Source organism: Microcystis sp. LE19-8.1F (assembly GCF_027531715.1).
GTDB lineage: Bacteria > Cyanobacteriota > Cyanobacteriia > Cyanobacteriales > Microcystaceae > Microcystis > Microcystis wesenbergii_A.
In genome coordinates this window covers 1-57671 of sequence record NZ_JAPZSO010000025.1, presented here as the reverse complement: position 1 = coordinate 57671, position 57671 = coordinate 1, and the positions used below count along the sequence as shown (strand labels likewise).

General features: G+C 42.4%; 47 protein-coding genes, 6 pseudogenes and 1 riboswitch (1 of these 54 running past the window's edge). Of the genes and pseudogenes, 29 read left to right on the top strand and 24 right to left on the bottom strand.

Going from position 1 to position 57671, the window contains the following annotated elements; translation table 11 throughout:
* From O9334_RS03250 to O9334_RS03235, 4 genes and pseudogenes are all read right to left on the bottom strand, one after another.
* Window positions 1–153, bottom strand: the 5' portion of a protein-coding gene (locus tag O9334_RS03250) for a hypothetical protein (protein WP_287999304.1). It extends 24 nt beyond the left edge of the window; the window shows 153 of its 177 coding nt (coding positions 1–153); it begins with the start codon at window positions 151–153; its stop codon lies beyond the left edge, outside the window.
* 125 nt (window positions 154–278) lie between these two features.
* Window positions 279–371, bottom strand: a pseudogene (locus O9334_RS03245) (PEP-CTERM sorting domain-containing protein); the annotation flags it as partial.
* Between the two features lie 5 nt (window positions 372–376).
* Complete coding sequence (locus O9334_RS03240; protein WP_002751842.1) at window positions 377–730, bottom strand: immunity protein CdiI family protein; 354 nt, start codon at window positions 728–730, stop codon at window positions 377–379.
* Between the two features lie 5 nt (window positions 731–735).
* The gene (locus O9334_RS03235) at window positions 736–1152 is read right to left on the bottom strand and encodes a hypothetical protein (RefSeq protein WP_287999301.1); all 417 of its coding nucleotides are present in this window, start codon (window positions 1150–1152) and stop codon (window positions 736–738) included.
* Between the two features lie 340 nt (window positions 1153–1492).
* On the opposite strand from O9334_RS03235, the gene O9334_RS03230 reads away from it, so the two are divergent.
* Together O9334_RS03230 and O9334_RS03225 are read left to right on the top strand one after the other, a co-directional pair.
* Window positions 1493–1738, top strand: a complete 246-nt coding sequence (locus O9334_RS03230) for a UPF0175 family protein (protein WP_002748168.1) — start codon at window positions 1493–1495, stop codon at window positions 1736–1738.
* Window positions 1735–2244: a PIN domain-containing protein gene (locus O9334_RS03225; protein WP_008205259.1), complete on the top strand. Its 510-nt coding sequence runs from the start codon at window positions 1735–1737 to the stop codon at window positions 2242–2244. Before O9334_RS03230 ends, O9334_RS03225 begins: the two co-directional genes overlap by 4 nt.
* A gap of 34 nt (window positions 2245–2278) precedes the next feature.
* Here O9334_RS03225 and O9334_RS03220 read toward each other — a convergent pair whose 3' ends face one another.
* Window positions 2279–3016 carry a PEP-CTERM sorting domain-containing protein gene (locus O9334_RS03220; protein ID WP_045361340.1) on the bottom strand — a complete coding sequence of 246 codons (738 nt, stop codon included), beginning with the start codon at window positions 3014–3016 and terminating at the stop codon, window positions 2279–2281.
* 203 nt (window positions 3017–3219) lie between these two features.
* Between O9334_RS03220 and O9334_RS03215 the strand changes: the two genes are divergently transcribed.
* The 4 genes from O9334_RS03215 (at window position 3220) to thiC (ending at window position 7857) form a co-directional block, all read left to right on the top strand.
* On the top strand, window positions 3220–3504 hold the full coding sequence (locus tag O9334_RS03215; protein ID WP_012264090.1) for a type II toxin-antitoxin system Phd/YefM family antitoxin: 285 nt from the start codon (window positions 3220–3222) through the stop codon (window positions 3502–3504).
* Complete coding sequence (locus tag O9334_RS03210) at window positions 3494–3817, top strand: Txe/YoeB family addiction module toxin (RefSeq protein WP_045361339.1); 324 nt, start codon at window positions 3494–3496, stop codon at window positions 3815–3817. Before O9334_RS03215 ends, O9334_RS03210 begins: the two co-directional genes overlap by 11 nt.
* A gap of 641 nt (window positions 3818–4458) precedes the next feature.
* The gene (glnA, locus tag O9334_RS03205; protein ID WP_012265198.1) at window positions 4459–5880 is read left to right on the top strand and encodes a type I glutamate--ammonia ligase; all 1422 of its coding nucleotides are present in this window, start codon (window positions 4459–4461) and stop codon (window positions 5878–5880) included.
* A gap of 489 nt (window positions 5881–6369) precedes the next feature.
* Window positions 6370–6466: riboswitch (TPP riboswitch) on the top strand.
* A gap of 8 nt (window positions 6467–6474) precedes the next feature.
* A complete protein-coding gene (thiC, locus tag O9334_RS03200; RefSeq protein ID WP_045361337.1) occupies window positions 6475–7857 on the top strand; it encodes a phosphomethylpyrimidine synthase in 1383 nt (460 codons plus the stop codon).
* A gap of 87 nt (window positions 7858–7944) precedes the next feature.
* On the opposite strand, the gene O9334_RS03195 is transcribed toward thiC, so the two are convergent.
* Window positions 7945–8484 carry a phycobiliprotein lyase gene (locus O9334_RS03195; RefSeq protein WP_045361336.1) on the bottom strand — a complete coding sequence of 180 codons (540 nt, stop codon included), beginning with the start codon at window positions 8482–8484 and terminating at the stop codon, window positions 7945–7947.
* A gap of 379 nt (window positions 8485–8863) precedes the next feature.
* On the opposite strand from O9334_RS03195, the gene O9334_RS03190 reads away from it, so the two are divergent.
* Window positions 8864–9784: an NAD(+) kinase gene (locus O9334_RS03190; RefSeq protein WP_287999294.1), complete on the top strand. Its 921-nt coding sequence runs from the start codon at window positions 8864–8866 to the stop codon at window positions 9782–9784.
* 527 nt (window positions 9785–10311) lie between these two features.
* On the opposite strand, the pseudogene O9334_RS03185 reads toward O9334_RS03190, so the two are convergent.
* From O9334_RS03185 to O9334_RS03155, 7 genes and pseudogenes are all read right to left on the bottom strand, one after another.
* Window positions 10312–10770: pseudogene (locus O9334_RS03185) on the bottom strand (ribonucleotide-diphosphate reductase subunit beta); the annotation flags it as partial.
* Between the two features lie 43 nt (window positions 10771–10813).
* Window positions 10814–11491 carry a GIY-YIG nuclease family protein gene (locus O9334_RS03180; RefSeq protein WP_045361333.1) on the bottom strand — a complete coding sequence of 226 codons (678 nt, stop codon included), beginning with the start codon at window positions 11489–11491 and terminating at the stop codon, window positions 10814–10816.
* A 296-nt stretch (window positions 11492–11787) separates the two neighbouring features.
* Window positions 11788–12393 (bottom strand): annotated as a pseudogene (locus O9334_RS03175) (ribonucleotide-diphosphate reductase subunit beta); the annotation flags it as partial.
* Window positions 12394–12446: 53 nt separating this feature from the next.
* Window positions 12447–12847: pseudogene (locus O9334_RS22775) on the bottom strand (DUF29 domain-containing protein).
* A 63-nt stretch (window positions 12848–12910) separates the two neighbouring features.
* Window positions 12911–13363 carry a DUF29 domain-containing protein gene (locus O9334_RS03165; protein ID WP_045361331.1) on the bottom strand — a complete coding sequence of 151 codons (453 nt, stop codon included), beginning with the start codon at window positions 13361–13363 and terminating at the stop codon, window positions 12911–12913.
* Window positions 13364–13366: 3 nt separating this feature from the next.
* Complete coding sequence (locus tag O9334_RS03160; RefSeq protein ID WP_045361329.1) at window positions 13367–13843, bottom strand: DUF29 domain-containing protein; 477 nt, start codon at window positions 13841–13843, stop codon at window positions 13367–13369.
* A 37-nt stretch (window positions 13844–13880) separates the two neighbouring features.
* The gene (locus O9334_RS03155; RefSeq protein ID WP_287999288.1) at window positions 13881–16193 is read right to left on the bottom strand and encodes a ribonucleoside-diphosphate reductase subunit alpha; all 2313 of its coding nucleotides are present in this window, start codon (window positions 16191–16193) and stop codon (window positions 13881–13883) included.
* Between the two features lie 487 nt (window positions 16194–16680).
* Between O9334_RS03155 and O9334_RS03150 the strand changes: the two genes are divergently transcribed.
* Window positions 16681–19674, top strand: a complete 2994-nt coding sequence (locus tag O9334_RS03150) for a plasmid replication protein, CyRepA1 family (protein WP_190380418.1) — start codon at window positions 16681–16683, stop codon at window positions 19672–19674.
* Between the two features lie 25 nt (window positions 19675–19699).
* On the opposite strand, the gene O9334_RS03145 is transcribed toward O9334_RS03150, so the two are convergent.
* Window positions 19700–20191, bottom strand: a complete 492-nt coding sequence (locus O9334_RS03145; protein ID WP_045361323.1) for a GNAT family N-acetyltransferase — start codon at window positions 20189–20191, stop codon at window positions 19700–19702.
* Between the two features lie 220 nt (window positions 20192–20411).
* Entirely contained in the window at window positions 20412–26549 is a 6138-nt protein-coding gene (locus tag O9334_RS03140) for a translocation/assembly module TamB domain-containing protein (RefSeq protein WP_287999283.1), read from the bottom strand.
* Window positions 26550–27007: 458 nt separating this feature from the next.
* Here O9334_RS03140 and O9334_RS03135 point away from each other — a divergent pair, with 458 nt between their 5' ends.
* Window positions 27008–28198, top strand: coding sequence for a DUF3747 domain-containing protein (locus O9334_RS03135; protein ID WP_045361319.1), 1191 nt, complete (start codon window positions 27008–27010; stop codon window positions 28196–28198).
* A 356-nt stretch (window positions 28199–28554) separates the two neighbouring features.
* Here the strand turns inward: O9334_RS03135 and tnpA are convergent, their stop codons facing one another.
* On the bottom strand, window positions 28555–28974 hold the full coding sequence (gene tnpA, locus O9334_RS22770; protein ID WP_045361317.1) for an IS200/IS605 family transposase: 420 nt from the start codon (window positions 28972–28974) through the stop codon (window positions 28555–28557).
* 64 nt (window positions 28975–29038) lie between these two features.
* Here tnpA and O9334_RS03130 point away from each other — a divergent pair, with 64 nt between their 5' ends.
* The 4 genes from O9334_RS03130 (at window position 29039) to O9334_RS03115 (ending at window position 34196) form a co-directional block, all read left to right on the top strand.
* Window positions 29039–30220: an RNA-guided endonuclease InsQ/TnpB family protein gene (locus tag O9334_RS03130; protein WP_045361315.1), complete on the top strand. Its 1182-nt coding sequence runs from the start codon at window positions 29039–29041 to the stop codon at window positions 30218–30220.
* A gap of 107 nt (window positions 30221–30327) precedes the next feature.
* The gene (gene zwf, locus O9334_RS03125) at window positions 30328–31857 is read left to right on the top strand and encodes a glucose-6-phosphate dehydrogenase (RefSeq protein WP_190381143.1); all 1530 of its coding nucleotides are present in this window, start codon (window positions 30328–30330) and stop codon (window positions 31855–31857) included.
* A 147-nt stretch (window positions 31858–32004) separates the two neighbouring features.
* Window positions 32005–33360 (top strand): glucose-6-phosphate dehydrogenase assembly protein OpcA, encoded by a 1356-nt coding sequence (opcA, locus tag O9334_RS03120; RefSeq protein WP_045361312.1) that lies wholly within the window; start codon window positions 32005–32007, stop codon window positions 33358–33360.
* 251 nt (window positions 33361–33611) lie between these two features.
* Complete coding sequence (locus tag O9334_RS03115) at window positions 33612–34196, top strand: Uma2 family endonuclease (protein WP_287999277.1); 585 nt, start codon at window positions 33612–33614, stop codon at window positions 34194–34196.
* Between the two features lie 207 nt (window positions 34197–34403).
* Here the strand turns inward: O9334_RS03115 and O9334_RS03110 are convergent, their stop codons facing one another.
* The gene (locus tag O9334_RS03110; RefSeq protein ID WP_045361309.1) at window positions 34404–35612 is read right to left on the bottom strand and encodes a phosphoglycerate kinase; all 1209 of its coding nucleotides are present in this window, start codon (window positions 35610–35612) and stop codon (window positions 34404–34406) included.
* A 163-nt stretch (window positions 35613–35775) separates the two neighbouring features.
* Between O9334_RS03110 and O9334_RS03105 the strand changes: the two genes are divergently transcribed.
* The 3 genes from O9334_RS03105 (at window position 35776) to O9334_RS03095 (ending at window position 37144) form a co-directional block, all read left to right on the top strand.
* Complete coding sequence (locus O9334_RS03105; protein WP_045361308.1) at window positions 35776–36186, top strand: universal stress protein; 411 nt, start codon at window positions 35776–35778, stop codon at window positions 36184–36186.
* A gap of 302 nt (window positions 36187–36488) precedes the next feature.
* The gene (locus tag O9334_RS03100) at window positions 36489–36971 is read left to right on the top strand and encodes a photosystem I reaction center protein subunit XI (RefSeq protein ID WP_045361306.1); all 483 of its coding nucleotides are present in this window, start codon (window positions 36489–36491) and stop codon (window positions 36969–36971) included.
* 56 nt (window positions 36972–37027) lie between these two features.
* The gene (locus O9334_RS03095; RefSeq protein ID WP_002737043.1) at window positions 37028–37144 is read left to right on the top strand and encodes a photosystem I reaction center subunit VIII; all 117 of its coding nucleotides are present in this window, start codon (window positions 37028–37030) and stop codon (window positions 37142–37144) included.
* Between the two features lie 143 nt (window positions 37145–37287).
* Here the strand turns inward: O9334_RS03095 and O9334_RS03090 are convergent, their stop codons facing one another.
* Window positions 37288–39489: a hybrid sensor histidine kinase/response regulator gene (locus O9334_RS03090; protein ID WP_287999272.1), complete on the bottom strand. Its 2202-nt coding sequence runs from the start codon at window positions 39487–39489 to the stop codon at window positions 37288–37290.
* 403 nt (window positions 39490–39892) lie between these two features.
* Here O9334_RS03090 and cobN point away from each other — a divergent pair, with 403 nt between their 5' ends.
* The 5 genes from cobN to O9334_RS03065 all read left to right on the top strand — a co-directional run bounded on the left by cobN (window position 39893) and on the right by O9334_RS03065 (window position 47756).
* Window positions 39893–43534: a cobaltochelatase subunit CobN gene (gene cobN, locus O9334_RS03085; RefSeq protein WP_287999269.1), complete on the top strand. Its 3642-nt coding sequence runs from the start codon at window positions 39893–39895 to the stop codon at window positions 43532–43534.
* A 273-nt stretch (window positions 43535–43807) separates the two neighbouring features.
* Complete coding sequence (locus O9334_RS03080; protein ID WP_159290717.1) at window positions 43808–45097, top strand: AAA family ATPase; 1290 nt, start codon at window positions 43808–43810, stop codon at window positions 45095–45097.
* A complete protein-coding gene (locus tag O9334_RS03075; protein WP_045361302.1) occupies window positions 45087–45794 on the top strand; it encodes a DUF4276 family protein in 708 nt (235 codons plus the stop codon). Before O9334_RS03080 ends, O9334_RS03075 begins: the two co-directional genes overlap by 11 nt.
* A 221-nt stretch (window positions 45795–46015) precedes the next feature.
* Entirely contained in the window at window positions 46016–47068 is a 1053-nt protein-coding gene (locus tag O9334_RS03070; RefSeq protein WP_287999265.1) for a phosphotransferase enzyme family protein, read from the top strand.
* A gap of 307 nt (window positions 47069–47375) precedes the next feature.
* Window positions 47376–47756, top strand: coding sequence for a DUF7682 family zinc-binding protein (locus O9334_RS03065; RefSeq protein WP_045361299.1), 381 nt, complete (start codon window positions 47376–47378; stop codon window positions 47754–47756).
* Between the two features lie 38 nt (window positions 47757–47794).
* Here the strand turns inward: O9334_RS03065 and O9334_RS03060 are convergent, their stop codons facing one another.
* Both O9334_RS03060 and O9334_RS03055 read right to left on the bottom strand, forming a co-directional pair.
* Window positions 47795–48259 carry a DUF29 domain-containing protein gene (locus O9334_RS03060; protein WP_190380605.1) on the bottom strand — a complete coding sequence of 155 codons (465 nt, stop codon included), beginning with the start codon at window positions 48257–48259 and terminating at the stop codon, window positions 47795–47797.
* Between the two features lie 13 nt (window positions 48260–48272).
* Entirely contained in the window at window positions 48273–48761 is a 489-nt protein-coding gene (locus O9334_RS03055) for a DUF29 domain-containing protein (protein WP_287999262.1), read from the bottom strand.
* 280 nt (window positions 48762–49041) lie between these two features.
* Here O9334_RS03055 and O9334_RS03050 point away from each other — a divergent pair, with 280 nt between their 5' ends.
* Window positions 49042–49977 carry an ROK family protein gene (locus tag O9334_RS03050; protein ID WP_287999260.1) on the top strand — a complete coding sequence of 312 codons (936 nt, stop codon included), beginning with the start codon at window positions 49042–49044 and terminating at the stop codon, window positions 49975–49977.
* On the opposite strand, the gene O9334_RS03045 is transcribed toward O9334_RS03050, so the two are convergent.
* The 3 genes from O9334_RS03045 to O9334_RS03035 form a co-directional block, all read right to left on the bottom strand.
* A complete protein-coding gene (locus tag O9334_RS03045; RefSeq protein WP_045361294.1) occupies window positions 49960–50562 on the bottom strand; it encodes a Crp/Fnr family transcriptional regulator in 603 nt (200 codons plus the stop codon). The two genes, O9334_RS03050 and O9334_RS03045, sit on opposite strands and share 18 nt — an antisense overlap.
* A gap of 342 nt (window positions 50563–50904) precedes the next feature.
* Complete coding sequence (locus O9334_RS03040) at window positions 50905–51336, bottom strand: hypothetical protein (protein ID WP_287999257.1); 432 nt, start codon at window positions 51334–51336, stop codon at window positions 50905–50907.
* A 237-nt stretch (window positions 51337–51573) separates the two neighbouring features.
* Window positions 51574–51726, bottom strand: a complete 153-nt coding sequence (locus tag O9334_RS03035) for a hypothetical protein (protein ID WP_238567877.1) — start codon at window positions 51724–51726, stop codon at window positions 51574–51576.
* A gap of 332 nt (window positions 51727–52058) precedes the next feature.
* On the opposite strand from O9334_RS03035, the gene O9334_RS03030 reads away from it, so the two are divergent.
* The 7 genes and pseudogenes from O9334_RS03030 to O9334_RS03000 all read left to right on the top strand — a co-directional run bounded on the left by O9334_RS03030 (window position 52059) and on the right by O9334_RS03000 (window position 57025).
* Window positions 52059–52397 (top strand): hypothetical protein, encoded by a 339-nt coding sequence (locus tag O9334_RS03030; RefSeq protein ID WP_045361292.1) that lies wholly within the window; start codon window positions 52059–52061, stop codon window positions 52395–52397.
* Window positions 52390–53001 (top strand): class II aldolase/adducin family protein, encoded by a 612-nt coding sequence (locus tag O9334_RS03025; RefSeq protein WP_045361291.1) that lies wholly within the window; start codon window positions 52390–52392, stop codon window positions 52999–53001. Before O9334_RS03030 ends, O9334_RS03025 begins: the two co-directional genes overlap by 8 nt.
* 60 nt (window positions 53002–53061) lie before the next feature.
* Window positions 53062–53265, top strand: coding sequence for a hypothetical protein (locus O9334_RS03020; protein ID WP_045361289.1), 204 nt, complete (start codon window positions 53062–53064; stop codon window positions 53263–53265).
* Between the two features lie 169 nt (window positions 53266–53434).
* Window positions 53435–54823, top strand: a complete 1389-nt coding sequence (argH, locus tag O9334_RS03015; RefSeq protein ID WP_052277411.1) for an argininosuccinate lyase — start codon at window positions 53435–53437, stop codon at window positions 54821–54823.
* Window positions 54824–55039: 216 nt separating this feature from the next.
* The gene (locus tag O9334_RS03010; protein ID WP_069474351.1) at window positions 55040–55495 is read left to right on the top strand and encodes an NUDIX hydrolase; all 456 of its coding nucleotides are present in this window, start codon (window positions 55040–55042) and stop codon (window positions 55493–55495) included.
* 66 nt (window positions 55496–55561) lie between these two features.
* A pseudogene (locus O9334_RS03005) lies at window positions 55562–56491 on the top strand (formylglycine-generating enzyme family protein); the annotation flags it as partial.
* A 297-nt stretch (window positions 56492–56788) separates the two neighbouring features.
* Window positions 56789–57025, top strand: a complete 237-nt coding sequence (locus O9334_RS03000) for a ribbon-helix-helix protein, CopG family (RefSeq protein WP_045361284.1) — start codon at window positions 56789–56791, stop codon at window positions 57023–57025.
* A 363-nt stretch (window positions 57026–57388) separates the two neighbouring features.
* Here the strand turns inward: O9334_RS03000 and O9334_RS02995 are convergent.
* Window positions 57389–57532: pseudogene (locus tag O9334_RS02995) on the bottom strand (molecular chaperone DnaJ); the annotation flags it as partial.
* Window positions 57533–57671: the final 139 nt, after the last annotated feature.

Genomic DNA, 57671 nt, shown 5'->3' with positions numbered 1-57671 from the left:
TATACCATTGGCAAGCTGAACTTGGGCTATGCCCTTTAATTTTCTCCATTTACCTTTGCCATACTGTTTTTGCAACCGTTCCCGATTACGAATTCCTGTTCCTGTGGCAATAATCTCGATATTCGTAATATCGCTGATAATCTCAAAGTCCACGATCGATCAAGCAATCTTAAAGAGTGGCCCTTCACTATAGCATCTATTGCCAAAAAAGAGATATAAAAAAACAAAACCCCCTCAAGATTGATTGAAGGGGCATTTATGGTATTTTTAGAAGCAATTTAGCCTACTTTTGTGGTTTCTTTTTCAGTGGATTTAGAGGGTTTTAGTTTGCGCTTGAGGGTTGAGGCTGCGCCGAGAGTGCCGAGGGTGATGATACTCAAACTGTTATTTTTTGTACTGTAGATTTTGTGGTTATTTCCTTAGGATGTCTGAACAATTGACCTTCATTTTGGTAGAAAACTTCATAATCCGGGGCCAGTTCAAGACGTAACTGTTTCCATAAACTAATTCCTTCTTGTTTAAAATCCATTTCAGCTTGCTGATTAGGAAAATCTGATAAAGGTGGATAGTCTTGATTTAAAGTCTTATCGTAAGTATCCTGCCATGCGTTTAAACGCTGAATAGTTTCTTTACTTAATGGCAATTCTTCAGGAGCAATGTTATCAATTTCATCTACTCCCCAAAGTGGGTAACTTCCATAATCTGCCCAAAGTTTGATTCTGATTGCCATAACTATCATTCCTGAATAAGTTTGTTAATTAATCGAGTTGGAGTTGGATTAGCACTCACTAAGTAACCATTATGACTAATTTCTAGAGAAACATACTGAATAATTCCATTGATTTCTACTTGATAAATTATGCGACTTTTTCCTTGTATGCCAATAATTTTTCCCTCACTAATAGCTGTTACAATTAAATCGGGAATTTGTTCTTCAGTAATACCTCTCTGGAGAAAATCTTCTCGATGATTTTCTAGAATATGCAGCAATCCAGAACCTTTGTCACCTGCTTTTCCAGTTTCTAGAAAAACAATTTTCCCGCTAGTATCTTGAGTAATTATGATAATATTTTCTGGGGTATGTTTGATTGCTGCTTTTTTAAGTTCAGCAATCAGGAGTTTTTTCTGATCGTTGTTCGGATTCGACCTCATTGCCGATTATAGCTCAAGATTGCGTAAGTTGATCTAGTTTACTCATCCCTCTGTTATACAATAAAACCCCCTCAAGATTGAATGAAGGGGCATTTATGGTATTTTTAGAGGTAATTTAGCCTACTTTTGTGGTTTCTTTTTTGGTGGATTGGGACGGTTTTAGTTGGCAACTGATAATAAAGCCTCTTCTATTGGCTTTGGTAACTCAATAGCATAAAACCGATTCTTAATGTGTAAAATGTGTAAGAGGAAAAGACGCAAAAAATAAACCCCCTCAACTGACTAAATGAACGGGGTTATGATATTATTCCAATAGGAAGGGATAGATAGGGTTATAGCTATGAGTATTGATATCTCCGATGAAATTCTCAGTGCCACACGCATGACTGAAGCTGAGATGAGGCAGGAAATTGCGGTCATGCTCTTTCAAAAAGAGAAGCTCACCCTTGCTCAAGCGAGTCGATTTGCAGGAATGAATCGTATTGCTTTTCAACACCTACTTGCAAGTCGTCAAATTCCGGTACACTACGATGTCGAAGATTTTGAACAGGATATTAAGAACTTGCGGGAGATGGGAAGATTGTGATTGTTGTCAGTGATACATCCCCTATCAACAATCTTGCCGCCATTAATCAACTTCATCTGCTACAACAACTTTACGAAATAGTTTTTATTCCTGAAGCAGTTTATCGAGAATTAACTGAGCCTGATTTTCCGGTAGCAGGTTCAATAGAAGTCCAAACCTTAGATTGGATTCAAACTCGAACGGTAACTAACCGCACAGTGATTGAAGCTCTTGCAGATGAACTAGATAAGGGAGAAGCTGAGGCTATTGCTTTAGCACTTGAGTTGGGAGCAGATCAAGTTTTGATTGATGAGCGTCGTGGTCGTAGAATTGCTGCTAGACTTAATCTTCGATACACAGGAATTCTGGGCATTTTAGTTGAGGCGAAGAATCGAGGGTTAATCTCTGAGGTGAAACCCCTACTAGACGCTTTGATTGATCAAGCAGGATTTTGGGTGGCTGCACCTTTATACAGCAGTGTTTTACAGATTGTTGATGAAGAAAAAAATAAACCCCCTCAAGATTGAATGAAGGGGTATTTATGGTATTTTTAGAGGCAATTTAGCCTACTTTTGTGGTTTCTTTTTCGGTGGATTGGGAGGGTTTTAGTTTACGCTTCAGGGTTGAAGCTGCGCCGAGAGTGCCGAGAGCGAGGAGGCTGAGGATGGAGGAGGGTTCGGGAACAGAGGTAGAGGTAGTGTTGCCTAAGTTGTAACGAAAAGATGCGCTAGACAAGGCGGTATTAGTATCGCCTGCGCTAGGATAAGCAGGGCTACTGGCAGTGACAAACTCAAAAGGAGTAAAGCCAATATTGCTGACGTTGCCCCCCGCAGGAAGCTGCCCACCTTCACCATAGGCATCGCGACTTTTATTCAGGCCGTATGCAATTACCGAGTAATCGCCCGGTGCTAAATAGATGGCGTTGGTAAGGGATTTAAAGCGAAAGGAACTTTCTAGTGAAGCACCAGTGCCGCTGGCGATATTGACCGAACCGCCATTGATGGCTGAGACATTGGCGTTCGCTGCCCCTGCACCTGAGTTGATTTTAAACAGGGTTACATCATGTGAGTCTACCAAGCCATTCCCGCCCAAGTCGAAAACGCCCAAGTCTATGACAGTGATGCCCGACCCGGTGACGGTAAATTGGCGACCAATGTTGAGAGTGCCAGGGTTAAAGCCCTGAGTTGCGCCAGCACCGCCATAGGACAATATAGCAGCCTGTGCATTCCCAGTTACCGCCAGACTGATAAGTATTGCGCCCCCTCCCACGGAGTTTTTGACAAGTTTTGCCAATGTCATGGCTAAATTCCTCTTAAAAAATGTATTTTGGCTTGAAAAAACTAAAAACAAGCATACACACTCCCCCCCAACTGTATCCTAAGCTACAATTTAATAAATCTTTACATTTTTCTCCCTAACGAGCGACTCAGATTTTGGGGTTTTTGGGGACTTCAAGAGCTTTAAAGTGTACAATAAGGTTGTACAAGTCTCCCCTAAAAATCATGTTAAGCAAAGAAACCACTTACTCTCAGGCGAGAATGAATTTAGCCAGTATCTTAGATCAGGTGTGTGACGAATCGCAAATTATCGTCATTAAGCGTCGCAATCAGAAAAATGTCGCCTTAATTGCTGAAGATGAGCTTTCCAGTTTATTAGAGTGTGTTTATTTATTGCGATCGCCAGAAAATGCCCAACGCTTATTTCGCTCTTTAGCATGGACCCAGACAGAAGATGCAACTCCTCAAACATTAGCTGAATTGAAAGAGGAGTTAGGAATTGAGTCGTAAAAGAGAAAATAAGCCAGATAAACCTAAAAAAAATCCTATTCATGGTTATTTGCCCGTTTTTAGTCCTGATTTCAAAGCAGATCTAGCTTGGTGGTATCGGAACGAACCGAAAAAAGGCGATAAAATTTTAGACTTAGTAGCAGATATTTTGGATGGCGATCCGTTTACAGGATTGGGTAAACCCGAACCTCTTAAGTATATTGCTGCCGACACTTGGTCACGACGGATCGACTTAGAGCATCGTTTGGTTTATAAAGTCACAGGAAATAAGGTTTATTTTTTACAAGCTCGCTATCATTATCAATCAGGCTAAACTCAGACAAACCCATCAAGAACTGTTACAGGAGAAAGGGGACAAAGAACGTAGTAGGTTCCCCCTCGTAGCTTGGGTTGGGCTATCGCTTAACCCAAGACAGAAGGAGGACAGGGAAACAATACACACTCCCCCCTCACAACTGTATCAAAAGCTACAATTTTATAAATCTTTACATTTCTCTCCCTAGCTTAGGGGTTGACAGAGCAGGGAGTCTCAGGTGTTTTCCCCTGTTTTACTGCTTCTCAGGCGAACTATCGTCTTCCGTTAAAATGAGGGCAATTGGAGGAGATTACCATGCCAGCCAAGGACATCTATCATGATTGTGTCAAAATAGCCGGCCCTCTTGGGTTTGGTGGGTAAAATGTGGAACGAACCACAAAGGCACGAAGGACACAAAGATTGACCGCTTCCATATTAAGTTGAACTTATCACACAAAGAATAAGAGAGCCGAGACAGTAGAAGCCGATGGGCAAATCGCCATTGGGAGCCATTACCGACCTGAACAAGAAAATTACAGATTTTTTCAAGCTAGGATCAAAGATTTTGTATCGAAAAATACAAAACTGGACAAAGTGACTGTTTAGGATGGGTTTTTTGAGAAGCTTAAGAACCGATCCATACGTCAAAGGAGTTTTCCATGCCCGAAACGCCACAAGAAGTCTTGAAAATGATTCAGGACAACAATATTAAGATTATTGACCTAAAATTTATTGATATGCCCGGTATCTGGCAACACTGCTCGTTCTACTACGATCAAATCGATGAAAGCTCTTTCAGCGATGGTGTTGCCTTCGATGGTTCCAGTATTCGCGGTTGGAAAGCAATTAACGAATCCGACATGGCCATGGTTCCCGATCCTACCACCGCTTGGATCGATCCCTTCTACAAGGAACCCACCCTAAGCATGATCTGTAGCATCAAAGAACCGAGAACCGGTGAATGGTATAGCCGCGATCCTCGCTCTATTGCCCAGAAAGCGATCGATTATCTTAGCACTACCGGTTTAGGTGATACCGTATATTTTGGACCGGAAGCAGAATTTTTCCTTTTTGATAGCGCTCGTTTTGACCAAACCGCCAACTCCGGCTATTACTACATGGATAGTGTCGAAGGTCGTTGGAATAGCGGTAAAGACGAAAAGGACGGAAATCTTGCCTATAAACCCGCCTACAAACAGGGTTATTTCCCCGTTAGTCCCACCGATACCTCTCAAGACATTCGCACGGAAATGCTCTTAACCATGGCCGACTGCGGAGTTCCCATCGAAAAACATCACCATGAAGTCGCTACTGGTGGTCAAAACGAGCTAGGGATTAAATTCTCTACCCTAGTACGGGCTGCCGACTACTTGATGACCTATAAATACTGCATCAAGAACGTGGCCAAGAAATACGGTAAAACCGTCACCTTTATGCCTAAACCCATCTTTGGCGATAATGGTTCCGGGATGCACGTTCACCAGTCTATCTGGAAAGATGGTCAACCCCTGTTCGCTGGGGATAAATACGCCGGACTCAGCCAAATGGCACTGCACTACATCGGTGGTTTGCTTAGACACGCTCCCGCACTCTTAGCTTTAACTAACCCCACCACCAACTCTTACAAGCGTCTCGTCCCCGGTTTTGAGGCCCCAGTAAACCTGGCCTACTCCCAAGGTAATCGCTCCGCTTCGATTCGGATTCCTTTATCGGGAAGCAACCCGAAAGCTAAACGTTTAGAATTCCGTTGTCCTGATGCGACTTCTAATCCCTACCTCGCTTTTGCAGCTATGCTCTGTGCTGGTATCGATGGGATTAAAAATCAAATTGAACCGGGAGAACCTCTCGATGTGGATATCTATGAACTCAGTCCCGAAGAATTGTCAAAAATACCCTCTACCCCCGGTTCTCTAGAAGCAGCACTAGAAAGTCTCGAAAAAGATCACGCTTTTTTGACCGATTCTGGTGTTTTTACCGAAGACTTTATCCACAACTGGATCACCTACAAACTCGATAACGAAGTTAACCCGATGCGCTTACGTCCCCACCCCTACGAGTTCTCTCTCTACTACGATGTCTAAGGTTTGATTGACTAATCATTAATCCTAGGGTAGGCTTTTTGCCTGCCCCTTTTTTTCGGAATCAGCAAGGGAGTGGGGAAGTGGGAAGTTTTTTGCCGTGAACAGTAAACAGTAAACAGTAATACTAAATCCGTTGAGCATAGGCTACATATCAGGAGAGGCAAGAGGCAGAAGGCAAGAGGCAAAAGGGGGAATAAATAATCAGTTTTTAATAACCGAATTTAGTATAATCAGTGAACTGAAAACTCGGCTCTTCTCGACTTTGTGTGATAATTTTTGCTTATGAAATCGTGAAATGTTTACTGGGAAAGACTTTTAGGACTATTTTGTTAAATAAACTATCAGTATAGACCTCGTTTCCACACAGAAACCAGAAGAGCCAAAACTCACATCTGATAACTGATAACTGATAACTGATAACTGATAACCGCCTAATCAAACAACAATCTTAAGCTTTATCTCCTCAGTCGTCAAGAGTGATACAATTGCCGTCATAGCTAGGGGTGTCTGGGATAATCAGGCTGAGAAAGACCCTTAGAACCTGAGACTGGGTAATTCCAGCGTAGGGAAGCTGTTTACAGAGGAAATAAAATTATGAGACAAGAATGGGTTGCCCCCCGGCGCGGACAAGCAAATGTATCGCAAATGCACTACGCCCGTCAGGGGATAATTACCGAAGAGATGGCCTATGTGGCAAAACGGGAAAATCTCTCTCCCGAATTGATTCGCGGCGAAATTGCCCGGGGAAGACTGATTATTCCCGCTAATATCAATCACCTCAACCTCGAACCCATGGCGATCGGTATTGCTTCTAAGTGTAAAGTTAATGCTAATATCGGGGCTTCCCCTAACTCCTCGAATATTAACGAAGAACTGGAAAAATTACACCTAGCGGTTAAATACGGCGCGGATACGGTGATGGATCTCTCCACTGGTGGCGGTAATTTGGACGAAATTCGCACCGCGATTATCAATGCTTCTCCTGTCCCCATCGGTACTGTACCCATCTATCAAGCGGTGGAAAGCGTTCACGGCAATATTGAAAAGCTCACCCCCGAAGATTTCCTCCACATTATCGAAAAACACGCCCAGCAAGGGGTAGATTACATGACGATTCACGCGGGAATCCTCATCGAACACCTGCCTTTAGTCAAAACTCGTCTGACCGGGATTGTCTCCCGGGGCGGTGGTATTATTGCTAAGTGGATGCTGCACCACCACAAGCAAAATCCTCTCTATACCCATTTCGACGAAATTATCGAGATTTTCAAGCGTTATGACGTTTCTTTTAGTCTCGGTGACTCCCTACGTCCCGGTTGTACCCACGATGCTTCCGATGCGGCCCAATTAGCGGAATTGAAAACCCTCGGCCAACTAACGCGTCGCGCTTGGGAACACGATGTACAGGTGATGGTGGAAGGACCGGGCCATGTTCCCATGGACCAAATTGAGTTTAATGTGAAAAAACAGATGGAGGAGTGTAGCGAAGCACCTTTCTATGTTCTCGGTCCCCTTGTCACCGATATTGCCCCCGGATACGATCATATCACTTCGGCGATCGGGGCGGCTCTGGCGGGTTGGTACGGGACGGCGATGTTATGTTATGTCACCCCGAAAGAACATCTCGGTTTACCCAACGCTGAAGATGTGCGAAATGGCTTAATTGCCTACAAAATAGCGGCTCATGCGGCAGATATCGCCCGTCATCGTCCCGGGGCGCGTGATCGTGACGACGAACTCTCCATAGCTCGTTATAATTTCGATTGGAATCGTCAATTTCAGTTATCTTTGGATCCCGATCGCGCTAAGGAATACCACGATGAGACTTTACCCGCAGATATCTATAAGACTGCGGAGTTTTGTTCGATGTGTGGACCGAAATTCTGTCCCATGCAAACTAAAGTCGATGCCGATGCAATTACGGAATTAGAGAAGTTTCTCGCTAGTCAGAATCAAGACAATTTAACCCCGGTTTAAAGGGGAGTTATGGGAAGGGCTGACTTGATTTCAGCCCTATTTCTAGGATAAAAGTCAAAATTATGGGAATAGCCGCCGATTTTTTGACTAATTGACCCGTTTTTCTAGATATTGACCGATCATCAATTCTTGACCGGCGCGAGAGATAATAGTTTGTCGGGTGCGATATTGTTGACCGATGAGTTTAATTTCTTCTTCAAAGACAGAACCGGCGTATTCTGTTCTCAGACAGAGAGTAGAGGGGTTAGGAAAGGTATAAATAGCGCTAACGGGTTTATCCGTCGCAAATCCCCGATCGCGATAGAGAATATTATCTAAAATACCGAATATAGTGGAACCGTTGGAGGGTTTTTTACTCTGGGGACGGAGATAATTACTTTGCCAAGTCACTTCCGTGCCACCTAATAAAGCTATATCTTCCAGATTATGTAAACGGGCAAGTTGAATTAATGGTTCGCTGCCTTGGGGTAAATATTTAATCTCGATGGCGCTGATAACTTCTTGGGGTTCCGTTTCTTGGGTGAGGGTGTAATAACGTCTCTGGGATTGCCAGCGTCCTTCTGTCTGCTTAAAAAAGGCTAAAGCCGAGGTTTCCAGCGATAATTGGGCGGTTTGAATTAATGTCATAGAAATAAAACCTTTCCTGTTTTTTGGGAGAGCAGATTTGTTATCCTTTGTCAAGAGTTTGCCAGAGAACTGTTACACATCTTAATACAATTATAACCTTGCGGGGAAATTAAGTGGTAGGGCTGTTGAGGGAGATAATTGGGAAAAAGTGACACAGATACAGCAGTTACAGGGAAAAAAGGGGATAAGATTGCTAAAACCTGCGAACTTATCCTAGTTACTTCCATTTACCTCTATCTATCGATTAATTCTGTCAAATTGGCTACAGTGAGGCCGAGGTGATTCCCCCAACCCCCTTTTTTACCTGTTACTTTTCACCCGATCTGCCCAGTCTTGGTATTGTTAAAAATATAGAACCTCCGAACCAGGTCTCAACTCTGTGCAGTTAAAACAAGTCATCATCGCTCACAAGGCCAACCATCCCCAAAGTAAAGCATGGGCGGAAAAATGCGCTAAACAGTTAGAAGCCCGTCAGTGTAAAGTTTTAATGGGACCCAGTGGCTTTAAAGATAATCCCTATCCAGTATTTTTAGCCTCAGCATCGGGAAAAATCGACCTCGCCATCGTTTTAGGCGGAGATGGAACCATTTTAGCCGCCGCTCGCTATTTAGCTCACGAAGACATTCCGATTTTAGCGGTGAATGTCGGCGGCCATCTGGGATTTTTAACGGAACCTTTTGAGATTTTCCAAGATACGGAGACGGTCTGGGAGCGTTTACAATCCGATCACTATGCGGTACAACAACGGATGATGTTAACGGCCAGAATCTATGAAGGGGATAAAAGGAACCCGCAGCCAGTGAGCGAGGCATTTTATGCCCTGAATGAGATGTGTGTGAAACCCGCTAGTATCGATAGGATGCCCACCTCGATCCTCGAAATCGAAGTGGACGGGGAAGTAGTAGATCAGTACCAAGGAGACGGCCTATTAGTGGCTACTCCCACGGGATCCACCTGTTACACCGCTTCCGCTAATGGTCCGATTATACACCCCGGCATGGAAGCGATCGCTGTCACCCCGATTTGTCCCTTGAGTCTCTCCAGTCGGCCGATTGTCATTCCCCCGGCATCTCTGGTCAGTATTTGGCCCCTGGGAGACTACGAATTAAATACTAAACTCTGGATGGATGGTGCTTTAGCCACTTCCATTTGGCCCGGGCAATGGGTGGGAGTTACCAAAGCCGAAAAATTCGCCCAATTTATTATCCTGCGGGAAAGCTATTCTTTTTATCAGACTCTACAGGAAAAATTACAATGGGCCGGGGCGAGAATTCATTATGATGGCAATCGTCATAATTAGGGTCTGCTGAAAAAGTTTTTCGTGGGGGTAGGGTGTGGCCCCCCCTGCCCCCACGACATCGGGGGGGCAGGGGGGGTGTAGGGTTTTACCCATTTTCAGGACGTTCGGCGAGCTCAGTCGAGTGGACGGTGAGGCTTCGACGGTGAGCTCACGCCGAAGTCTCACGCCGAGGTCCGAACCGCTTGTCGAACCGCCGGGGTCAATTACCTAATTTTCAGGGAAAAAGTGCCTAAATTTCCCCCCCGATCACTCCAATGGCTGGCACTTTTTGATTTCAAAAAAGCCTAAAAATATTATCCAACAAGGTTTTTAGATTTATTGAGCAAGCCCTAAGTATATCTTCTAAAATTGGTCATTACTTCCGATTTTATCAGTAAATCTAGGCTTTTGGGGGTAGAACCCCCCAAACCCAGAAGTGCATTTGCTGATTGTCGGTATTTCTGCAAGAGAGGGTCAAAAGTTGTCAAAATATTTGACAAAGTTGCCACTTTATGGTAAGAAATTGGGTTATTCTTGTCCTGTAAATTTTAAATTTCATCCCATCCAGTTAAGCCAGAAGACATAACATAACTGGTAACGGTTGCTTCAAAAAAGTTAGCTTTGGTGTGGCCTTCTTTTTTGGTATCGGAGAAGCGTTCCAGATGGTTATAGGGACTTTTGTTATACTTTTCTTCCCTGTATAAAGGCTCAAGTCCGATCGCTTTCAGCCGAATATTAGCGAGGTATTTAGTGTACTGTTCGGTACTGTATTCGGTAATACCTAAAATGTCGTTGCCAACGATGTGATTTGTCCAGCGACATTCGTGTTTAACGGCACTATCGAACATCTCATAAATCTGTTCAACGGAATGGGAAAAAGTTGCCATGGCTTCGGGAATAAGTTTTTGATACAAACGGACGTGACTTAATTCGTCCCGGTTGATCATTTTGAAAACGTCAGCACTACCAGACATTAACTGTCGAGAAGCGAGATTATAGAAAAAGATGACGCAACTACCCATCCTTTCAGAGTGGGGCTAGAACATACCATTATCTCCTTGAACCTTTTCTTGAATCGATAGAGCGTATTGGATAACTATTATCATCCAAGATTTTTACAGAGTAAGTTCCTGCGTTAATCTTTCTGATAACAGATTCTGATTCCCATCCGAACATTGCGGCTATCTCAGAGAAAGAGATATTTATGTCAGACAGCAGTTCATGAATTAACCTTAACTGATCTATAGAGAGTTTTTTTCGTTTTACAGTGCTGCGTCTGATTGGATAGGTTATTGATGGATCGTACCAAGCTTTTCCGCAATTGATGTCAGATATAGTAGAGGCATCAATATTAAAAAACTCTGCAATAACGGAAAACTTAGTTTTCTCTGTCTTGAGGATTAGCTTTATTTCATTGACTTGTATCAAAGAAATTTTTTCATTCCCACTATACAGACATTCGTTATACCCGCACTCAATAGAGTTAAGCTTGTTTATCCAATAACTTTCTCTTTCCCTTAATCGACAAAGAGTTACTCCAGACTCTAGTATCTGAAAGTAAAATTTTTCAGGATACTTTTTTAACTCTGGGTAAAATCTCAATGATTCGTCTCCAATACTTGATAGCAACAAGTGTTGACCTATCCTTTGTGGAAAATTTCGGGTACACCCAATATATGCTCTTTCGTTTTCAAGGTTCTGCACTTTGTAAATAACGCCAGTCTCCATATCTGTAAAAAAAAATTTTTACATTTATAATTTGACATATTTACCAAGCGGAAGAAGATACTCACCCTCTGTTCGTTGAACCTTCCCCTTTAAAATAGAGGCTTGGCTGCTGATTACCCATTGTTTTTAATAACTGCCTTACGGCTTTTATTAAATCCCTTAAATTTTTTCTGCTCTCGCTCCTTTACGCTTATCTTTTCAGACTTCGCTTTGGTTTAAGGGCTTTAGGGCTTCCCAGCAATTTGGCGAGTTTTAACTAACACCTCACGATGCTAGTGGGCTACATCATTATTTAACCCGTTGTAAAAATACAAACTCTCCAGCAAATAATCGGCGACAAGGGCGATAAAATAGCTTTCAGTAGTTTGTTTATCGATGTATTGCTGGTAGAGAGTAGCAATAAATTCACAGCGATCCCTGAGAACTTTATCGGTACGCCAAAAGTCATAAACTTCACCTCTGCGATCTGGGGGAATAATCGTTTCAATTAAGTATTGATAACTTTGATTGTGCATGGCTTCTTGAGAAATTTGTTCCGCCATACAAAGACTAATTTCTGGCGCAGTGACGCTACCTTTTAGGTGGGGAATATTACAGGTTTGCACGGAATCAAGAAAGGTTAGATAGGACAAAATACCATGATATGCATATCTTTCTTCGTCGGTAAGATGCCCGTATTCAGTCACGTCTTGAGTGATATCTAAGCGTTGCGGGATCCAGAAATTTTCGCGCATTTGTTGATATAAACCCACCGCCCAGGTGTAGCGGACATCGTTTAACTGCATCAGGTTGGTGGTGTTACCAAACCAGATCGAACGGTTTTCGATCGCATCATCTCCCGCCGGATTGAAGATCGGGGAAATGGGCATCGAATGGCAAGAATTAACTAAATGTAAGGACATGATTACTTGGATATTATGGCACTTTTAGGTTATAATAGATTTTTGGTAAAAAGTCAAATGTTTTGATTTTGACTAGGAATAAATTCAAAATCTAGGGCTTCTGCCAAAGTAAATGGGCAATCCTTCGGGAATTTCTCTAGGTTTATCCCTGTTTCAATAGCGGCTTTTTTCTGGCTTTATCATAGCATTTTTTTAAATTTTCTTCTGTTAAAAAAATCTTAAGACTAGGGCTATTTTCTCAATCTTCTTCGATTCTTTCTCGCTGCTCAAAAAGGGTTAATGCCCAGCTTCTGATTTGTTTTTCTGGCTCTTGTAAGTATTTTAGTAAATGCCATAAAATCACAGTTAGATTACTTTTAAGGGCTTTCTGTTGACTTATAGACATAGATTTTATTTCGTCAATTAAATTCTCTAAATCTAAATCATAAAATTGATGATTTTCTAGTAAATATATGGTTTTATCTAACCAGAGATAGTAATCTTTTTCCTATAAGTTATTTTCCATAATTATCCCCCATTATTTTGAGATTTCAGGAAACCAATCCTCATTTAAAGCCTGTTCTATAGTGCAAATTGGAGCTAAACTGACCAAATTTTCAGCCATTCCAGATAAATCCAGAAATAATTTACGCGCATTTTGATAACAGGACGAGAAAATTTCCGATAGATAGGGCTTTAAACTGGGACTGTCTTCAATAATTTGTTGAATTCGTAGGCGAAAGTTACGAATTTCATTTTTCCATCCTCTTTGATTATATTCTAATTCCGACTCCCAGTAAACCAGTTTTAGCAAATGTTCTAATAACCGAGTTAAATAACTCTTTAAACTTTGTCGTTGGCTTTTGCCCATGTCGCTAATTTCCTCGATGAGATTATCTAAATCCAAATCGGAAAATTGATGATTTTCTAGTAAAGATATGGTTTTCTCTATCCAGAGATAGTAATCTTTTTCGTATAAATCACTTTTCATTGCTTAATCCTCTCCGAGAAACTCAGGAAACCAATTTTCATCTAAAATTTGGTCGATTGCTCCAATAGGTGTAGCACTTAAAAGTCTTTTATCGATGCCAGAACCTTCGACAAATAGATGGCAAGCATCCTCATAACATGGCTCAAGAATCTCGGTGAGGTAAGATGCTAAGTTTGTATTATAAGTTCCATCCTTTTTGTTGCTAATAATTCTTTTTATTTGAATGCGAAAATTTAAAATCTCACGTCGCCACTTGTTTTTATTGTAATCGCGCTTAGATTGCCAATAAGTTAATTTAAGTAAATGTTCCAAGAGTTTAGTTAGTAAACTCTCTAACTTCTGACGTTCTCTTCTGGACATATCTTTTATTTCTTCAATTAAATTTTCTAAATCCAACTCAGAAAACTGGCGATTTTCTAGTAAAGATATGGTTTTCTCTAACCAGAGATAGTAATCCTGTTCGTATAAAGTCTTATCCATAGCTGTGATTAGGTGATGAATAAGACTTATCTTAGCCTTAATTAGCGCAACTAGAACAACTATCGTCAGACTCTCGAAAATTGTCCTTTTGTACGGTACGGATATAATAAATCGCTTTACACCCCAATTCCCACGCCATAACTAGGGTATCAAAGATGTCTTTTGCTGTGAGACAACGGTTGGGTTCTGCGGGGAAGTAAACCCCTTCATTGAGGTTGAATAATAATTCCATAGAAATCCCCGTATCGATCCATTCTTGCATAGTAGCGATCGCTTTCACCACTTGTTGCTGTTCGAGATTTTTATTCTCTGAATAAAACCAGAAAGCTTCTTCAATAAAAGGTGGTGCGATGGGAACGGTTCCCTTTGCCCATTTATCGTAGAAAAAGCGACTATAAACTGGCAAAACACTAGCGGTACATCCCTGTACCAAACTAGAGGAAGTATTAGGAGCAATGGCGGTAATATGGGAATTACGGATGCCAAATCGTTGAATATCTTCGGCTAATTGTTGCCATCTTTGCGGTTGCACCGCATTATTTAAAAACCATGCCACTGGTTTGGCACCGATTAATTTACCTTGACTCCATTCACTACCCAAGAAAGCTTGATAAGCACCACGTTCTTTGGCTAATTCCATCGAGGAATAGGTACACCAATAGCCAATTTCTTCAAATAAATTACTAATTTCTGACAGGTTATTGTAGGATAATTTCCGTTTAGCTAACCAGTCAGCCAATCCCATCGCCCCTACCCCAATAGTGCGATATTTATCGTTGTGGTTTTTAGCATTATCAAAGGGAGGGTTAGTAATATCGATGGTGTTGTCGAGAATCCTGACAGCGATTTGACAATTAGACTCGATTTCTTCCCCGTCGATGTTGGCTAAATTAAGGCTAACTAAATTACAACAATGGGCAGTTTTATCGGGGGTGACATTTGAGAAGCTCTCCGTGCATAAATTTACACCAGGGATATAGCCATCGTGTTTATTAGGATTAGCGCGATTGATGGTATCTTTGAAGGCAATGTAGGGCATTCCTGTTTCCACTTGGGAACGCATGATACTTTTAAATAAGTCCCGGGCATTGATTTTTTTATAGAGGACAATCTCTTTATCTAAATTAGCCTCTACTAAACGATAAGCCTCTTCAAATTCTTCCCCCCATAGTTCCGCTAATTCTATACCTAATTTAGTGCGAACTTCGTAGGGATCTACTAATGTCCACTCGGCTTTAGTTATCACCCGACGCATGAATTCATCGGTGATAACTAATTGGGGAAAAATATCATAAGCTTTGCGTCTTTGATCACCGTTTTCTGTCTGCATTTCCAGAAATTCTGGCACGTCTAAATGCCAGATGTCAACACCGATAGTTACTGCCCCAGCGCGTCTTCCCCCCTGATTGACTGCAATAGCTGTATCGTTGAGTAATTTAATCCAAGGAATAATCCCACCGGAAGCATTAGCTTTCCCCATTACCCAGCTACCAGTGGCGCGAATTCTACTCACATTCACCCCGACACCGCCACCATTTTTTGAGATGCGGGCAGCATTAGTAATCTCGCCGAAAATGCTTTCTAAACTGTCGTCAATGGAAAGGATAAAACAACTGGTTAGGGAACCTTTGGGAGTGCGTAAATTGGCTAAAATTGGGGTGGCAAGAGAGATTTTTCTTTGGGCAATCGCCTGATAAAATTTCTTCGCCCAGGGGAGTCTATTACCAGGACTTTCCACACTGGCAAGCAGTAGGGAACAGGTTAATAATGCCTCTTGGGGTAACTCATTTTTGAGTAAATAACGGCTAGTGATTAACAATGCCCCGGCGTAGTCATAATCGATATCCCAATCGGGATTAATCCAAGAACCAGCTTCTTTTAATTCTGCCTCAGAATAGATGAGAATTCTTTCGTCGTATAGCCGATTCTTAACTTGAGTTTTGACAGTTTTCTCGTAATTTCCGTACTGATAACCCCGGGCTACTAAGGTATCTTTCCAAAGACTCCAAATATGCAATCTTCCCGCCACATAGCGCCAATCCGGTTCCTCTGGACTACACATTTCTAGGGCGCAATTGATTAAATTATCCTGTATTTCCCTAGTGGTAATCCCATCCCGCAGGCGTGTGGTTAAACCCGCTTCTAAGGCGATTGAATTGACTTTTTTGCCCTCACAAGCCCACTCTACCACCTCGCGAATTTTGCCGATATTTAAGCTTGTGGTGGAACCATCGCGCCGAATCACTCTAATTCCATGGCTGCCCATATTAGCTAAAGGGGTAGAACGAAAGGGTATTACTTCGTTATTTTTGTGAATGGAAACGGCAGTAGTCAAGGGCTTCGATTGCATAATTGGGAAATTGCGGCGTTAAAAAACTTGACAAATTAATCTATTTGTACTAGAGTATTCTATCAGATTTTCTGGGAAAACACAACATCTAGCGTGTTAAATAATCTTATCACTCTATATGTAGTAGAGCGAGGATTATTTTGTTCCCTAAAAACAGTGTTTTGGATGACATTTTCTGGAAAAAATTCTCGATTTTCCTAAAAAAATATAGTTCTTTTGTATGCTTGACAAAAAAAATATTCTTTGATACTAAAAACAGATTGACAAAATATTTTTGATCCGATTCTGCTTAACTGCTGAGGAGGTTGTGGTCAGACTTTATTTGTTCTTAACTTTTCGATAATTTAAGACAAGAGTGGATTAAAAGTCAAATTTCCTCTGAGAACCTCTGAGAGAGTGAATTTTCTCTTTTCGCTATTTAGTGGCTTACCGCTAGAATAATAGGACAAAAACGCTATATATAGCGTCTAGCCAGTAGAGGACAAGGATGAAATATTTAGAAGAATGGCGTGATAGCGGGGTGGATGCGGAGTTAATCGATCTCAATGTCACCAGTTTAGCGGGGTTATCTCCCAGTGAATACCTACTCTACTCCCAAGAATTACCGCGACGCAATGATGGCAGAGTTAGGGATGATATTCTCAAGCGTTATGAACATATCAGTCAAGGCGGTTGGTGGTGTTCAGGAATTGACTTATTAACGGGTAATTATGACCTTTGGGGCTGTTTTAAGCCCGATTTTCCCCGTTTAAGCCTTGATAAGGCTAAACCGATTAAGTACGAACATCCTCCCCAAACCCCTACGGGAGTCTTTGCTTTGCGGGTTCCCCTGAAAATTTGGCAAAGGATAGCCCAGCATATCAGTATTAATATTTTAACTGAAGAAGTGGATAATAAGCAAGAGGATCTCGGTTTTTGGTCCTGGGTAATTAAACATCCAGAGATACCTATTTGTCTTACGGAAGGAGCGAAAAAAGCGGGGGCATTACTAACAGCAGGTTATGCGACAATTGCCTTACCCGGAATTCACAATGGTTATCGTACTCCCAAGGACGAATTAGGTAGAAGAATCGGCAAATCTCATCTAATTCCGCAGCTAGAAAAATTAGCTAATTCAGGACGAAAGATTTATCTAGTTTTTGATCAAGAAACTAAACCAAAGAACCAACAAGCGGTTAATTTAGCTTTACAGAGAATGGGTTATCTATTCAGTCAGGCTAACTGTGAGGTAAAGGTAGTTACTTGGGATGCTGCTGACGGTAAAGGGGTGGATGATTTACTAATCAATCGAGGAGAAGATTACTTCCAACAAGTCTATCAAAAAGCTACCTCTTGGGAAATTTGGAAGGCAGCGAGTTTAAATAGTTTAACTCTCTCACCTCATCTAGAGTTAAATAGCCGTTACTTGCCAGATATTGCTATCCCTACATCAGCGCAGTTAATGGCGATTAAATCGGCTAAAGGTACAGGAAAAACTGAGTTTTTAGCTAAGATAGTTAAACAGGCTATTGCCAATCAACAAAAAGTTTTAGTTATTGGTCATCGAGTCAAACTGGTAGAGGAGCTATGTCAACGCTTTGGTTTAAACTATATCAGCAAAATTAGGGATAATCCTGCGGCACAAATTTACGGTTATGGTTTATGTATTGACTCTCTCCATCCCCAATCACAAGCTAAATTTCAAGCGGAAGATTGGCAAGAAGCTATGATTATTATCGATGAGATCGAACAAGTCCTATGGCATGGGTTAAATGGGGATACTTGTAAAGCTAATCGAGTAGCAATTTTAAAGTCTTTAAAGTCTCTGCTACAAGCTGTGGTCAGCAGTGGGGGAAAAGTCTTAGTTGCTGATGCTAATTTAAGTGATATTTCCCTAGAATATCTAACTTCTTTAGCGGCTATTAAACTAGAACCTTTCTTGATTAGTAACGAGTGGAAACCCAGTTATCAGGAAGCTTGGCGAGTTTATAACTACTCTGATAATACTCCCCAACAGCTAGTTAAGGATTTAGTTAAACATATTAAAGAGGGAGGAAAACCTTTTGTTTGTCTATCAGCACAAAAATTAACCAGCAAATGGGGGACAATTACCCTAGAATCTTATCTAAGAAAGCAATTTCCTCAGAAGAAAATTCTGCGGATAGATTCAGAGTCATTGCCAGATTCTAGTCACGATGCTTATCAAGCAATTGGCAATTTAAATCAGTTGTTGCTTAACTATGATATAGTTCTAGCTAGTCCTGCGATCGAAACGGGAATTAGTATTGATATTCAGCAACACTTTACCTCGGTTTGGTGTTTAGCACAGGGAATTCAAACTCCCACTTCTATCGCTCAATTTTTAGGGAGAATTAGAGAGAATATTCCTCGTTATATTTGGTCAGCAGTGTACGGATTTAATCAGGTGGGTAATGGTTCCACTTCTATCCCCAAACTTCTCACCTCTGGACACCGATTAACGGAGGTTAATATTCGCTTACTACACCAATCAGATTTAGAATCTCTTGAGGATTTAGATACAAATTTTCAAGCGGAATCTCTCCTCTGCTGGGCAAAAATGGCTGTGCGAGTAAATGCTTATATGCTTAATTATCGTCAGTCAATTCTAGGTATTTTACAAGCAGAAGGTCATAGAATTAAAGAACGTAATCAGGAAGAAGAACTAGAAATAACCAATCAGTTAACGGAAGCAATTGAAGAAATTAGGGAACATAATTATCGTTCTGAATGCGAGGCAATTGCCAGCGCTTCTGAGATCACGGAATCAGAATATCGTTGGCTTAAAAAACAGTTAATTAAGTCAGTGAAAGAAAGGCGAATTATCAGGAAATATGACCTATACAAACGCTATGGAATCCCCGTCACACCGCAATTAGTGATTAAAGATGATCAAGGATGGTATCAAGAACTACGCTTACATTACTTTTTGACAATTGGGCGACAATTTTTGTGCGATCGAGATGCTTTAATTGCGCGTAAACTGATAGAATCAGGTCACGGAAGTTTATTTATTCCCGATTTTAATGGTAGTCAATTAGGAGTGATTATCGGGACGTTAGAAGTGTTAGGAATTCCCGTATTATTAGCTAATCCTGAAAGAGAATTAACTAATCATGATGCCGACTTACAAAAAATGGCCGAAATCGCCATTAAAAACCGCAACGAGATTAAAACTATCACCAAGATTAATCTCTCTAATACTTCCCGTCCTCTGACGATTATTCGTAATTGTTTGAACTTGTTAGGTTATGAATTAACCAGCAAGGGCAGCCAGAGAATTGCTAAAAAATCTCTAAAAGTTTATCAGATTGTTGCCCCTCAGGATGGTAGAGAACAAGTGTTTCAACAATGGTTATTTAGAGATGAAAAATGTGCGGGAAGTTCTGAGATTTGGTATGAGGACTATCTCTTTTCTCTCACCCAGAAACCATCTCTAGGCGAATCAGAAAATGCTTATATTCAATTAAGTCTAGAATTATAGTCTAGCTATGGGGAAAATTGCCTATTTAAGCGACTTTTTTCCCTAAAATGACCACATCAGCCAGAAAATCCTCTAGAGCGGCAATTTGGGGTAAATAACCCCATCGTTGAAAGCCGAATTTTTCAAAGAGACGAATACTGGCTTGATTGTGGGCAAAAATAATACAGATAAGATTAGATATACCCAATTTTGGACAGCGCTCCAAGGCATATTCTACTAATAATTTACCGATTCCACGACCTTGATAATCGGGGGCAATATATAAACTAACCTCTGCCGTTTTTTGGTAAGCGACACGACCATAAAACATCTGTAAACTCAGCCAACCCACCACCCGACCTTCGATCACTATTACCCAGATGGGATACTGTTCAGGAGCGTGTTTTTTAAACCATTCTCGCCGACTTTCGAGGGAAATAGGCTTTAAATCTGCGGTTGCCTTGCGAGTGGGAACAGCAGCATTATAAATCTCGATAATTGTTGGTAAATCTGTTTCTTTAGCCTCGCGAATAATCATGGAAGGTCAAGTAAAAAGTAATAAAAGACTATTTCTTATTTCCTACAGCGTTTCTGATCAAGATGAAGTGTAACCTGATAGGGCATCGTTTCCTGTCTCCCATCCCCCCAAAACAAAAATCTCATACCTCACCATTAAGATAACTGCTAGATCTAGCTAGAGGATTTCTCCTGGTAATTAAGTATAACCCGATTTTGCCGCTTTATCCAGCCATCTTGCTTTAAAATTGAGTTTGATAGCGGACGGTAAACTCATTCAAATTGTAATCGTAGGAAAAGCGGATAAAAGACTGGGAATTAACTCGATAGACGGTTTCCAAATTGGGAAGAATATTAAAATCCGTTGCCCCGATCACATTACTAACCGCATTCTCCACATCATACACGACTCCTTGGGCTAAGAGGGGAATTGCCAACTGAACCACTCCAAACTGAATCAATTGTTCCGTATTTTTCCCCTGTAAACCATTAAAAACTGACAGCAATTGTTCCCCCAAAAGTCGAACTATTTCCCCTTGGCTGCGGGGGGGAGTGCTGGTTAATTTAACTAGGGGAGTGTTAAGCAATCCCTCATCTTCACCACTAGCAAAAGCCACTGCTTGTAGACAATTAGCAGCTTTTTGTAATTCTGCATTTGTATAGTTTTCCTCTAGGGGAAAAGGTGGACTATCAGGACGAATTTGGCACACTTCATTGATATTACCACCTAAATTTGGTAGCAAGCGGTTTAATTCACCTTCAACGCTGAGGGTGACATCGATCCGTTGAATGCGATTGAGGCTATCATCGGGAATTTCATTACTAGGAAAATCCCCCCCCGGACGGGAGATAGCAAAATCGCGAGATTGAGAAAATTCGCTGAGAATTGTTCGCAGTTGAATATCAACAAAGGGATTTAAAAGTCCCAACCCGCGACTAGAATCGAAAACAATAACATTTTGATTGCGTCGGTTAAGAAGAAAACGAGTATCGATGTAACTAACCCGTCCTCGATCGAGATTAATCACTCCATTGGTTTGTAATTTCTCCAGTGGAGTGAGCGAACCGTTCAAGGTTAAAGCACCACTAAAATCAAATTGATACAAAGGTTCTTGTTCGATGGATAATCCCGCTAAAGACACTTGGAAATTATTTAAAACTGGAGTAATATTTGTCGTCTGAGGAATGTTGAGAGGCTGCAGCCAGCGACTCACTGGTTTATCCGTTTCTTGATTAATTTCTGGGGTGCGAGGAAGAAAAACTTTACCCCTCGAAAGACGCACATTCCCCCCGATAATTGGTTGCTGAATTGTTCCCGTTACCATGGCATTCCCAGCAATTAATCCCCGATAAAGACCATTAATTGCTATATCTCCCTCTTGAATATTAACTGTTAAGGGATTAGGATTATTTTTGATGGCTTGAAAGAAAGGTAAAACTCCCACCACAGAAATTTGTCTATCAGCGATCGAGCCTTGTAATTCCTCTACTGTTAAGTTTTCAGGGGTTAACCCAATGCGGCCATTTACGGTTAAAATCTCTGGAAAAGCAACACTGCGGATAGCGGCATTATCGAGAGTAACTATACCATTTGCTTCTAAATCTTTGATTTTTAAGCCCTCTTTTACATCTAATCTTCCCGTCGCTGAAAGAACTACCTCTCCCTCACCGTTAACCCATTCGATGGCGTTTTGACTGATAGCTTCAATTAATTTGATTGCATCGGTTCCTAATTTTGCTTGGATTTTTAATTGATCATTACCCGGTAAGGGAGGATAGGGAATGCTGGCATAGATTTGGATTGATTCGGAGGAGGTTGTCCGCAAATCAAAACGATACTGATTATAGGTAAATAAACCAATTATATCTTGATTAATATTTTGGGCATTAATTGCACCATCAATAAAGGCAAAGTTACCCTGAATACGAGGATTTAATAAGGTTCCTGCAATTTGTCCTTGAGTTTTTAGACTACCGGATACATCCAAGGGAAACTGGACGAAATTTCTCAAGAGATCGAGAGAAATATTTTCCACGGCAAAAGTTCCCTCTACTTTGTTTAAGGAAAAATCACCCGCTAAAAATACGGAAGAATCTCGTGATTTTAATCTAATCGGTTCTATCCTGAGCAACTGACGATTTAAGTTAAGATTAATTGTTACTTCATCAATCGGAATTAATTGGGTATCGGTGGTGACAATTCCCAGAGGGTTAACAATATTTACTGTCGGTCTTTGGGGTCGCCATTCCCATCTATTGCCCTGAAATTGTACGCTAAGATCGGGATTTTTTAAAGTACCAGTTAAGGCTATATTTGCTTGATAACGGCCGCGAAAATCTAGTTCGGAAGGTATGCCGACTACCCCTCTTTCCCCTGCTAATTGCTGGATTATTTCTTCAATTTTTGCCCGCAAATTTACCTGTTGTGCTAGGGAAGCTTCGGGATTACCTACTCCTAGGGGACTAAGTTGAATAGCTGGGTTATTCTCTGAGGAGAAAAGGGTGATTAAACTGGTTAAATCATAGATACTAGCAACTGATAATAAATCTTGAATATAACCTTGATCTACCCTCAGTTTAGCTTCTATTGCTTGGGTTTGCCAATTAAATAAACCTTGCAGATTATATTGACTTGCACCCGCTTGTAAACTACCTTCTTGCAGTTGAACTATAGAATCCCGATAAACCAAATTTGCCGTTAATTTTTCCCCGATTAAGTTACCTAAACTAGGTCGATTAATCTCTAGTTGTCCCTGTCCCTGTAAGTTAAATAAATTGATGTCTAGATTAGCATTCACTTGTCCAGCAATAATCCCCGGAATATTGTAGGCTGCCGTGGGAGATATTTTCAGGATTTCTAGGGGAAAATCGGCAATCTGAACATTTAAATTTTCTCCGCTTCGTTTAGCTGTTGCTAGAAAAGGAGTTTTATTTCCAAAAGCTTGGCGAATATTTATCCCTAAGGGAAGATAGGGCAGCAGACAATTATTTTGTTGACAAGGATCGAAAGTTAGGTCAATAATGTCCTGATTTCCCCGCAGATTTAAACTAATATTTTGACCGATTCCTGCTTGCATACTTCCTTTTAAGATAGGTTCAAAGGGTCGATCATTAATGCTAAAGTTAGCTAAATTTATATCTCCTTTGATTTGTATATTTCCCACTTTTTGCCAAGCAGTTAAGAGATTTTTTCCTGTGATTTGTCCTTGAAATTTTCCGATCCCTGTCAGTGTCGATTCTCTGGGTTTTAGGTTAGAATCAATCGGTAAAAGCGATATAATCTGAGTTAGCGGTACAGCAGCAAGGTCGGTTTTTGCCTGTAGATTTAAGTTAACCTCAGCGATATCGGGTTGACTGATAAGATTAGCTAAAAGAATATTTCCTCGCACATCAAAGCTATTTTCTCCCCACTGTGCCGAGAGATTATTAACCTGAATTGGTGTTACTCCCTGCCAAATTTCTTCAATGTTTCCCGCTAAATTAGCTCTAAAATCTAAGTTAGGAATCGAGATTGATTTTATTCCTGGCAATTGCCCTAGTACGGCAGTGGGATCGAGATTAGCGGCAATAATATCACTTTGCCAGAAGTTATTATTCAGTTGTGCCTTAGCTTTAATTTCTCCTTTGGCTACATTAATACGAGAGTTAAAAACTGCTTTGATACTGCTTAAGTTAAGTTGTTTTTCTAGCAGGGAGTCGAAAATAGTTTGGGCATTTCCTGTTGCTTGAAACCTGGTTTGGGAAATATTCAAAGGTATGGGAATATTAGTCTGAAAATTCTCTAAGCTACCGAGAATATTAAAAATCCCGTTGTTTAATTGAATAGCAGTATTAATCGGATTATTATCTACTAATAAGCGAGTATCTACCCTAGCATTGACGGTGGAAAAATTAGGGATTTTTCCCGCTAACAATTCCTTGATTGCACCAGTGAAATTGACTTGGGTTTTTCCTAGACTAACAGGAATATTTATATTGGGTAAAAACGGATTTAAGTTAATGCCATCTGTATTAACTATACCGCTTAAAATACCTTGTTCCAGTTGGGTTGTCGTTCTTAGGGATTGATTATTGACAAATAACTGTATATCTCCCTCTCCGCGCCAAGTTTGTAAATCCGTTAAAGTACCGCTAATCAGAGAATTTATCCTGCCAGCAAAGTTAATTTTTGCCCTGCCTAAACTGACGGGAATCGTTAAATTTTCTGTAAAATTATTGAGACTAATCCCACTGGTATTAACTGTACCTGTCATCAAACCTCGATTCAGTTTTGCTGTGGCAATTAAAGGATTATTATCTACTAATAACTCCAGATTTCCTTGACCTTGCCAACTGCTGAAAATATTATTTTTATTATTCAGTAATTCCCCTAAATAACCTTGTAAATTAATCTGCGATCGCAGTAATTTAACCTGAGTTGGTAAGTTAGGCAATAGGGAATTAATCGGCAATCCCGCTAGGACAGCTTTAGCCTGAAGATTTCCCTGCAATACTTGACTATTGACTAAAATTGTGCCTTGTTTACTGCTAATTCCTAAGTTAGCAACTGCGTTTAAAGTATTAACATTAAGTTGGTCAATTTTGCCACTAACCTGAATATTCGCTGTCTCTAAATTTAAGGGTTCTAAGGTTTTTAGGTAGGGGCAAATACTATCTACATATTGACAAACGATAGGCACAAAAGGAGTCAATAAAAAGTTATTACCCGTGATTTTTGCCTGGACTAATTTGCTAGTAAAATCACCATTCCCATTAACCTGTAGTCTGCCGCCATTTGTTTTAATGACCGTATCGGTTAAATTTATTTTGTTGCCTCCTAAAAATACTTTGCCCTCCCCGGCAACATTAATTAATCCTGACCGATTAACCCCAGGTATTTGCCAATTAATTAATAATTGAGGCAGTCCTAAACTACCTCTAGCTTTAATATTAGCTTGCAGATCGTTTATATTAATTTTAGCGGGAATTGTTGCGAATTGAGATATAATTTTTTTTGTGGGAAAATGCGCTTGTAAATTTAAATTAATCGGCATTTTTGTCCCGTCAAGAGGTTGATTTTTTTGCAGGGATTGCAGAATATTTAACTGCAATTTTCCTTCCCCTTTAATTTCTCCACCTGCGACGGGTTTAATTTGAATTTTATCTAAATTAAGACTATTGAGATTTGTTTGAAAATTACTGGTTATTGATTGAATAGGAATTTGCTCAAAAATAATCGGTTTGCTGTTGCTAACGGTTCCTTTAATTAGAGGTTGATCTAGTTTTCCCGTCACTTGAAAAGTAGAGCGTGCTTCTCCCCGTAAATCTAGAGGTGATTGCAGATAAATAATTCTTAAAAGCTGTTGTAAATCCACCGATTCTAGAGCGACATTGAGATGATAACCAGTTTGCCAATTTACTTCTCCTTTCACCTCAGTTTTAATCTTGCCAATACTTGCGATCGCCTGTTCAACTAATACTTTATCTCCCTGTAAATTTAACTTAGTTGTCAACTTAATTGGATACTGAAAAGGTTGGAATTTTCCCGCTACTTCCGTCACCTGAAAATTGCCATTACCTTGACTTTGATTTAGCTTTGCCCAACTGGGAATATTGAGAGCAATATTAGCATTTACTTGTCCTTGATTTAATTGAAAATTGCTCCCAGGAATTAAAGTTAATAGTTCACTTAAGTTTAAACGATCAATCTGAAGATTAGTTAGGCTTTCACCCGTTTTTAACGCTGTTTCTCCTTTAATTTTTACTTGACTTTTGAGGATTTCTGCGCTGAGATCGTAGGTGAGAGGTTGCTTTTGATGATCAATAAATCTTCCTTGACCATCGGCCTTAATTTCTATGGGTTTTTTCAGGGCATAGGGTTGGATAGTAATAGCTGCCTTCTCCACCTGAAAACCCAGATTTAACTTAATGGGTGCCTCCCGATCTAAGTTACTAGCTATTTTTTCTAAATTATCGAGCCATTGACCATTTTTATCCTGATCGAGATAAATACTGGGATTAATTAACTTGACATCAATCGGCAGCGGCAGGCCTAAAAGTAAGGGCAGCGGATTTAATCCCAATTCGATCGCATCAATAGATAAACTATCGGCAGAATTGGCCGTAGCTGGAATTTCCGATTTACCGATACGAATGCGATTAAAATAAAAACCCTCTATCTTACCTACCCTGACGGGTCTGTGTAGCATTTCACTGAAGATATTATCTAAAATTGGGGTGAGACGTTCATAAACTAAATAACGAGTCGTAAAATAGCCAAGGGAGGTAATTCCTAGGAGAGTAATTCCCCCGACAATTAAAGTAGAAGGCCGGCGGACAAATCGACCGAGACTCAGAAAAAGATTAGGACGAGGAGAAGGATCGCCAGGGGAGTTACTCATAATTGTTTACCTCACACACACCAAAGAAAGGGCAATGGCTCACTAGAGCTAATGAACTATGATAATTCACCGCAGCACTGATAGCCCTCAATCGATTAATTGCAATTTTTTAGGCGATTATTGGGCTTAAATCCTGTGAGGAATTCAAGGGATGCGGCCAATTAAAAGCCTCTCTCCCCATCTTAGCCTAAGACTCGAATGGCTGGCTAAAATTTTCAACAATTCGCCAAAATCTCCCTAGCTTCAACAGCTAACCGAATTAATATTGATCAATCCACCAGTTCCATCAGAATATTGCTCGGATCAATAGGTTCGGAAATTGAAGATTGAGAGAAAACTTGTGCAGACAGACAACAATCCGGCGCAGTCAGGAACAACAACCAGAAGTATTCAGTCTTAGAATATTGGGACTAGCACGTCTATTTTTACCGTAAAAATCGTCTTATAGATTAAAGATCATGAAAGCCAGATTATCGATCGCCCTAACCGCCCTAATGACCTTGGGCATAACTTCCACAGCAGCGGTCAACTTTGACGAACAGGACATCGAGCAGAGCCAGGTAATAGCGATCGCTCGTCCCTACGGAGGTAATAAATTTGACCTGCTAGTATTGGAACAAATCCAGGGAAAACAGAAGTGTTGGAGCGAAAGCGGCTCAAATCCCGTCATGATTGACCCGCTGCTCCTCAACTTTGACTTTACCGGCATTTGTCGCCGCGCCACCGATAGTAATGGTTATTCTATCCGTCTCGATGGCCGGGATTTTGGGCTAGATTACATCTTGCGTATTGTGGAACGCAATGGCGAATTATACTTAGTGGGAACTCCCCGGGATGCCCGCAGACCGGAATTAGTGGTGGGAAGAACCAGGGGAATGCAAACAGGATTTATGAAAATTATCCTCGAACCGGGTTGGAGATTTAGCCGTCGTACCTTCGAAGGCAAAAGTTTAGGCCACTTCTACTTTAGCGGCAAAGAAGCGGAAGTTCTCGCAGCCGCCGGCAGACCTTCCGTCAGCGAAACCACTCCTCCCCCCACTGCTGGGGCCAGTTTTCAGGATATTAGCGGCGATATCTATAAAACTGAGATCGAAAAAGCGATTGCGCTTGGGGTAGTGGCTGGTTTTAAAGAAGATAACACCTTCCGCCCCGAAAATCCCGTCACCAGGGAACAATTTGTCTCGATGATTATTGAAGGGATGGGAACTGTCACCAAAATTAACCTAGAAGAGATTCCCCCCGGCAGCGGCAGTTTTAACGATGTGGACGCGACGCGCTGGAGTGCCAAAAAAATCCAATGGGCCCGGGCCAATGGTATTGTTGCCGGCAAAGCTAACGGCGAATTCCGTCCCACCGACCCCATCACCAGGGCCGAATTGATGGCGATTCTCAAACAGGCCGCCACCTACCTGAAAACTCGGCAAAAACAAGCCCCCGATTTAGCCCAAACTAAAACCCCCGTCAATTTTTCCGATACTTCCGGTCATTGGGCCGCCAGTTTAATTACCCAGATGTCGGGATTTTGCGCTGTGGCCTCTCCCTTAAACGAACAGGGTAGTGCTTTTGTACCAAACGATCCCGCCCGTCGTAACTATGCGGCTGCTGCGATCGTCCGTACCCTCGATTGTGTTAAAACCGCCAAAAAATAACGGCCTCTCCTCCATCAGAGTTTGCGGCAAAAAGTTTTTCCTAGGGGTAGGATGTGGGGTGTGGGGTTTTATCCATTTTTAGGAAGTCAATTACCTAATTTTCAGGGAAAAAGTCCCCCCATTTTCCCCCCGCTCACTCCCAGGCCTGGCACTGTTTGATCTCAAAAAGGCCTAAAGATATTATCCAATTACCGATGACTGATGACTGATTACTGATCACTGATTACTGATGACTGATTACTGATTACTGATCACTGATTGTGGTTGTTAATTTTTACCTTAAATGTCGGTTTGAAGGAACCCTCGGTTTCACTGACGAGATGAAAAACCGACCAGCATAAAACAGCGAAGCACAACTAATATTCAGGGGAGTCTTGATTCTCGACATATTTCTTAAGTTGGTCTATTGTGACACCGCCACAACTAGCCACAAAATATGCCCCTGTCCACAAAATTCTCTTATCTTGACCATATATCTCTTTCAAGTGGTCTGAAAAGTTATCCCACATCAGCTGGCAAGAAGTTGATTTTAAGTTAGCGATTAGACTACTTAACAGTTTATGAGGGGGGTAAGTTAAAAGAATGTGAACATGGTCTGATTCTCCGTTAATCTCTATTACCTTCGCCTCCCATTTCTCGGCTATGTTTTGAAAAACTATTCTCAAAAATTCTAAATGCTTTTTCTGAAACACATTTCTACGATATTTGGTGACGAGAACTATATGTACGGTGAGATTAAAGGTAGCTCTAGGAGTTTTAAAATAATTAGTCTTTATACTCTTGATATTTTGTACAGTGGATTGCTATAATCATAACATAACACATTGAGAGGTCGAATCAATGCGAGTCATAGAGTTTAAGTTAAAAGTCAATCCTTCCCAAGAAATAGCTATTCAAGAGGCTATCAGGGTGGGACAGTTTATTAGAAATAAGTGTCTAAGATTTTGGATGGACTCTACCAAAGAAGATCAGGTTAACTATGGTACTTTGTGTAAATTAACTACAGAATTAGCCAACAGTTCTGAATTTCCTTTTGTCGGTAAACTCAACTCTATGGCTCGTCAAGCAAGTGCCGAAAGAGCTTGGTTTTCTATATCCCGTTTTTACAACAATTGTCAAAGGGGTTTAGCGAAAAAAGGCTATCCTAAATTCAAAAAATTTTCAAGGTCTGTCGAGTACAAAACTTCTGGTTGGAAACTAACAGAAGACAAAAAGTTTATCCACATCACGGATAAAACAGGGATAGGAAAATTAAAGCTAATCGGTACTTTTAAACGTGAGATTCTCGATAAATCCACTATCAAAAGAATCAGGCTTATTAAACGAGCCGATGGCTTTTATTGTCAATTTGTCTTAGAAATTGAGAGAGTAGAACCCTTTGACTCTACAGGAAAAGAAGTAGGGATTGATTTAGGTTTAAACCATTTCTTAACCGACTCTAATGGGGATAAAATTGATAACCCACGGTTTCTTCGTAAGTCGGAAAAAAGACTAAAAAAGGCTCAACGTAAACTCTCAAAGAAGAAAAAGGGAAGCCAAAAAAGATTAAAACAGAAATCTAAAGTAGCTCGCCTTCATCTAAAAGTTTCTAGACAGCGTAAAGATTTTGCCGTCAAGACAGCAAAAGCGTTAATCCAATCTAACGATTTGGTAGTCTATGAGGACTTGAAGGTGTCCAATATGGTGAAAAATCCCAAGCTTGCTAAATCTATTCAAGATGCGAGTTGGTCAATGTTCACCGATTGGTTAGACTACTTTGGGAAAATACACGGGAAGTTTGTGGTAGCGGTGAACCCACAATACACTAGCCAACAATGTTCTAGTTGTGGTAATATCGTCAAGAAAACATTATCTGTAAGAACTCATGTTTGTTCTTGTGGGTGTGTCTTGGATAGAGACGAAAACGCCGCTATAAACATTCTCGCACGGGCAAATACTGTCGGGCGGACAGAAATTCAAGCCCGACTACAGACTACCCACTGTCTATTAAGTGAAAGCCTAATAGATAAGGTAACTGGATGAACAGGGAATCCTGAAGCGCTTGAGTGCGATGGGAGCGTCAATTTAGGTATCCCGTCGAGTATTTTCGCTAGACTGGAAAATAATGCACCTCGGCTAGACAAAATCCTATGGTAAAGCTGCTCGAAAATCCTCTCCGAGTGGGATTGCGACAAGAAAGAACCCCAGAACCCTTAATTTTAGTCATTTTTGGGGCATCGGGGGACTTAACCCAAAGAAAACTGGTTCCTGCCCTCTATCAACTGAAACGGGAAAGACGACTACCGGCCGAATTAACCATCGTTGGTACAGCGCGCCGAGAGTGGAGTCATGATTATTTTCGCCAACAGATGCGCCAAGGCATCGAAGAATTTTCCGACGGGATTGGCAGTGAGGAATATTGGCAAGACTTCGCCCAAGGATTGTACTATTTCCCCGGCAACATGGACGATCCAGAAAGTTACGCCAAAATGAAAGTCTTTCTGGAAGAACTAGACGGAATCCGGGGAACCCGCGGCAATCGAGTCTTTTATCTAGCCGTCTCTCCTAATTTCTTCCCCCCCGGCCTTAAAAACCTCGGCGCGGCCGGAATGCTGAAAGACCCGATTAAACACCGGTTAGTGATCGAAAAACCCTTTGGCAAAGACCTCAGTTCTGCCCAAGTTCTCAATCGAGTCGTACAAGAGGTTTGTCAGGAGAACCAAGTTTATCGCATTGACCACTATTTAGGCAAGGAAACCGTCCAAAACTTATTGGTGTTCCGATTTGCTAACGCTATCTTTGAACCCCTCTGGAATCGTCAATTTATCGATCACGTCCAGATTACCGTGGCCGAAACCGTGGGAGTGGAGGAGCGGGCCGGATATTACGAAAAATCGGGAGCTTTGCGCGATATGGTGCAAAATCACCTGATGCAGTTATTCTGCTTGACGGCGATGGAAGCACCCAACGCTATTAACGCTGATAGTGTCCGCGGCGAAAAAGTCAAAGTCCTACAAGCGACTCACCTGGCCGATATTAATAACCTAGAAAAATCCGCCATCCGCGGCCAGTATAAAGCCGGTTGGATGAAAGGAAAACCTATTCCGGGCTATCGGGAAGAACCGGGGGTTAATCCGGAATCGACCACTCCCACCTATGTGGCCATGAAATTAATCGTCGATAACTGGCGTTGGCAGGGTGTCCCCTTTTATCTGCGCACCGGTAAACGTCTGCCCAAAAAAGTTTCCGAGATTGCCATCCAATTCCGCCATGTGCCGTTATTAATCTTCCAATCGGCGGCTCAACAAACTAATGCAAATGTACTGAGTATGCGGATTCAGCCTAACGAAGGCATTGCCCTCCGTTTTGAGGCAAAAATGCCGGGGTCGGAATTACGCACGCGCACGGTAGAAATGGACTTTAGTTATGGTTCCTCCTTCGGTGTTGCCAGCGCTGATGCCTATAATCGGCTACTTTTAGACGCTATGCTGGGAGATCAAACCCTATTTACCCGTTCTGACGAGGTAGAAGAAGCATGGCGCATCGTTACTCCCGCTCTCGCCGCTTGGGATGCCCCCGCAGATCCCGCCTCCGTACCCCAATACGAAGCGGGTACCTGGGAACCCACAGAAGCGGAATTTCTCCTTAACCGCGATGGCCGTCGTTGGCGACGACTCTAAAACAGTGACCAGTAATCAGTAAACAGTGAACAGTAATCAGTAATCAGTAAACTAAAAACTCACATCTGGTAACTGATAACTGGTAACTCACATCTGATAACTGATAACTGATAACTGATAACTGATAACTGATAACTGATAACTGACATGACCACCCAAAGCCCCCCCATTGTCTCCCTGCAAGCACCGAAAGATGTTTCCATCGATGTGATCGAGCAGGAACTGCGCGATATCTGGCAATCCTATAATGATAATCAGGATGGTATGGCCGCCACCCGGGCCACCACCTTTAGCTTTATTGTCTATGAACCCGACGCAGTACAGGAATTGTTAACCCTTCTCGGCTATTACACCGGCCCGATTGATGGTATTGCCGGTCCCCGGACCCACGCCGCCATCAAAGTCGCCCAGAAGGACCTAGAACTAGAAGTAACTGGGCTTTCTAGCGATGAATTTGTCGCTCGGTTAAGGGCGGCCTGGGAAGCGGAAAAAAACGCCGAGGATGGGGCTAATCATCGTCAATACGCCGCCGATTTGGATGCGATTGGGGTCGCAGATGCGATCGCTGCTTCCAATCCCTGTCGCATTATTACCCTCTGTCCCACCGCCGAGGCCGATGAAGGGGTAAAAGCCTCTGTTTCTGCCTATTGTCCCGTTAACAAACGTAGTCAGAACACTTTAGTTTGCTGTGAATACGTTACTTTAAGCGGTACAGCGGAAGCTTTGGAACGAATTGGCGGCATTATTTCCGAGTTAACTATTCCCAGTTTGCCCAAATTTCTCTGGTGGAAAGCCAGTCCCGATGGCGAATATGGACTATTTAAACGTCTGGCCAGTCAATGTGATACGATTATCGTCGATTCCAGCACTTTTCGGGAACCGGAAACGGAACTGCTGCAAGTGGGGGATTTATTAGCCACAGATGTACCATTAGCTGACCTGAACTGGAGTCGTCTCGCTCCTTGGCAAGAACTAACCGCCGAGGCTTTTGATCCACCGGAGCGCCGGGATGCTATTCTGGAAGTCGATCGCATCACTATTGATTATGAAAAGGGCAATCCTTGTCAAGCTTTTATGTTCCTCGGTTGGATGGCCAGCCGGTTACAATGGCGACCGGTGGGATATAGTCACCGGTCGGGAGATTACGCTATTCATCGGATTAGTTTCCTCGGTCAGGACCAGCGTTTAATTGAGGCGGAATTAGCCGGTGTTCCCGTGGCCGATTGGGGTGAAGTACAAGGAGATCTGATTAGTATTAAACTCACTTCTACTAATCTTCAGGCTGATTGTTGCACTGTAATTTGTTCGGGAACTACCGGCTGTATGCGGATGGAAGCTTCGGGAGGGGCCCAATCTTGCCGGGTTGAACAAGTGTCCCATCTGGAAGACCAAAAAACAGAAACTCTGCTAGGTAAACAGTTACAGCGTTGGGGCCAGGACGTGCTTTATCAAGAAAGCATGAAAGTCACTAGCTCTATCCTCAAATTATCCCAACCGGATTAGGAAATTAGCAACAATAATCCCGCCAACTTTCGAGAGACCTTGTTAACAAGGTCTCTCGATATTTATACAGCAGTCAGCACCTGATTAAAACCGATAATTGTAAGTAGGTAGGCGTTAACAATTATCAGACACCCCCCTTATCAAGGGGGGATTAAAGGCAAAATCCATTTTTAATTTAATTATAACCAGCTACTTACCTTTTCAGAAAACAGGTTATCATAAAAACAGAGCTTTGCTTTCAAGGGGGCAATATGGTCGCAACCACTGAGAAACGCTACACAGTCGCAGAATACTTTCAACTAGAGGAAACTGCCACCGACAGACACGAGTATCGAGATGGAGAAATTATTATTATGACTGGGGGAACTCCTAACCATAATCGCATTGCCTTGAATTTCTGTAGAAAATTTCCCTTAACTATCCAGAATCAAGCCTATGATATATTTATCACCGATCTACGCTTGGCAATACCCGCCTATAATGTGTACACCTATCCCGATATTATGATCGTTAAGGGAGAACCAATTCTTGAAAGAGGACGCACCGATACGATTACCAATCCACAGGTGATTATCGAGGTTTTATCAAAATCTACTCAAGACTATAATCGGGGTGATAAGTTTAAGTTTTATCGCTCTCTTAATAGTTTTGAAGAATATATTTTAATCGATCAATATGGTTATTATATCGAACAATTTCATAAAAGAGGCGATCATTGGGCATTTCGGGATTATCACGAGCAAGAAGCGATTTTAACTTTGTTTTCTCTAGATTTTCAAATATCCCTGACAGATTTATATCAGCGAGTGGATTTTACTGCGATTGAAGTATCCTAATGATACTAAATCCGTTGAGTATAGGCTACATATCAGGATAGGCAATAGGCAATAGGCAATAGGCAATAGGCAATAGGCAATAGGCAATAGGCAATAGGGGCTATAGATAATCAGTCTTTAATAAACAGATTTAGTATTATAATTCATAATTCATAAAAAAAGGCGGGCTAGGACCCACCTTGTTTAAACCTGAGATATTAGAGATAATTATGCCTCATCGAGAGCGGCAATACCGGGTAAAACCTTACCTTCGAGTAATTCCAAACTAGCGCCACCACCGGTGGAAATATGGCTCATTTTTTCCGCCACTCCCACTTTTTCCACCGCCGCTACCGAGTCACCACCACCGATAATGGTAGTTGTACCCGTAGCGGTTAAATCGGCTAAAGTGTGAGCGATCGCATCTGTACCCGCCGCAAATTTATCGAACTCGAACACCCCCATGGGGCCATTCCAGAGGACAGATTTACAGCTAGATAAAGCTTCTTGGAAAACTTTAACTGATTCAGGTCCAATATCCAATCCCATCCAACCATCGGGAATATTTTCGACCTTGACGATTTGGGACTCGGCATCTTTATCGAATTGATCCGCTAACACCACATCGGTAGGAAGGAGGAATTCCACTCCTTTTTCTTTAGCTTTCGCTTCCAGGGATTTGGCTAATTCCAGTTTGTCCTCTTCCACCAAAGACTTACCAACACTTAAACCGCGGGCCTTGTAGAAAGTAAAGATCATACCGCCACCGATGAGCAGTTTATCGCACTTTTCTAATAGAGTTTCGATCACGCCAATTTTACTAGAAACCTTAGAACCGCCGATAATCGCCGCTAGGGGACGTTGGGGAGTTTCAATGGCGGCCTGTAGGTAGTTTAACTCTTTTTCAATCAAATAACCCGCCACCGAGGGGCTGAGATAGTGGGTAACGCCTTCCGTGGAAGCGTGGGCGCGGTGGGCGGTACCAAAAGCATCATTAACGTATAAATCGGCATTAGCGGCTAATTGTTTGGCAAAATCGGGGTCATTTGCCTCCTCTTCACCGTGGAAACGCAGATTTTCTAAAAGGGCCACTTGACCGTTAGACATTTGGCTAATCGCTGCCGTAACTCCCTCACCAATACAATCGGGACACATGATTACTTCCTGGCCCAGTAATTCCGAGAGACGTTTAGCCACAGGGGTCAGACGCAAATTTTCTTTAACTTGACCGTCGGGACGACCCATGTGGCTGCATAAAATAACCTTAGCCCCTTTTTTGATTAAATCCTCAATGGTTGGTAGTGCCGCCCGAATGCGGGTATCATCGCTGATTGCCCCGGTGGCTTTGTCCATGGGAACGTTAAAATCGACCCGGACTAAGACCCGTTTACCCGCTAAATCAGCTTCAGTCAAATTGGCTACTGTTTTTTTTGGCACAGCCGATAACCTCCTAGATTGCTTACCGTACAATAAAGATTAAATCAGGGTATCGCTACTTGCGGCAATTACTTTGACAAAGATTATTTCAGATTTGGGGATCAGTTTTGCAGTTCCAAGACCGATTTGCCCAGAAAAATTTGATTGGAGAGACTTGCTAATTATGTTTGAGACGATTTTATTTCCCATCGACCACAGCCGCGAAAGTCGTGACGCTACCAGTAGTGTGATCGAATTAGTCAAAATCTTTGACAGTCGTTTGGTCCTGTTGTCGGTGGTGGAAACGACACCCACCGGAGAAATTGCCCCCGACGATAAGATGAGTTCGATCGAAGCGGTGGATAGATTGTTACAATCGGCGCAAGCGATTTTCGCCCAAGCTGGCATCAAGGCGGAAATGATTGAAAGGGAGGGAATACCCTCTTTTGTCATCTGTGATGTGGCCGATGAAGTTAATGCCGACCTGATCGTTATGGGTTGTCGCGGTTTAGGATTAACCAGCGAAGGCGTGTCCGAAAGCGTCACCACCAAAGTTATTAACCTTGCCCCCTGTCCGGTGTTGATTATCCCTTAATCAGTGATCAGTGATCAGTGATCAGCTTTTTTCTCCCCCATCTCCCCCCGCAACGGCTCGACTGAGCATCGCCGAACGTCGCGCACGAAGTGGTCTCCCCACTCCCCACTCCCCACTCCCTTCTCCCCCACTCCCCACTCCCTTCTCCTGAGAGAAATGTAACGAATTGTGAGAGTTTCAGCCGTCAACCCTTGAAAACTCGATCGATGGGGTTGCTTGAAGTAATTCTTAGGCCTAAAGTGTAATCTTAAAGTTTTATGATCAATTTTCCTGTTGATCGGAAAAAGGAGAACTCAAACACAATGGCTGAAACTGGATACAAACAGGTGGTGACACCCTACAATGATGATCCGTTCATTGGTCATCTAGCTACCCCCATTTCCGCTTCTGGTTTTACCAAAGCTTTTATTGGTAACTTACCTGCCTATCGTCCCGGTCTAGCCCCAATTCTGCGCGGTCTAGAAGTGGGTATGGCCCACGGTTATTTCCTCGGTGGTCCCTGGGTTGTCCTGGGACCCTTAAGAGACTCGGAATATGCTAATCTCGGCGGCTTAATCCCCGCTTTAGCCATGGTTCTTTTGGCTACGGGTTGTTTAGCTAGTTATGGTCTTGTCTCTTTCCAAGGTAAGGCCGCTACTGGTGATCCGCTGAAATCGGCGGAGGGTTGGAGTCAATTCGCCGCCGGTTTCTTTATTGGTGGTATGGGCGGCGCTTTTGTGGCCTATTTCCTCCTAGAAAATCTTGGTGTCGTTGATGGCATCATGCGCGGGGTTTTTAATCAATAATTAACCCTTTTTCTACCTGTTATCATTTCCTTATTTTTTTACTAGGAGCATTTGACATGACTGGTGCCTACGCAGCTTCTTATCTGCCTTGGATTTTAATCCCGATCGTCTGTTGGTTAATGCCAGCCGTAGTCATGGGTTTGTTATTCATCTATATCGAAAGTGAATCCTAATTTAGCCTAGGATTCCTACAATTAAGGGCTTGAAAATTAGCTATTTAATAGTTAGTTTTCAAGCCCTATTTTCTGAAGAAAAAAGAAGATGAAAATGGGTAAAACCCCTACCCGCACAAAAAACTTTTTGCCGCAAACCCCACTTATAAAGCGGTTAGATAGCGGATTTTTTCCAACAAGAGGGAGGGTTGAATCGGTTTGAGGAGATAGTCGTCAATGCCATGACGACCGAGGAAATTAACGCTGATTTCGGGGGTATCATTCAAGATTAGCACTTTACTGGCTTGAGTTTGGCTGGATTTTTTTAAGAGATGACAGAGATGATATATATCGGGCATTTTTTGATCGACAATTATAATACTTGGCTGCACGATCTCAATTTTTTTGATAGCGGAGACACTATCGATTAACCAAATAACTTGATAATGTGCCACCATCAATAACTCACAAATAAGATTGGCAATTTCTTCGTCACTTTCAATTAAAACTACAGTGGGATGGTGGTGATTAAAATGGGGATTATTATCCGAGGTTTGGGGTTGGGATTTGGGGGGCTTTTGTTGAGGTAAACGGACGGTAAAGATGGAACCTTTATCTAAGCAAGATTCTACCTCGATCGTGCCGCGATGGATTTCCACTAATTGTTTAGTTAAAGCCAATCCTAATCCCACACCACCATAACGACGTTTGCGGGAGCCATCCAATTGGGTAAATTTTTCAAACAGAAGCGGTATTTTTTGAGCAGGAATGCCGATGCCCGTGTCCTCTACCTGAAAAATGACCTGACTGCCTTCTTTCCACAGTCTCAGCGTGATAGCACCCTGTTCGGGGGTAAATTTCAGGGCATTTTTTAACAAGTATAAAAGTATCTGTTGAACTCGATCATAATCGGCATAAAAATAATGATCTTTTTCGGTAATTTTCATCTCTAAAATCAGATGAATTTCTTTAGTTTCTGCCTCTGTTTTAATAATTTCTAAAACGTGATTACAGAGATATTTTAGCGAAAATTGTTTAATATCTAAAACGGCTTTCCCTGCCGAAACTTGCGAGAAATTAAGCAAGTCGTTAATTAATTCTAATAGTTTATTGCCGTTATCCTGAATCACTTGTAGATAGTGTTTTTGTTTGTCGGGAGGTAAAAAATTACTGGCTGCCGAGCATTTTTGCAGGGTACTGGACAAACCGATAATACAAGTTAGGGGAGTTAATAACTCATGACTCATATTATTTAAAAATTCACTTTTGCAGAGGTTAGCGGCTTCCGCGGCCATTAAAGTATCTTGTAATTCTTGGGTTCTTTCTATTACCCGGCGTTCAAAAATATCTTTTTGTTCCTGGACTTGAGAATATAATTGCGCTTGATAGATAGCGATGGCGAGATGTTCACCAATCTGACCTAAAAATTTCTTTTCTTGCGGCAACCATCGGCGTTTTTCTTGACATTGATGGGCAATTAATAAACCCCACAATTCTTCTTGTACCACAATCGGGGCGATTAATTTTGATTGCACTTGGTGCTGTCGCAAAAATTCGGCTAAACAGAAGGAAGAAGAATAGTTAACATCCACATCATCCACAGCCAGAATTAATCCTTGACGATACTTTTCCTTGTATTGGGGAATATAGGAAAAACAATCGTCTTCGGGGGTTAAATTTAACACCGAATTTATCTGGTCAGAAATGCGCGACTCGGAAGTTATTTTTCCCTTTCCCTCACCAGTACCAGGGAAAAATTGATAAATTAACAATCGGTCCACTTGCAGAAACTCCCGCGCTTCCCTGACTACGGTTTCCAGAATCACCGGTAACTCCAGACTCTGACGCATTTGGGTGATGACTTGGTTTAATAATCTTTCCTGTTGGATTTGTTGGGATAGGGCAGCTTCTACCGGTTGACAAACGGAGAAGATGCGGGGACAACCCCCATCAGCAGACGGAGAAGAAATTATCGAGAGAATTTTGACTAAAATTTTATTTTGAAAACTGCTGACATTAATGGATAGAGGCAGATTTAAAATTTGATAACCCTGCTGAATTTTTGGGTGGTGGAGAGACTTGACGGACAGTCCTTGCAGAAAGTTTTTAATCGTGTTCGCTTCAAAACTAATGCGGACTTCGTACTCAAAGTTATGTACTTGGGGACTGGCTAACAATAAAACTTGTAGGTCAGTGGAAAGCAAGAGTTGATAGATTTCTCCTGTCTGTGGGGGAATATCTCTTTCACTTAGACTAATCCTCGGCCCTGTCACCTGTATTGCCAACTGTCCCCACCAAGAACGAATTTGTTCGAGGTGAGTAGATGACAACACTTGACAGCAAACATAAGCGGGAGAAGCATTCATTTATCATTTATCATTTATCAGTTATCAGTTATCAGTCATCAGTTATCAGTTATCAGTTATCAGTTATCAGTTATCAGTTATCAGTTATCAGTTATCAGTAAGGTGATGGGGGGACTGGGGACTGGGGTTTGGTCAAGTTTTCTTAGTCCCTATCCCCTACTATTCCCCAATCCCTATTCTTAACAGTGTTTCTCATAAGTGGGAAATGTAACCTAATTTGATATCAACTCCTGACGACCGACCACTGGCTCCCCAAAACGAAAACTTCGCACCTCACCATTAAGATAACTGCTATAAATTGCCGCAGACAGATATAATCATCTCTATCTACCTAAAAATGATCCCTCGATCGAGACCCTGATTCTCAAAACCTAATCATTATTTAACCTGACTCTCAAAACTTATGCACCGAATTGCTCCCCAAGCGGGTGGTTGGACAGCAGATACCGAAGGGGTGATTATTATTGACCAAAATCCGGCCCCGATTGTTCTCCTCACCATGGCTGATACCGATATTCAAACTCTAGCGGCAGCTATCGACCATCTACCGGATAATTTTCCCGCAATTCGCGCCCTCAATTTATCCCAGTTACAGCAGCAATACAGTATCGATAACTATGGGGACAAGGTACTATCCCAAGCAAGGGTGATTATTCTTCGCTTATTGGGGGGACGGGGGAGTTGGTCCTACGGGTTGGAAGTAGTTAAGGAAATTGTCGAGGAAACCGGTGCGACTTTATTTGTCCTCCCGGGAGAGGATAAACCGGATTTAGAGTTGATGAGTCATTCCACTGCTTCCCTGACTACTGTTAACCAGTTATGGTGCTATTTCACGGAAGCAGGGATAGATAACTGGATTAATGCTGCTAAATTTATCGCGCATACCTGTCTCCATCTCGACTATCCTCCCTCTCCTCCTCAGGTTGTCCCTCGGTTGGGAATCTATTCCCAGATAACCCTATCCCAACCCCAAGCACGGACTTGGATACTTTTCTATCGTTCCCATTATCTCGCGGGTAATACCAAAGCTATCGATGCTTTAATCAGCGCTTTCACCCAAAGAAATATGGAAACTGTCCCCATCTTTCTCTCCTCTCTCCGGGAAATTGAAGTGCAAGAGGAACTATTAACCCTCTTTTCCCACCATCCCCCAGACCTAATTCTCGACACCACTAGCTTCTCTATCCAACGACCGGAAGACAAACAAAATCATCACTTCTGGCAGTCCCTCAATAAACCCATCTTCCAAGTTATCCTCAGCAGCAGCAGTTTAGAAGCTTATCAACAGGGTTATCAAGGTCTTTCCCCCCGGGATGTGGCCATGAATATCGCTTTACCAGAAATGGATGGCAAAATTATCACCCGCGCTATTTCCTTTAAATCTGTCCTCACCCGACATCCCAAACTAGAAACGGAAATAGTTATCTATCAACCCCTCCCCCACCGGGTTGATTTTGTCGCTGATTTAACCGCAAACTATTGTCAACTCTCCTCCCTTCCCAACTCCCAGAAAAAAATTGCTCTCATTTTCCCCAACTATCCCAATAAGGATGGTCGTATCGCTAACGGAGTCGGTTTAGATACTCCCGCTAGTGGTCTGGAAATTCTTCGCGCATTACAAACCCAAGGTTATACCCTCACCGACCTCCCCGACCATAGCGATGAATTAATGCGATTGCTTATTTCCGGTATCACTAATGACCTGGAGACAAGGGAATTAAAACCTATCTATCAATCTCTCTCCCTAGAAGCATATCTAGATTATTTCTCCTCCCTTCCCCCCGATAATCAAAGCGCTCTGCTTGACCGTTGGGGACATCCAGACAAGGATTTTCCTATCCCCGGCATCCAGTTAGGTAATGTCTTTATCGGTATTCAACCTTCTCGCGGTTATGACCTTGACCCGACTCTTAATTATCATTCCCCCGACCTCGAACCTACCCACAGCTATCTCGCTTTTTACCATTGGTTGCGACAGGAATTCCAAGTCACTGCTGTAATTAATCTCGGTAAACACGGCAATTTAGAATGGCTACCCGGAAAGAGTCTCGCTCTTTCTCCCCATTGTTATCCCGAAATCGCTTTCTCGTCGCTGCCGAATTTCTATCCGTTTATTGTCAATGACCCCGGAGAAGGTTCCAGCGCTAAAAGACGTTCCCAAGCTGTTATCATCGACCATCTCACTCCCCCAATGACGCGAGCGGAATTGTATGGGGATTGGGAAAAGTTAGAGTCTCTCATCGATGAATATTATCAGGCAGAATCTCTTGATCCTTCTCGTTTAGCTCTGATTCGCAAGCGGATTAACGATCTGGTGGCGAAAACTAATCTCGATCGAGAGCTAGGCACGATCTCGCGTAGCGAGCGCGTTGCGACCAGCACTTCCTTTAGTCAATTTCTCACCCTCGTGGATGGTTATCTCTGTGAACTCAAGGAAGCACAAATCCGCGACGGTTTACATATCTTCGGTCAATGTCCCCAGGGTCAGCAGTTAATTGATTTAATCCAATCGATCGCCCGTTCTCCCAGTCCCGACCGCCCCGGTTTAACCCGTTCCCTTGCCCTTGACCTCCATCTCGACTGCGACCCCCTGACGGAATATAACGATACTACTACCTATCTGGAAAGTCTCGCTCAGGATTTAATTAGCCAGAAAATTGAACCTCTAGGCGAAAATACGGCAAAAGAATTGGTTTGGCTAGAAAATCAGTTAATTCCTGCTTTAAAACAAACCCCCGATGAACTTACCTATCTCTTAAAAGGTCTCGCTGGCCAATACGTCCCCAGTGGTGCTTCCGGCGCTCCTACCCGCGGCCGTCCCGATGTTCTCCCCACCGGCAGAAATTTCTATTCTGTCGATACCCGCGCAATCCCCACAGAAACCGCGTGGGAAGTGGGAAGAAAGGCCGCAGAGGCACTAATTGAACGTTATACCCAAGAAAATGGCGAATATCCCCGCACTTTGGCGATTTCTATCTGGGGAACTTCGACGATGAGAAATAGTGGCGAAGATGTGGCCGAAGCCATGGCTTTACTGGGAATTCGTCCCCTTTGGGATGGTTTTTTCCGTCGGGTGGTCGGGTTTGAAATCCTTACCCCGTCTAGCTTAGGCCGTCCTCGTATTGATGTGACTGTTCGGGTATCGGGCTTTTTTAGGGACAGTTTCCCCAGCATACTACATCTTCTTAATTCTTGCATAAATGCGGTAGCTTGTCAAGAGGAAGAGGAAAAAATTAATCCTTTAGCGGCGAAAGTGAAGACAGAGAGGGAGTTTTGGCTAAGTCAGGGCTTAGGAGAAAAGGAGGCGAAACTGAGAGCTACTGCCAGAATCTTTGGCTGCAAACCGGGTGCTTACGGGGCCGGTTTACAGGGGTTAATCGAGTCACAAAACTGGCAAAATGATCAAGACTTAGCTAATGCTTATATTAACTGGAGTTGTTATGCATATAATAGTCAAGGAACTGCCCATTCTTTACCGGAAGTATTGAGAAATAGACTGCAAGAATTAGAGATAGTACTGCACAATCAGGACAATCGGGAACACGACATTTTCGACTCCGATGACTACTATCAATTTCAAGGCGGCTTAACTGCCAGTGTCCGGGCATTAACCGGCAAAAATCCCGTCACCTATTTTGGTGATCATTCCCGTCCGGAAAATCCCCGCATCAGAAGCCTAGAGGAAGAAATTCGCCGGGTATATCGTTCGCGAGTGGTTAACCCCAAATGGATAGCGGGAGTGATGCGACACGGCTATAAAGGCGCTTTCGAGATGGCCGCGACCGTAGATTATATTTTTGCCTACTCTGCCACTACTCATCTGGTGGAGGATTTTATTTATCAGGGGGTAGCCGAAGCTTATTTATTTGACCACAAGGTACAACAATTTATTCAGGAGAAAAACCCCTGGGCATTGCGAGATATGGCCGAAAGATTATTAGAGGCTCAACAACGGGGATTATGGACGCAGGTGGACCAGAAAACTTTAGATCGATTGAGGGCAATTGTCCATGAGGCCGAAGGAGCGATCGAATCGGGTCAGTAATTAGACCTCTTGTAAAAATCAAAAATCTGACCTTAGGTGAGGAGTCAGTAGCCAGTAGTCAGTAGTCAGGAGAATTAAGAATGAGCATTAATCAATTAAATGCTCTATCTAAGGATTTTATGCAATTTTATGCCTATTTTTCTCATTTTTGAACTCTCAAAAATTAATTAGGCAAGAACTCTATTAATAACCGCTCTAGAATCAGTCTATACTATATATTCTCCGGGGAGAAATTGCTCAAATTACTTTAGTAATGAGAAACGGGACTAAATAATGGCCGGAATTGAGGGATTGAGGATTAAAAATTATCGAGCGCTCAAGGATATAACTCTGGGCAAGTTATGGAACACTCAAAATCGAGATTCTCTGACACCGATGACGGCCGTTATCGGCAAAAATGGTGTGGGAAAAAGCACACTTTTTGATGCCTTCGGTTTTTTATCTGATTGTCTTAAAGGAGGAGTAGAAGAAGCTTGTGATGCGCGAGGTCGGGGTGGGTTTGAGCGTCTTCGTTCCCAGGGTCAGGAAGGAAGCATTGAATTTCAGATTTATTACAAAGAAGATTACAATTCCCGACCAATTACCTATGAATTAGCTATTGATCTAGATACCGATAATAGACCTTATGTAAAAAAAGAAAGACTCAGACAGAGAAGAAAAGGTCAAAAGACCGGATGGCCTTTTTCATTTTTAATCCTCGATGAAGGGAAAGGAATCGTCTGGAAAGGAGAAGAAGAAGGGAAACAAGTAGAAGAAGGTCAAGACCATTTTGATTTACTTAAGTTAATAGAAAAAATTCAACGAGAAGCTGATGAGGAAAGCAAGGAAACCGAGTTAGTGGAACTGAATGATAAGCGCAAACTAGGAATTGCTACGTTAGGTTCTCTCAAACAGCATCCGAGAATTTCCCTATTTCGGAGATTTATTGAGGGATGGTATCTCAGCTATTTTACTCCCGATGCGGCCAGAAGTTTGCCCCTAGCCGGACCCCAGAAACATCTGAATATCCATGGAGATAATCTCGGTAATGTGGTGCAGTTTATGGAAAGAGAGCATTCCAAGAAATTTCAGAATATACTTAATAGTATTTCTCGTAAGATACCGGGTATAGAAAAAATTAGTACCGAAAAAAGTCCCGATAATCGACTACTATTAAAATTTAATGATCGGGGATTCCAAGACCCATTTTATGTACAGCAAATGTCCGATGGTACTTTAAAAGTATTCGCCTATCTCTTACTGTTAGAAGACCCTTCTCCACCGCCATTTATCTGTATTGAAGAGCCAGAAAACGGCTTATACCATAAACTATTAGAAACCTTGGCTCAAGAATTTAGAAAACACGCCACAGGACAGAGAGGACGTTCTCAAATTTTTATCACCACTCATCAACCTTATTTTGTTGATGCTCTCCAGCCGGAAGAAGTTTGGATTCTGGAAAAAGGTGATGATGGTTTTTCTCGGATTAAACGGGCCAGTGACAATCCCTTAATCAAGAATCTCGTCTCAGAAGGATTGCCCCTTGGTAGTCTTTGGTATAGTGATTACTTAGATGAGAGATAAGGTCAGGCACTTTGAAATTTTGGTCGAGGATTTGTCGAGAAAAAAAGCACTTGATATTCTGATTCCTAGGATTATTGACATGAATGCAGGTCATACATTTAGGGTTCATTCCTATAAAGGCAGTGGTCATATTCCCAGAGACTTACAGTCTGTTTCCGATCCTAGTAAACGGATTCTTCTTGAGCGACTACCTAAACTGATTCAAGGATATGATAAAACTTTTTCTAGTTACCCTGATAATTATGCTGCTGTACTGAGCGTGGTTTGCGATCTGGATAATCGATGTTTTCGGGAATTTCGACAGGAATTAAGCAATTGTCTGGAAAAATCTGCTATCCAATCCCAAATTTACTTCTGTATTGCTATTGAAGAAGGAGAAGCTTGGTATTTAGGTGATATTAATGCCATAAAAATTGCTTATCCCCAGGCCAAAAGTGCTATCTTGGATTCCTATATTAATGATAGTATCTGTGGTACTTGGGAAAAACTGGCAGATGCTGTATATAAAGGTGGAGCGAAACAATTATCTAAGTTAGGTGGAGCTTCTGTGGGTCAAGAGAAAACAGTCTGGGCAGAAAATATTTCTCCTCAGATGAATGTGGATATTAATCGATCGCCCAGCTTTGGCTATTTTCGGGATAAACTACGTCATCTCAGTCAGGAAGAATCAACAACTTTAGTACAGCCTTTCTCATAAAGATGAAGTGTAACCTAATTTGGTATTAACGACCGACTCCCCAAAACGAAAACTTCCTATCTCACCATTCAGATAACTGCTGTGGGTGCTTAAAACTCAAATCTGATAACTTACAGAGGAATGTAGCAAAATATACGGAGCGCTCGAACCAATTTGTAATATATGTGGCCTATAAAATAGAATGATGCGAGCGTTGTCCATACTTGCATCGGGAGGGAACCGTGACGACTTTTCTGGCTTCGCTCAATTTACTGCTTTCTGATTCTCCCGCTGCTAATTTTCAGACTGGAGAACGAACTTTTCCCGCATTCTACTCGACTCTTGCTCCTGCGGCCCTAGCAGATTTAGTTTTTTCTCGTTACGAGATTGATGTACCGAAAAATTGTCAATTTTGGCATCGGGGTTTAAGTGATGTGTATCTCCTCGAAACCCTGACAACTCCCTACATTTTGCGCGTGTCTCACTGCCATTGGCGCAGCAAAATGGAAATCGACTTCGAGTTAGAATTATTAGATTATCTCGATCGCTCTCAGGTTCCCGTCGCCGCCCCAATTCGCACCAAAAACGGTGATTTATCGGTAGAAATTAATGCCCCGGAAGGGAAACGTTACGCCGTCCTCTTTCCCTATGCCCCGGGAGGAATTGCTATTGGGGATATAGATATAGAACAAGCCTATCATTTAGGGGCGATCGTGGCTAATTTACATCGGGTGACAGCAGATTTTCAACCCCTAGCCTATCGTCATCCCCTCAACCTCAAATATCTTCTCGACGATTCCCTGCAAATTATCGCACCTTTTCTGCACCAACGACCGAGGGACCTAGACTGTGTTTTAGAAACCATTGGGGAAATAGAGGAAGAAACCGCTAAATTACCGACAGAATCTCCCTATTGGAGCATTTGTTGGGGCGATCCTCATAGTGGTAATGTACATATCACGCCTGATAATCAGATGACCCTATTTGATTTCGATCAGTGCGGTTATGGTTGGCGAGTTTTTGATATCGCTAAATTTCTGCAAGTTTCCCTACAATCCGGCTTAAATCGCCGGGTTCGCCACGGTTTTATCCAAGGCTACGATGAAACAGTGCCTTTAACCGATGGTGAATTATCTTGTCTTCAGTATCTCACCCAAGCGGCCTATATTTGGTCTTGGTCAATTAGCTTAAATAATCTGCGTTTAACCGATTATAGTCGTCTCTGTGCTAATTATTTTAGTAGCCGTTTGGCCATTCTCAAACGTTTAAGAACCCAAGAATGGGAATTATTCTAAGTAGTCGTGCAAAATAAATTTCCTAGTGAAGAAAGGCAAAAGGCAAAAGGCAAAAGGCAAGAGGTGGTTAGATATGTGTAATTAATTTTGCTTAGGTACTTAAGCAGCCTTAGTCTTGTCGGGACAGCAGCCTCAACTAACGAAGATAAACTTTCTTGCTGGTCAATGGCCAAACGAGGTATCGATCCCTGTATGCTGGTAAGTATAGATAATCGCTAGGTAAAGACTTTCTTCTCCATCTGCCAAAAGTGAAGCAAGCTTTACCGCTCTTGAATAGTCTCTCACAGCCTTACAGACAGATGGTATTATGTCCAGAAGAAAGAAGAAGTTTCCCTGTGGTCACAAGGGTTATGGCCAAGTCTGCCATCATTGCGCTGAACTAGATGCCGCTTGGGAAGAAAGAAAACGTCAAAAAAATGCCTGGGAAGCCACTTTTTCCCAAGATCCGATCGATCTGCGGGAATTACCGAAAAATGTGGTACTTAAAGCTAGGGAAATCCTGCAAGGATTGCAAAATCACCGCAATTATCGAGATTTCCATGGTAAACGATTGCGACACGATCGCTTTATTATCAGTATCCCCGTTACCCGCAATTATCGCCTCATCTGTCGCGACTACGGCAATCTCCTCGTCCCGGAAGCGGTCATCTCTCACGAAGATTATAATGTTTGTAAACCGGGTAGGTGAAGCTAATCTTTAGTTTGCTTGGGAAGATTTATCGCTGTTTATGTCTCCCGAAAATCCGGCAGCCAATTTTCATCGAGAATCTCCTCTAGATTAGCTAACACTTCCAGAGGGAAAATACTGGCATCTAATTCGGTTTCGTCAATAAGCAGATGGCGAGCATCGAGATAACATTCCTGCAAAATTTCCCTTAAATAGGACTTTAAACTGGGACTATCTTTGAGAATTTTTTTGATCTGAATCCGAAAATTTCTAATTTCTTTTTTCCATCCAGCTTGATTATAATCCCGTTGGGATTGCCAGTAAGTTAACTTCAGTAAATGTTCTAAAAGTCGAGTTAATAAACTTTCTAATGCTCGTCGATTATTTTTCCCCAAATCTGCTAACTCCTCTAATAAATTCTGCCAATCTACCGCTTGAAAATCACCCCGACGCAATTGATTGATAGTGTTTTCCAACCAAAGTTGATAATCGCTATCGTAGAGATTTGAAATAGTAATATTCATGATTTTTTACTCCTTAATTGCACTTTTCAGAATCATTGCCGATAGCTTCCCAATCCGGCAGCCAATTTTCAGCGAGAATCTCCTCTAGACTAGCTAACACTTCCCCAGGGAAAATACTGGCATCTAATCCAGTTATATCAATAATTATCTCCCGGGCATCGGTGTAACATTCCTCAAGTATCTCGGATAAATAGGGTTTGAGACTGGGACTATCTCTCAGTAATTTCTTGATTTGTTTCCGAAAGGTTCTAATTTCCCCTTTCCATCCAGCTTGATTATAATCCCGTTGGGATTGCCAGTAAGTTAACTTCAGTAAATGTTCTAAAAGTCGAGTTAATAAACATTCTAATGCTCGTCGTTCACTTTTAACCAAATCTGCTAACTCCTCTAATAAATTCGGCCAATCTACCGCTTGAAAATCCCCCCGACGCAATTGGTTGATAGTGTTTTCTAACCAAAGTTGATAATCGCTATCGTAGAGAGTGGAAGTAGTGGTGATCATCTGCTGCCTCCTTGTAGTTATCTCGATATTAACCCAAAAAAAACGGCTCTCTTGGACATTGGGTGAAAAATGTTCATTATGTTAGATTATGGGCGCAGGCAGTTCGATCAACTCACTGACCACGTTGCGCCCCTTGTATATTGGAGGAGTGGTAGGGGCGTATAGCGTACGCCCTTTCTTCGATCAGATCAGCTGATCACCATAACCCCAAGAGAGCCAAAAAACCGCCAAAAAGAGTGATAATAAACCTAGCTATTCCCAGAGTAACAAGGAAAGCCCGATGGTGAAAACAGTCATAGGTGTCGATTTAGGTGGAACCGCTATTAAAATTGGTAAGTTTGACCAAGAGGGCAATTGTCTCGAATCTCTCACCTTGCCCACTCCCCAACCCGCTACACCCAAAGAAGTCGCAGATACCATACATCAAGGCATTTGTCAAGTAAATTTAGATAAAAGTTGTCAAGCGCTCGGTGTGGGAACGCCAGGGCCGGCGGATGCTCAGGGAAGAATTGCCAAAATAGCGATTAATTTGGCAGGATGGCGGGATATTCCCCTCGCCGATTGGTTAGAAGAAAGTACGGGAATGCCGACAATTTTAGCCAATGATGCCAATTGTGCCGGTTTAGGGGAAGCTTGGTTAGGAGCGGGCAAACGCTTTCAAAACTTGATCCTGTTGACCTTGGGAACGGGAGTAGGAGGGGCAATTATCCTCGATGGTAACTTATTTGTGGGCAGCAAGGGAACAGCCGCAGAATTAGGCTTAATAACCCTCAATTTTGACGGTCCATTGTGCAATAGCGGTAATCAGGGTTCCTTAGAACAATACGCCTCCCTGCAAGCTATTCGCCGGATGACTGGCAAAGAACCGAAGCAATTGGCAGAATTGGCCGAAAAAGGCGATCGAGAGGCTTTAGAATTCTGGCAGGGTTACGGTTGTTTACTGGGGGCTGGTATCGCCAGTTTACTCTATGTTCTCACCCCAGAGGCGGTAATTATCGGCGGCGGCATTAGCGCCAGTGCTAAGTTTTTCTTTCCCTCTCTGCTCACAGAAATCGAAAGACGGGTTTTACCTAGTTCCAGAGAAGGATTAGAGGTATTAACGGCCGAGTTAGGTAATCGCGCCGGGATGGTGGGGGCCGCTAAATTAGCTTGGCAATTAATCGACCGCCGCGGGGAGTCTATTATGGTGGGGTCTGACTTAATCGTGAATGATTAAATGGCGAGCGCAATCGAGACTCACCGCTCCCTGACGCTGAAATTCCCCTAATAAACGCGTTATCGTTACCCTGGTGGTACCGATAGCATTGGCGAGATTTTGATGGGTTAAACGTATCTTTAAACGACTGCCTTGGGCGATTGGTTCTCCCATCTCCCGCTTTAATAACTGTAGTAACTGCTGGAGACGTTCCTCCACTCGTTTGAGTCCTGCGATTGCAAGGAGCGATTCCGTTTGTTGTTGACGACGGATCATTTGATTTAACATCATCCTGGTTAATTCCGCCGAATTTTCCACTTCGGCGCTCGTGTACCATTTTAGGTACAGTTCCGACAAGGCTCTGGCGTGATAGGATTCTAGATGGGTCAAATTTAAGCCGAAAAAGTGGGATGAATGAACCCAGCCTAGTAAAATTTCCTCTCCACTCTCAGATACTTGACTTAGTTGCGCCATACCCCGATAAACTTGCCAGACTCCATCAACCACCAGAGGAATATTTTCCCCGCGATCATAAAAATGGAGCCGACGACTCTCGCTATAGTCTTCTCGGAAGGGTGAGGAGTTGGGATTATAGGTGAGCAACATGATCAAAGTTCTCCTGGGTGAAGGGCTAACAATTTTAACCCCACTTTACTGTATCAAGGTAAACATTAGGTAATCCCCAGATTAACAGTGAGCAGTTATCACTGAGCGGATGTGAGCCTTTTTTCTGCTGCGGTTTGATCTTTCGCCAATCCCGCTACCTTTACCGGATAAGCAAGACGGCTCACCACTACTACCGAATCCCTCATCGAATCCCTAGCAAATGCCTTAAAAACCACTAAATCCCCTGACACCTAGATAGACTTGGCTGAATAAATCTAAAAACCTTGTTGGGTAAGACTTTTAGACTTTTTGTCAATCAAAAAGTACCGGGCATGGGAGTGATCAGGGGGAAAATTCCGGGACTTTTTCCCTGAAAATTAGGTAATTGGCCACCTCAAAACCGGTAAAACCCCACACCCGTTCGGACCTCGGCGTGAGCTTTTGTCGAACGCTGAGCTCACGGCCGAAGCCCACACCCCCCCTGCCCCCCCGATGTCGGGGGGGTTGGGGGGGCCACACCCTGCCCCCAGGAAAAACTTTTTCAGCAGACCCTAGATAGACTTCCCTCCAGTGGGTACGAAGATAATCTGGGTTAAAAGAACAGTCCACATAATTAACGACATTGGGTAATTCTTGCCCAGGAATTTCCTGTTTGAGAAACCTTAATAATTTGTTTTCCCAATCCCTAGTATAATCGCGGATAATTGGATGTTTGATCACCAGTGGTTGGTATTGATTCTCATCCAGATCGACGATAATATCAAGATTGAGCATTCCTCAAGGACAGATAAATATTCCTGGGACGGCAATTTGAAATTATCCTGCTAATTTTACCTGTTTAAGCACGACAACAAAATGACCCCCTTCAGGAATTTTATAGGGAATTTGACTTCTCTTGATAATGGGCTTCACTTCCAGATTGTAACTGCAACCTAAACCTTCTTCTAGGCTGATTTCTTCCTCTTGCTGATTGGGATGGGGAACGTATATGGTAAATTGATAGGAGTCCTGTCAAGGGTTGCCGATCGCTTCTTCGTGTTCTTCTTGATAATCGTGGTAAACTTTGCCTAGTTCTTGACCTACATAGCTATCTTGATCGCACATATTGCTCAGGGACATATTAATTACTCCCTGCTCAAATCTTGTCTCTCCTAATACATTCATTTTCTCTCATTTCCTACGCCTAATTAGGATCATTCAAATATGGGTAAATTAGTATTTATGTCAAGTTTTTAACAATTTTTTTGGAAAAAAAGATTAAATTATTTTAAGTAATTTGTCAGTTGATTACAATCTATGTCAAAATGGGATATACTTCTCGCAAAAAGGAAAATTTCTGCTATCGATGGGAATGTTGATGATGACCGGATTTTAGTTAAGGGTTTCTGCTTCAGTGATCACTAAAAAAAGCTGGTCAACATTCAGCTAATTTCTCTGCTTTTTTATCCATGAAAACTTAATTATTTACCCAATCTAATTGCCATGTATGAGAGTCTATGAACACATTTACTCCCCATCAAATTGTTAGTTTATTCTGCAAAAATCGAACTTTATACGGAGAAGTAATTCAGGTGATCGAAAGTCGTTCGGCTCTTTGGGTGCGTCCTCTTTGGTTAATTGTGTCCGATAATTTTGAGACAATTGATGTGCGGGAAGGTTCCGATTTAATCCTGCCGATGGACTTATTTAAACCCGCCTTAGACACGGAAGTTTTACCCCTATTTTCCCAAGTTATCAAAAATAATTATATCACTAATATTTCCTATCCTCTCCAGGACTTTGTGCAGAAAGTTTGTCAAAATTATCCCGAATATTTTCAAAAAATCTATGATTGATGAAGGTTACGTTAAATATAATTGTACTTGGATTCCTGACCGTCCCTTAGTAAGCTCAGAGATTGCAGAATTAAATTATTGGCGCAATCGGCTCTATCAACTGGGATTAATCGGTCAATACGATAACGGAATCGGTTTTGGGAATGTGAGTAAACGAGGAAAAATAGACAAAGAAATTATTATTTCTGGCACTAACACTGGAGGAATTCCAGTATTAAATGAATCCCATTACACCACAGTTATAGACTACGATTGGAGAGAAAATCGGGTCACTTGTCGGGGAACAATTGCCGCTTCTTCAGAAACCTTAACTCATGGAGCAATTTATGAAGCGAATCCCCAGATTAATGGGGTGATTCATATTCATCATCGACCCCTGTGGCAAAATTTGATGTATCGAGTGCCGACTACTCAAGAAAATATTGCCTATGGAACCCCAGAAATGGCCGCAGAAATTATCCGTTTATGTCAAGAAGATCGTCTAGAGGAGCAACAAATTTTAGTGATGAGTGGTCATGAGGAAGGAATTATCGCCTTTGGGCAAGATTTAGAAAAAGCGGGCAATTTACTATTAGCCTATTACCAGCAATCTCAATCATCTTGAAAGTGACCTCCTCTTTGTGTTAACTTGTTTTGTAGATTTTCGCCTTTGAGGAATGCCATCGTGATCGACACCTTGCATCATCTATCTGTCTCGATCGACTTTTCGCCTCTCACCAATGTCTTGATGACTATTTCGGAGCAAGACGTGGATATCATCGGCAATGTCCAGAAAGCCTTCTCAAATTTCGTCAAAACTGGGCAAGCATGGGCTTTAGTAATCGGTTTCATTGCCGGTTATATGTTTCGAGGTTTTACTTCTTATTAGCTTTTCGCCTATCAGCATTCAGCCAGAGTGAGCAATTCTTGCTATTCTTATGCTTGTAGAGTTGGAGATTTTTCTAACCTGAAGCGGTAATGCTATCAGCAGCGGATTATTCCCCAAAATTGTCCAGCATATTTTGGTTAACTTTATACACAATAATCTAACGAAAACAGTGACAGCAAAGAAAACTTGGAGCGATCGCTTTGAAGGTAGTCTCCATCCTACGATCGTAGAATTTAACGCCAGTATTGGCTTTGATATCGAATTAATCGAGTATGATCTCACCGGATCGATCGCTCACGCTAAAATGCTCGCCTATACGGGTATTATCAGCCCCGAAGAAGCAGATAGTCTCGTCTCTGGATTGGAACAAATTCGTCAAGAATATCGCACCGGCAACTTTAACCCCGGCATCGATCAAGAGGACGTGCATTTTGCCGTGGAACGTCGTTTAACCGAGATCGTGGGAGATGTGGGCAAAAAACTACACACGGCCCGTTCACGAAACGATCAGGTAGGAACGGATATACGTCTGTATCTTAGACAACAAATCGATGATATTAGGCAAGAAATTCGCAATTTTCAGCAAGCTTTAGTCAATCACGCTGAAAACCATCTGGAAACCCTGATCCCCGGTTATACCCACCTACAGCGCGCTCAACCGATTAGTTTAGCCCATCATCTCCTAGCTTATTTTCAAATGGCCGAACGGGATCACCAAAGATTAGGGGAAATTCGCGCCAGGACTAATATTTCGCCCCTAGGATGTGGGGCCTTAGCCGGGACGACTTTTCCGATCGATCGTCATTACAGTGCCAATTTACTCGATTTTGAGCAGGTGTATAACAATAGTCTCGATGGAGTCAGCGATCGAGATTTTGCCATTGAATTTATGACGGCCGCTAGTCTGATTATGGTCCACCTGAGCCGTTTGAGCGAAGAAATAATTCTCTGGTCTTCCCAAGAATTTAGTTTTATCACTCTCACCGATAGTTGTGCCACCGGATCTAGCATTATGCCCCAGAAAAAAAATCCCGACGTTCCCGAATTGGTGCGCGGCAAAACAGGGCGGGTTTTTGGGCATTTACAAGCGTTATTGACCTTAATGAAGGGTTTACCCCTAGCCTATAACAAAGACTTGCAGGAGGACAAGGAAGCGTTATTTGATGGCGTTAAAACCGTGCGGATTTGTTTGCAAGCGATGACGGTACTTTTAGCCACCGGGATTCAATTTAAAACCGACCGATTAGCTAACGCAGTTGCGGAAGATTTTTCTAATGCGACGGATGTGGCGGATTATTTAGCCAGTAAGGGAATTCCCTTCCGAGAAGCTTATAATTTAGTCGGGAAAGTCGTTAAAAGCAGTTTGGCAGCGGGTAAGTTATTGAAAGATTTAACCCTGACGGAATGGCAAGAATTACATCCGGCTTTTCAGGCCGATATCTACGACGCGATCGCTCCTCGTCAGGTGGTAGCGGCCCGTAATAGCTATGGTGGCACAGGTTTTGAACAAGTGCGATCGGCTTTAATTCAAGCTAAAGCCATTCTCGATCATGATTGATATTGTTGGGGGTTGGGGGATAGGTGTTAGGCAATAGGCAATAGGCAAAAGTCCTAACTTGAAAGAGGGTGTAGGGTGTGGGGTGTGGGGTGTAGGGAAGGAAACCTCTTTCTTCTGACAATTAGCCGAACCTCCCCCAATCCTTTTACTGTTGCCTTTTGCCTTTTGCCTTTTGCCTCGTCTCAACAAGCAATTTAAATTACGAACAGCTTATATATGGGTCGTGTTTGGCATTTTATTAAAAGTGTGATGGGAATTATCTTTCGTCATCCTGTAACTGGGGTGACAATAATTCCGCTGCTTGCTGATGGTACAATTGTTTTAATCCGACGCAGAGACACCGGCAAATGGGCCTTACCGGGGGGAATGATCGATTGGGGGGAAGATATTTTTAATACTGCTCAAAGGGAATTAAAAGAGGAAACGGGATTAAATTTAGTCAGTTTAGGGCGTTTAGTCGGGGTTTATTCCTCTTTTGAGCGTGATCCGCGCATTCACTCCATTTCAGTTTTAATTGAAGTGACGGCTGCGGGGAATTTTCAGATCAAAGATACATTAGAAGTTAGCGAGGTGAGGGCTTTTAGCGTCGAAACTTTACCTCTAGGCAATCTCAGTCACGATAATGGTCGCCAACTAGAAGATTATCTCAGGGGTGCCACTGTAGTGGCTTGATGTCGAGGGAAAGATAGTGGAGTTAGAATGTTTGGTTAAAAGCAAGTGAAATAACATTTAGGGGAAATCAACACAATGACATTTGATGTGGTAAAAGTAAATGCCAAAGGTCAGGAAGTCGAACGAGAAAAGGCTGAAGCCTCATATTTCACCCAAGATTTGGGCAACGACATCACCCTAGAAATGATTGCCATACTGGGGGGAACTTTCACGATGGGTTCACCAGCAAATGAGAAAGATAGTTTTGATGATGAACGTCCTCAACATCAAGTAACTGTCCCCCCCTTTTTCATGGGTAAATATCCCGTCACCCAGGCCCAGTGGAGAGCAGTTGCCTCTCGCACCGATTTAAAAGTAGAAAAAGACCTTGATCCTGATCCTTCCTACTTTAAAGATCCCCCCAAACCCCCCTTAAAAAGGGGGGCTTCCGATTCCCCCCCTTTTGAAGGGGGGGCTAGGGGGGGATCGCCCACGCGCTGGGATAGACCCGTGGAACAAGTCAACTGGTACGATGCGATCGAATTCTGTGCGAGATTATCGAAACTAACGGTTCGGGAATACCGACTACCGAGTGAAGCGGAATGGGAATACGCTTGTCGTGCCGGAACCACCACCCCATTTTACTTTGGGGAAACCATTACGGGGAAATTGGCCAACTACAATGCCAGCGAAACCTACGCCGATGAACCCAAAGGAGAATATCGAGAAGAAACGACTCCTGTGGGACAATTTTCCCCCAATGCCTTCGGACTGTACGATATGCACGGCAATGTCTGGGAATGGTGCGCCGATACCTGGCACAATAACTATGACGGTGCGCCGAGGGATGGCAGTGTCTGGACAGAAAATGGGTATGATAATCATTCTTCTCTGCGGGGCGGTTCTTGGTACCTCAATCCATTTTACTGCCGTTCCGCTTGCCGCAACAACCTCAACCGCCGCGCCTACTACGGCAACGGTTTTCGGGTGGTGTGCGGTGCTGGGAGGACTTTGTAGCCCTTTTTCTCTTTTTTCCCTTTTTACCCTTATTCCCTATTTTTTCTCTTTTCCTTTCTTTCCCGCTCTTAGGCGGGTCGATTTTTTTGAGAAAATGGCGTTAATGTTAAATTTTATTAAGACAATGAAAGAGTTATCGGTTATCAGTTGGGAAGGTGGTGTGATATTATGGGTAGTAAAGTTGCTCAAAAAGCTGGTCAGTTTGCTATTAGCATAGTAAACGCTGATAAATATCTCAGCCCAGAAAAGAAAGAAGTTATCCTGTTATAATAAAGTTAATTGATATTTGTTTAAGTTATGAACTTCAATCTTTATCTGGAAGATGAATTAAGTCAGCAACTACAGGCTTTATCTCACTCTACAGGCAAATCCCAGAATGCTTTGATTCGAGAAGCAATACAGCTTTTAATTACCACAAAAGAACAGTCTCAATGGTCGTCAACTATCCTTAATTTTCAAGGGGTAAGTGATGGTATTATTTTTGAAGCTTATAGAGAGGAACTTTCCCCACCTAGAGAAGATGAGGTGATTTAGTGCTGGTTTTGCTCGATACTTGTACGATTAGTGATTTTGTCAAAGGTGATAGCAACACTCTAGTGCAGATCAAAAATCACTGTCTGTTAATAGGTGCAACGGCGATTACTCATAATCTTAAATTGAATAGGACTTGCTGAAAAAGTAGGGGCGAAGCATTCGGATAGAAAATCTACGGTTTCACCGATAGGTTATTGCCCGAATGCTTCGCCCCTACAGGACACGGGCCGATGAAGACGCAAGGTTTTGAACGACGATTCTCTCAAAATCTTGCACCTGTGAGAGCAAAACAGAACCCTAAAACCCTTACCTCGTCTATATTTCACATTTATTCAGCATACCCTAAATATTGGCGTTCTCTCTTCAACGGCTGATTCTGCGAAGTTGCTCCAGAAGTTGCTCAAGAATGTCTTCCATCTCTTCCGGGCTGCTGCCCATATTCCTGGCCGGTCCGCGCAGAAACTCTTTAACCGTTATCTTTTTATCGCGAAAGTCACGGACAAAATTCTCAAGGGGTGACAAAGGGGTTCAAAGGTAATCAAGATAAAGACTCTAGCCAAATGAACCCAAAAGAAATAGAGTGGTTGAGACAACCACCCAAAATTTCAATATGTTACCATCATTCTATCAGGCCTGTTTACAAGCC

Excerpts from the sequence above, each read along its gene's own strand:
- O9334_RS03010 (WP_069474351.1), top strand. The coding sequence starts at position 55,040 with ATGGGTCGTGTTTGGCATTTTATTAAAAGTGTGATGGGAATTATCTTT.
- O9334_RS03195 (WP_045361336.1), bottom strand. The coding sequence starts at position 8,484 with ATGACATTAATTCAAACCGCCCAATTATCGCTGGAAACCTCGGCTTTA.
- O9334_RS03140 (WP_287999283.1), bottom strand. The coding sequence starts at position 26,549 with ATGAGTAACTCCCCTGGCGATCCTTCTCCTCGTCCTAATCTTTTTCTG.
- O9334_RS03090 (WP_287999272.1), bottom strand. The coding sequence starts at position 39,489 with ATGAATGCTTCTCCCGCTTATGTTTGCTGTCAAGTGTTGTCATCTACT.
- zwf (WP_190381143.1), top strand. The coding sequence starts at position 30,328 with ATGGTAAAGCTGCTCGAAAATCCTCTCCGAGTGGGATTGCGACAAGAA.
- glnA (WP_012265198.1), top strand. The coding sequence starts at position 4,459 with ATGCCCGAAACGCCACAAGAAGTCTTGAAAATGATTCAGGACAACAAT.
- O9334_RS03000 (WP_045361284.1), top strand. The coding sequence starts at position 56,789 with ATGAACTTCAATCTTTATCTGGAAGATGAATTAAGTCAGCAACTACAG.
- O9334_RS03100 (WP_045361306.1), top strand. The coding sequence starts at position 36,489 with ATGGCTGAAACTGGATACAAACAGGTGGTGACACCCTACAATGATGAT.
- O9334_RS03160 (WP_045361329.1), bottom strand. The coding sequence starts at position 13,843 with ATGGATAAGACTTTATACGAACAGGATTACTATCTCTGGTTAGAGAAA.
- O9334_RS03145 (WP_045361323.1), bottom strand. The coding sequence starts at position 20,191 with ATGATTATTCGCGAGGCTAAAGAAACAGATTTACCAACAATTATCGAG.
- O9334_RS03030 (WP_045361292.1), top strand. The coding sequence starts at position 52,059 with ATGAACACATTTACTCCCCATCAAATTGTTAGTTTATTCTGCAAAAAT.
- O9334_RS03135 (WP_045361319.1), top strand. The coding sequence starts at position 27,008 with ATGAAAGCCAGATTATCGATCGCCCTAACCGCCCTAATGACCTTGGGC.
- O9334_RS03230 (WP_002748168.1), top strand. The coding sequence starts at position 1,493 with ATGAGTATTGATATCTCCGATGAAATTCTCAGTGCCACACGCATGACT.
- O9334_RS03180 (WP_045361333.1), bottom strand. The coding sequence starts at position 11,491 with ATGGAGACTGGCGTTATTTACAAAGTGCAGAACCTTGAAAACGAAAGA.
- O9334_RS03105 (WP_045361308.1), top strand. The coding sequence starts at position 35,776 with ATGTTTGAGACGATTTTATTTCCCATCGACCACAGCCGCGAAAGTCGT.
- O9334_RS03240 (WP_002751842.1), bottom strand. The coding sequence starts at position 730 with ATGGCAATCAGAATCAAACTTTGGGCAGATTATGGAAGTTACCCACTT.
- O9334_RS03150 (WP_190380418.1), top strand. The coding sequence starts at position 16,681 with ATGAAATATTTAGAAGAATGGCGTGATAGCGGGGTGGATGCGGAGTTA.
- O9334_RS03025 (WP_045361291.1), top strand. The coding sequence starts at position 52,390 with ATGATTGATGAAGGTTACGTTAAATATAATTGTACTTGGATTCCTGAC.
- O9334_RS03155 (WP_287999288.1), bottom strand. The coding sequence starts at position 16,193 with ATGCAATCGAAGCCCTTGACTACTGCCGTTTCCATTCACAAAAATAAC.
- O9334_RS03080 (WP_159290717.1), top strand. The coding sequence starts at position 43,808 with ATGGCCGGAATTGAGGGATTGAGGATTAAAAATTATCGAGCGCTCAAG.
- O9334_RS03130 (WP_045361315.1), top strand. The coding sequence starts at position 29,039 with ATGCGAGTCATAGAGTTTAAGTTAAAAGTCAATCCTTCCCAAGAAATA.
- O9334_RS03235 (WP_287999301.1), bottom strand. The coding sequence starts at position 1,152 with ATGAGGTCGAATCCGAACAACGATCAGAAAAAACTCCTGATTGCTGAA.
- O9334_RS03055 (WP_287999262.1), bottom strand. The coding sequence starts at position 48,761 with ATGATCACCACTACTTCCACTCTCTACGATAGCGATTATCAACTTTGG.
- thiC (WP_045361337.1), top strand. The coding sequence starts at position 6,475 with ATGAGACAAGAATGGGTTGCCCCCCGGCGCGGACAAGCAAATGTATCG.
- O9334_RS03035 (WP_238567877.1), bottom strand. The coding sequence starts at position 51,726 with ATGAATGTATTAGGAGAGACAAGATTTGAGCAGGGAGTAATTAATATG.
- O9334_RS03115 (WP_287999277.1), top strand. The coding sequence starts at position 33,612 with ATGGTCGCAACCACTGAGAAACGCTACACAGTCGCAGAATACTTTCAA.
- cobN (WP_287999269.1), top strand. The coding sequence starts at position 39,893 with ATGCACCGAATTGCTCCCCAAGCGGGTGGTTGGACAGCAGATACCGAA.
- O9334_RS03050 (WP_287999260.1), top strand. The coding sequence starts at position 49,042 with ATGGTGAAAACAGTCATAGGTGTCGATTTAGGTGGAACCGCTATTAAA.
- O9334_RS03220 (WP_045361340.1), bottom strand. The coding sequence starts at position 3,016 with ATGACATTGGCAAAACTTGTCAAAAACTCCGTGGGAGGGGGCGCAATA.
- O9334_RS03065 (WP_045361299.1), top strand. The coding sequence starts at position 47,376 with ATGTCCAGAAGAAAGAAGAAGTTTCCCTGTGGTCACAAGGGTTATGGC.
- O9334_RS03215 (WP_012264090.1), top strand. The coding sequence starts at position 3,220 with ATGTTAAGCAAAGAAACCACTTACTCTCAGGCGAGAATGAATTTAGCC.
- O9334_RS03095 (WP_002737043.1), top strand. The coding sequence starts at position 37,028 with ATGACTGGTGCCTACGCAGCTTCTTATCTGCCTTGGATTTTAATCCCG.
- opcA (WP_045361312.1), top strand. The coding sequence starts at position 32,005 with ATGACCACCCAAAGCCCCCCCATTGTCTCCCTGCAAGCACCGAAAGAT.
- O9334_RS03060 (WP_190380605.1), bottom strand. The coding sequence starts at position 48,259 with ATGAATATTACTATTTCAAATCTCTACGATAGCGATTATCAACTTTGG.
- O9334_RS03165 (WP_045361331.1), bottom strand. The coding sequence starts at position 13,363 with ATGAAAAGTGATTTATACGAAAAAGATTACTATCTCTGGATAGAGAAA.
- O9334_RS03045 (WP_045361294.1), bottom strand. The coding sequence starts at position 50,562 with ATGTTGCTCACCTATAATCCCAACTCCTCACCCTTCCGAGAAGACTAT.
- O9334_RS03075 (WP_045361302.1), top strand. The coding sequence starts at position 45,087 with ATGAGAGATAAGGTCAGGCACTTTGAAATTTTGGTCGAGGATTTGTCG.
- O9334_RS03040 (WP_287999257.1), bottom strand. The coding sequence starts at position 51,336 with ATGCTCAATCTTGATATTATCGTCGATCTGGATGAGAATCAATACCAA.